The 57671-nt window shown below is 63.5% G+C and carries 47 protein-coding genes (2 of these 47 cut by a window edge); 27 read left to right on the top strand and 20 right to left on the bottom strand.

What is annotated here, in order from left to right:
* The 9 genes from HBH1_RS14925 to HBH1_RS14965 all read left to right on the top strand — a co-directional run.
* Positions 1–88: the 3' end of a phosphoribosylanthranilate isomerase gene (locus HBH1_RS14925; protein ID WP_102663381.1), read on the top strand. The gene continues 581 nt to the left of window position 1, outside the view; only the last 88 of its 669 coding nucleotides appear in the window; its start codon lies off the left edge, out of view; the stop codon is at positions 86–88.
* A 42-nt stretch (positions 89–130) separates the two neighbouring features.
* Complete coding sequence (gene trpB, locus HBH1_RS14930) at positions 131–1390, top strand: tryptophan synthase subunit beta (protein WP_102663382.1); 1260 nt, start codon at positions 131–133, stop codon at positions 1388–1390.
* Between the two features lie 72 nt (positions 1391–1462).
* A complete protein-coding gene (gene trpA, locus HBH1_RS14935) occupies positions 1463–2260 on the top strand; it encodes a tryptophan synthase subunit alpha (protein WP_006462715.1) in 798 nt (265 codons plus the stop codon).
* Positions 2261–2453: 193 nt separating this feature from the next.
* Positions 2454–3323 carry an acetyl-CoA carboxylase, carboxyltransferase subunit beta gene (gene accD, locus HBH1_RS14940; protein ID WP_006462714.1) on the top strand — a complete coding sequence of 290 codons (870 nt, stop codon included), beginning with the start codon at positions 2454–2456 and terminating at the stop codon, positions 3321–3323.
* A gap of 108 nt (positions 3324–3431) precedes the next feature.
* Positions 3432–4754: a bifunctional tetrahydrofolate synthase/dihydrofolate synthase gene (folC, locus tag HBH1_RS14945; protein ID WP_102663383.1), complete on the top strand. Its 1323-nt coding sequence runs from the start codon at positions 3432–3434 to the stop codon at positions 4752–4754.
* Positions 4755–4859: 105 nt separating this feature from the next.
* The gene (locus HBH1_RS14950; protein WP_102663384.1) at positions 4860–5846 is read left to right on the top strand and encodes an SPOR domain-containing protein; all 987 of its coding nucleotides are present in this window, start codon (positions 4860–4862) and stop codon (positions 5844–5846) included.
* A 34-nt stretch (positions 5847–5880) separates the two neighbouring features.
* Entirely contained in the window at positions 5881–6381 is a 501-nt protein-coding gene (locus HBH1_RS14955) for a CvpA family protein (protein WP_102663385.1), read from the top strand.
* A 95-nt stretch (positions 6382–6476) separates the two neighbouring features.
* Entirely contained in the window at positions 6477–7997 is a 1521-nt protein-coding gene (gene purF / locus HBH1_RS14960) for an amidophosphoribosyltransferase (RefSeq protein ID WP_006462710.1), read from the top strand.
* A 173-nt stretch (positions 7998–8170) separates the two neighbouring features.
* Positions 8171–9412 (top strand): cystathionine gamma-synthase family protein, encoded by a 1242-nt coding sequence (locus HBH1_RS14965; protein ID WP_102663386.1) that lies wholly within the window; start codon positions 8171–8173, stop codon positions 9410–9412.
* 172 nt (positions 9413–9584) lie between these two features.
* On the opposite strand, the gene HBH1_RS14970 is transcribed toward HBH1_RS14965, so the two are convergent.
* Entirely contained in the window at positions 9585–10181 is a 597-nt protein-coding gene (locus HBH1_RS14970; RefSeq protein WP_006462708.1) for an LOG family protein, read from the bottom strand.
* A gap of 223 nt (positions 10182–10404) precedes the next feature.
* Between HBH1_RS14970 and HBH1_RS14975 the strand changes: the two genes are divergently transcribed.
* The 10 genes from HBH1_RS14975 to HBH1_RS15020 all read left to right on the top strand — a co-directional run bounded on the left by HBH1_RS14975 (position 10405) and on the right by HBH1_RS15020 (position 20176).
* Positions 10405–11421, top strand: coding sequence for a patatin-like phospholipase family protein (locus HBH1_RS14975; protein ID WP_102663387.1), 1017 nt, complete (start codon positions 10405–10407; stop codon positions 11419–11421).
* Positions 11422–11527: 106 nt separating this feature from the next.
* Positions 11528–12430 carry an alpha/beta fold hydrolase gene (locus HBH1_RS14980; RefSeq protein ID WP_102663388.1) on the top strand — a complete coding sequence of 301 codons (903 nt, stop codon included), beginning with the start codon at positions 11528–11530 and terminating at the stop codon, positions 12428–12430.
* Positions 12431–12533: 103 nt separating this feature from the next.
* A complete protein-coding gene (locus HBH1_RS14985; RefSeq protein ID WP_077236343.1) occupies positions 12534–13376 on the top strand; it encodes a 3',5'-nucleoside bisphosphate phosphatase in 843 nt (280 codons plus the stop codon).
* Positions 13377–13482: 106 nt separating this feature from the next.
* Positions 13483–14358 (top strand): protease HtpX, encoded by an 876-nt coding sequence (gene htpX / locus HBH1_RS14990; protein WP_102663389.1) that lies wholly within the window; start codon positions 13483–13485, stop codon positions 14356–14358.
* 98 nt (positions 14359–14456) lie between these two features.
* A complete protein-coding gene (locus HBH1_RS14995) occupies positions 14457–15092 on the top strand; it encodes an L-threonylcarbamoyladenylate synthase (protein WP_077236344.1) in 636 nt (211 codons plus the stop codon).
* Between the two features lie 80 nt (positions 15093–15172).
* Entirely contained in the window at positions 15173–15835 is a 663-nt protein-coding gene (locus tag HBH1_RS15000) for a site-2 protease family protein (protein ID WP_006462702.1), read from the top strand.
* A gap of 60 nt (positions 15836–15895) precedes the next feature.
* On the top strand, positions 15896–17095 hold the full coding sequence (locus HBH1_RS15005) for a tryptophan--tRNA ligase (RefSeq protein ID WP_102663390.1): 1200 nt from the start codon (positions 15896–15898) through the stop codon (positions 17093–17095).
* Between the two features lie 155 nt (positions 17096–17250).
* Positions 17251–18129 (top strand): 4-hydroxy-tetrahydrodipicolinate synthase, encoded by an 879-nt coding sequence (dapA, locus tag HBH1_RS15010; protein ID WP_102663391.1) that lies wholly within the window; start codon positions 17251–17253, stop codon positions 18127–18129.
* Positions 18130–18190: 61 nt separating this feature from the next.
* Positions 18191–19372 (top strand): outer membrane protein assembly factor BamC, encoded by a 1182-nt coding sequence (gene bamC, locus HBH1_RS15015; protein ID WP_166758098.1) that lies wholly within the window; start codon positions 18191–18193, stop codon positions 19370–19372.
* 18 nt (positions 19373–19390) lie between these two features.
* Complete coding sequence (locus tag HBH1_RS15020; protein WP_102663393.1) at positions 19391–20176, top strand: MBL fold metallo-hydrolase; 786 nt, start codon at positions 19391–19393, stop codon at positions 20174–20176.
* A 374-nt stretch (positions 20177–20550) separates the two neighbouring features.
* Here the strand turns inward: HBH1_RS15020 and HBH1_RS25435 are convergent, their stop codons facing one another.
* Entirely contained in the window at positions 20551–20817 is a 267-nt protein-coding gene (locus HBH1_RS25435; RefSeq protein ID WP_039874891.1) for a hypothetical protein, read from the bottom strand.
* A 329-nt stretch (positions 20818–21146) separates the two neighbouring features.
* Positions 21147–22268: a ribosomal protein uL16 3-hydroxylase gene (locus tag HBH1_RS15030; protein WP_199181595.1), complete on the bottom strand. Its 1122-nt coding sequence runs from the start codon at positions 22266–22268 to the stop codon at positions 21147–21149.
* Between the two features lie 223 nt (positions 22269–22491).
* Here HBH1_RS15030 and HBH1_RS15035 point away from each other — a divergent pair, with 223 nt between their 5' ends.
* Positions 22492–23031, top strand: coding sequence for an FKBP-type peptidyl-prolyl cis-trans isomerase (locus HBH1_RS15035; RefSeq protein ID WP_006462695.1), 540 nt, complete (start codon positions 22492–22494; stop codon positions 23029–23031).
* A 131-nt stretch (positions 23032–23162) separates the two neighbouring features.
* On the opposite strand, the gene HBH1_RS15040 is transcribed toward HBH1_RS15035, so the two are convergent.
* The 6 genes from HBH1_RS15040 to HBH1_RS15065 form a co-directional block, all read right to left on the bottom strand.
* Positions 23163–24104 carry a hypothetical protein gene (locus tag HBH1_RS15040; RefSeq protein WP_006462694.1) on the bottom strand — a complete coding sequence of 314 codons (942 nt, stop codon included), beginning with the start codon at positions 24102–24104 and terminating at the stop codon, positions 23163–23165.
* A gap of 43 nt (positions 24105–24147) precedes the next feature.
* Positions 24148–26835 (bottom strand): DNA mismatch repair protein MutS, encoded by a 2688-nt coding sequence (gene mutS, locus HBH1_RS15045; protein ID WP_102663395.1) that lies wholly within the window; start codon positions 26833–26835, stop codon positions 24148–24150.
* A 250-nt stretch (positions 26836–27085) separates the two neighbouring features.
* A complete protein-coding gene (locus HBH1_RS15050) occupies positions 27086–28093 on the bottom strand; it encodes a zinc-dependent alcohol dehydrogenase family protein (RefSeq protein ID WP_102663396.1) in 1008 nt (335 codons plus the stop codon).
* Positions 28094–28254: 161 nt separating this feature from the next.
* Positions 28255–29850 carry a DHA2 family efflux MFS transporter permease subunit gene (locus HBH1_RS15055; protein WP_199181596.1) on the bottom strand — a complete coding sequence of 532 codons (1596 nt, stop codon included), beginning with the start codon at positions 29848–29850 and terminating at the stop codon, positions 28255–28257.
* A 30-nt stretch (positions 29851–29880) separates the two neighbouring features.
* Positions 29881–31116 (bottom strand): HlyD family efflux transporter periplasmic adaptor subunit, encoded by a 1236-nt coding sequence (locus HBH1_RS15060; RefSeq protein WP_199181597.1) that lies wholly within the window; start codon positions 31114–31116, stop codon positions 29881–29883.
* A gap of 5 nt (positions 31117–31121) precedes the next feature.
* Entirely contained in the window at positions 31122–32675 is a 1554-nt protein-coding gene (locus tag HBH1_RS15065) for an efflux transporter outer membrane subunit (protein ID WP_208399199.1), read from the bottom strand.
* A 255-nt stretch (positions 32676–32930) separates the two neighbouring features.
* Between HBH1_RS15065 and HBH1_RS15070 the strand changes: the two genes are divergently transcribed.
* On the top strand, positions 32931–33533 hold the full coding sequence (locus HBH1_RS15070) for a TetR/AcrR family transcriptional regulator (RefSeq protein WP_102663398.1): 603 nt from the start codon (positions 32931–32933) through the stop codon (positions 33531–33533).
* Positions 33534–33542: 9 nt separating this feature from the next.
* Here HBH1_RS15070 and HBH1_RS15075 read toward each other — a convergent pair whose 3' ends face one another.
* The 7 genes from HBH1_RS15075 to HBH1_RS15105 all read right to left on the bottom strand — a co-directional run bounded on the left by HBH1_RS15075 (position 33543) and on the right by HBH1_RS15105 (position 44150).
* Positions 33543–34526, bottom strand: coding sequence for a type II TA system antitoxin MqsA family protein (locus HBH1_RS15075; RefSeq protein ID WP_102663399.1), 984 nt, complete (start codon positions 34524–34526; stop codon positions 33543–33545).
* Between the two features lie 263 nt (positions 34527–34789).
* The gene (guaD, locus tag HBH1_RS15080) at positions 34790–36088 is read right to left on the bottom strand and encodes a guanine deaminase (protein WP_102663400.1); all 1299 of its coding nucleotides are present in this window, start codon (positions 36086–36088) and stop codon (positions 34790–34792) included.
* Between the two features lie 199 nt (positions 36089–36287).
* Complete coding sequence (xdhC, locus tag HBH1_RS15085; RefSeq protein ID WP_102663401.1) at positions 36288–37352, bottom strand: xanthine dehydrogenase accessory protein XdhC; 1065 nt, start codon at positions 37350–37352, stop codon at positions 36288–36290.
* Positions 37353–37376: 24 nt separating this feature from the next.
* Positions 37377–39746 (bottom strand): xanthine dehydrogenase molybdopterin binding subunit, encoded by a 2370-nt coding sequence (gene xdhB, locus HBH1_RS15090; RefSeq protein WP_102663402.1) that lies wholly within the window; start codon positions 39744–39746, stop codon positions 37377–37379.
* Between the two features lie 44 nt (positions 39747–39790).
* Positions 39791–41266 carry a xanthine dehydrogenase small subunit gene (gene xdhA, locus HBH1_RS15095; RefSeq protein ID WP_102663403.1) on the bottom strand — a complete coding sequence of 492 codons (1476 nt, stop codon included), beginning with the start codon at positions 41264–41266 and terminating at the stop codon, positions 39791–39793.
* Positions 41267–41589: 323 nt separating this feature from the next.
* Positions 41590–42891 (bottom strand): NCS2 family permease, encoded by a 1302-nt coding sequence (locus tag HBH1_RS15100; RefSeq protein WP_077236358.1) that lies wholly within the window; start codon positions 42889–42891, stop codon positions 41590–41592.
* A gap of 329 nt (positions 42892–43220) precedes the next feature.
* Positions 43221–44150 (bottom strand): LysR family transcriptional regulator, encoded by a 930-nt coding sequence (locus HBH1_RS15105; protein ID WP_102663404.1) that lies wholly within the window; start codon positions 44148–44150, stop codon positions 43221–43223.
* A 160-nt stretch (positions 44151–44310) separates the two neighbouring features.
* Between HBH1_RS15105 and gcl the strand changes: the two genes are divergently transcribed.
* From gcl to pyk, 4 genes are all read left to right on the top strand, one after another.
* Positions 44311–46086, top strand: coding sequence for a glyoxylate carboligase (gene gcl / locus HBH1_RS15110; RefSeq protein WP_102663405.1), 1776 nt, complete (start codon positions 44311–44313; stop codon positions 46084–46086).
* Positions 46087–46097: 11 nt separating this feature from the next.
* The gene (gene hyi, locus HBH1_RS15115) at positions 46098–46886 is read left to right on the top strand and encodes a hydroxypyruvate isomerase (protein WP_102663406.1); all 789 of its coding nucleotides are present in this window, start codon (positions 46098–46100) and stop codon (positions 46884–46886) included.
* A 75-nt stretch (positions 46887–46961) separates the two neighbouring features.
* Complete coding sequence (locus HBH1_RS15120) at positions 46962–47849, top strand: 2-hydroxy-3-oxopropionate reductase (protein ID WP_102663407.1); 888 nt, start codon at positions 46962–46964, stop codon at positions 47847–47849.
* Positions 47850–48043: 194 nt separating this feature from the next.
* Positions 48044–49462 carry a pyruvate kinase gene (gene pyk, locus HBH1_RS15125; RefSeq protein WP_102663424.1) on the top strand — a complete coding sequence of 473 codons (1419 nt, stop codon included), beginning with the start codon at positions 48044–48046 and terminating at the stop codon, positions 49460–49462.
* A 61-nt stretch (positions 49463–49523) separates the two neighbouring features.
* On the opposite strand, the gene HBH1_RS25620 is transcribed toward pyk, so the two are convergent.
* Together HBH1_RS25620 and HBH1_RS15135 are read right to left on the bottom strand one after the other, a co-directional pair.
* The gene (locus HBH1_RS25620; RefSeq protein WP_102663408.1) at positions 49524–51080 is read right to left on the bottom strand and encodes a methyl-accepting chemotaxis protein; all 1557 of its coding nucleotides are present in this window, start codon (positions 51078–51080) and stop codon (positions 49524–49526) included.
* A 24-nt stretch (positions 51081–51104) separates the two neighbouring features.
* The gene (locus HBH1_RS15135) at positions 51105–52493 is read right to left on the bottom strand and encodes an 8-oxoguanine deaminase (RefSeq protein ID WP_102663409.1); all 1389 of its coding nucleotides are present in this window, start codon (positions 52491–52493) and stop codon (positions 51105–51107) included.
* A 269-nt stretch (positions 52494–52762) separates the two neighbouring features.
* Here HBH1_RS15135 and HBH1_RS15140 point away from each other — a divergent pair, with 269 nt between their 5' ends.
* Both HBH1_RS15140 and HBH1_RS15145 read left to right on the top strand, forming a co-directional pair.
* Positions 52763–54214 carry a DUF6402 family protein gene (locus tag HBH1_RS15140; RefSeq protein WP_233207618.1) on the top strand — a complete coding sequence of 484 codons (1452 nt, stop codon included), beginning with the start codon at positions 52763–52765 and terminating at the stop codon, positions 54212–54214.
* Between the two features lie 11 nt (positions 54215–54225).
* Positions 54226–54855, top strand: coding sequence for a hypothetical protein (locus HBH1_RS15145; protein WP_102663411.1), 630 nt, complete (start codon positions 54226–54228; stop codon positions 54853–54855).
* Positions 54856–54922: 67 nt separating this feature from the next.
* Here the strand turns inward: HBH1_RS15145 and HBH1_RS15150 are convergent, their stop codons facing one another.
* A complete protein-coding gene (locus HBH1_RS15150) occupies positions 54923–56686 on the bottom strand; it encodes an allantoate amidohydrolase (RefSeq protein ID WP_102663412.1) in 1764 nt (587 codons plus the stop codon).
* A 273-nt stretch (positions 56687–56959) separates the two neighbouring features.
* Positions 56960–57671, bottom strand: the 3' portion of a protein-coding gene (locus tag HBH1_RS15155; RefSeq protein ID WP_006465210.1) for a nucleobase:cation symporter-2 family protein. Its footprint extends 683 nt past the window's final position; the window shows 712 of its 1395 coding nt (coding positions 684–1395); the start codon falls outside the window, past its right edge — the gene reads right to left on this strand; it ends in the stop codon at positions 56960–56962.

The raw sequence follows: 57671 nt of genomic DNA on the forward strand, positions 1-57671 counted from the left end.
TGTCGAAGCCGCCAAGGGCATCAAGGATGCCGCCAGGATCGAGGCCTTCATCAGCGCCGTCCGCCTGGCGGACGCTACCCCGGCGTAGCACTCCCCATACAGTACGCAGTACGAGATTCAGAGGAAACCCATGAAAGAATTGAACCCCCTCGGCAGCTTTGCCGAGCGCCAGGCCGTTCCCGTCGCCGCCCTGCACCAGTCGGCCCACTACAACCTGCCGGACGCGCGTGGCCACTTCGGCCCCTACGGCGGCAGCTTCGTCTCCGAAACCCTGACCCTGGCCCTGAACGAGCTGCGCGAGGCCTATGCCCGTTACCAGCACGATGAACAGTTCCTCGCCGAATTCCACACTGAACTGAAGCATTTCGTCGGCCGTCCCAGCCCCGTGTACCACGCCAAGCGCTGGTCCGAGCAGGCCGGCGGTGCGCAAATCTACTTCAAGCGCGAAGACCTCAACCACACCGGCGCCCACAAGATCAACAACGTGATCGGCCAGGCATTGCTGGCCAAGCGCATGGGCAAGAAGCGCATCATCGCCGAGACCGGTGCCGGCCAGCACGGCGTGGCCACGGCCACCATCTGTGCGCGTTTCGGCATGGAATGCATCGTCTACATGGGCGCGGAAGACGTGAAGCGTCAGTTGCAGAACGTGTACCGCATGAACCTGCTCGGCGCCAAGGTGGTGCCGGTGGAATCCGGCTCCAAGACCCTGAAGGATGCGCTCAACGAAGCCATGCGCGACTGGGTCACCAATGTCGAGACCACCTTCTACATCATCGGCACGGTGGCCGGCCCGCACCCCTACCCGATGATGGTGCGCGACTTCCAGTCGGTGATCGGCAACGAGTGCATCCAGCAGATGCCCGAGATCGCCTCGCGCCAGCCGGACTACGTGGTGGCGGCCGTCGGTGGCGGCTCCAATGCCATGGGTATCTTCTATCCCTACATCGACTATGCCGATGTGAAGCTGGTCGGCGTGGAAGCCGCCGGCGACGGGCTTGATACCGGTCGCCATTCGGCCTCGCTGACCCTGGGCTCGCCCGGTGTGCTGCACGGCAACCGCACCTACCTGCTGCAGGATGCCAATGGCCAGATCATCGAGACCCACTCGGTCTCGGCCGGTCTGGATTATCCCGGCGTGGGGCCGGAACACGCATGGCTCAAGGACAGCGGTCGCGCCAGCTATGCCTGCATCACTGACGAAGAGGCGCTGCAGGCCTTCAACACCTGCTGCCGCATCGAAGGCATCATCCCGGCGCTGGAGTCCAGCCATGCCCTGGCCCATGCGGCCAAGCTGGCGGCGACCCTGCCCAAGGATCAGATCGTGCTGGTCAACCTGTCCGGCCGTGGGGACAAGGACATGCATACCGTGCAACAGCGCCAGGGCTGATCGCCGACCCTGCCTGACGCGTGCCGGCTGCCCGACGGGTGGCCGGCTGGTTCGACAAAATACTTCACCATCATGTCCAGAATCCAGACTACCTTTTCCCAACTGGCCGAGCAGAAGCGCAAGGCCCTGATCACCTTCATCACTGCCGGCGACCCGGCCCCCGAGCTGACCGTGCCGCTGCTGCACGCGCTGGTAGCCGGCGGCGTCGACATCCTCGAACTGGGCGTGCCGTTCTCCGACCCCATGGCCGAAGGCCCGGTGATCCAGCGCGCCTGCGAGCGGGCCCTGAAGTTCGGCATCAGCACCCATGACGTGCTGGGCTATGTGCGCGAATTCCGCAAGACCAATACCCATACCCCCATCGTATTGATGGGTTATGCCAACCCCATCGAACGCTTCGGCGTGGATGCCTTCATCGCCGCTGCCAGCGAGGCGGGCGTGGACGGCACCATCGTGGTGGACTATCCACCCGAGGAATGTGAAGAATTCGCCCAGAAGATGCAGGCCAATGGCATGGACCCGATCTTCCTGCTGGCTCCGACCTCGTCGGAAGAGCGCATTCGCCAGGTGGCGGCCGTGAGCAGCGGCTTCTGCTATTACGTCTCGCTCAAGGGCGTGACCGGTGCCGGCCATATCGATACCGCGGAAGTGGCCGAGCGCATCGCCGCCATCCGCCAGCACGTCAAGCTGCCCATCGCCGTGGGCTTCGGCATCCGCGACGGCGCCACCGCCCGCACCGTGGGCAGCGTGGCCGACGCGGTCGTGATCGGCAGCCGCATCATCGCCGAGCTGGAAAATACCCCGCAGGAGAAAGCCTGCGAGGCGGTGCAGACCTTCGTCACCGGCATTCGCCAGGCGCTCGATGCCTGAGCCTGGCCGGCAGGATTAATCGGACAGAAGGCCTCCGGGGGCACCGAACTGCGCCCGGAGGCTTTGTCTTTTGATAAGGCGCAAGCCGCCTGCCCTTCATTTCTTGCCGGATGGAAAGCATGACCGTGCTTTACGTCCCGCCCCGGTCGGCTCTGGTACAATGCGCGCCACCGGAAAAATCTATGAGGTATCTATGAGCTGGCTCGAGAAGTTACTGCCACCCCAGATTCAACGCGGCTCCACCAGCCGCAAGGCCATCCCGGAAGGTTTGTGGGTCAAATGCCCCTCCTGCGAGGCCGTGCTGTACCGTACCGACCTGGAGTCCAACCTCCACGTCTGCCCCAAATGCAGCCACCACATGCGCATCCGCGCCCGCGCTCGTCTCGATGCCCTGCTCGACGAAGGCGGCCGCTATGAGATCGGCCAGGAAGCCCTGCCGGTCGACACCCTGAAGTTCAAGGACAGCAAGAAGTACCCCGACCGTCTCAAGGACGCCATGGAATCCACCGGCGAAACCGATGCCATGGTGGTCATGGGCGGCGCCATCATGACCCTGCCGGTCGTGGTGGCCTGCTTCGAATTCGAATTCATGGGCGGTTCCATGGGCTCGGTGGTGGGTGAGCGCTTCGCCCGCGGCGCCCAGGCGGCGCTGGAACAGAAGGTCCCCTTCATCTGCATCACCGCCACCGGCGGCGCCCGCATGCAGGAAGGCCTGCTGTCGCTGATGCAGATGGCCAAGACCACCTCCATGCTGACCAAGCTGTCGGAAAAGAAGCTGCCCTTCATCAGCGTGCTGACCGACCCGACCATGGGCGGTGTCTCGGCATCCTTCGCCTTCATGGGCGATGTGGTGATGGCCGAACCCCGCGCCCTGATCGGCTTTGCCGGCCCGCGCGTGATCGAGAACACGGTGCGCGAGAAACTGCCGGAAGGCTTCCAGCGTGCCGAATTCCTGGTCACCAAGGGCGCCATCGACATGATCGTCGACCGCCGCAAGATGCGCGAGGAAATCGCCCGTCTGCTGGCCCTGCTGCAAAACCAGGCCGCCGAAACGGTTTCCTGATAAGCGGATATACTTCAGGCCCGGATTTGCAGAAGTGCAAATCCGGGCCTTGTTTTTTAGCCCTCTGCAATTCCGTTTGTGCTGTAGCTTCACCGACCGAGACGCGCCATGACTTCCCAAGCTTCCCCGAGCCCTGCCACCCCCGCCACCTTGAGCGAATGGCTGGCCCTGCTGGAACAACGCCACTTCAAGCAGATCGACATGGGCCTGGAGCGGGTCATGCAGGTCAAGCAGAAGCTGGACATCCGGTTCGACTGCCCGGTCATCATGGTGGCCGGTACCAACGGCAAGGGCTCCACCTGCGCCATGCTGGAATCGATCCTGCTGCGCGCCGGCTATCGCGTGGGCCTGTACATGAAGCCGCACTTCCTGCACTTCAACGAACGCGCCCGCATCAGCGGCGACATGGCCAGCGATGCGCAACTGATCGCGGCCTTCGAGGCGGTGGAGGCGCAGCGCGGTGACATTTCCCTGACCTATTTCGAATTCACCACCCTGGCCATCATGAAGCTGCTGGCCGATGCCGGGCAGGACGTGGTGATCCTGGAAGTGGGCCTGGGTGGCCGCCTGGATGCGGTCAATGTGATCGATGCCGACGTGTCCATCGTCACCAGCATCGACATCGACCATACCGAATACCTGGGCGAGACCCGGGAAGAAATCGGCTTCGAGAAAGCCGGCATCTTCCGTCCCGGCAAGGTCGCCGTGTGCGGCGACCCGCTGCCGCCCAAGTCCCTGATCGCGCATGCCGAGAAGATCGGCGCCGACCTGTGGCTGATGGGCCGCGACTTCAACTACCAGGGCGACAAGCAGCAGTGGGCCTACGGTGGACGCGGCATGCGTCGCAATTCGCTGGCCTATCCCAGCCTGCGCGGCGCCAACCAGCTGTTGAACGCCTCGGCCGCCCTGGCCGCGTTGGAAGCCTTGCGTGAAGTCTTGCCGGTAGGTGCGCAGGAAGTGCGCACCGGGCTGGCCACGGTGGAGCTGCCGGGCCGCTTCCAGGTCCTGCCGGGCCAGCCGCTGGTGATCCTGGACGTGGCGCACAACCCCCATGCGGCCGCCACGCTGGCGCAGAACCTGGACAACATGGGCTTTCATCCCTTCACCTATGCGGTGTTCGGCTCCATGCTGGACAAGGACATCGAAGGCGTCATCGGTCATCTGAAGGACAAGATCGACCACTGGTGCGTGACCGACCTGCCGCTGCCGCGCGCGGCCACTGCGCAACAGCTCAGGGACGCCCTGCTGGGTGCCGGCGTGGCGCCGGAATTCAGGCGGGACGCGGCGCGCAGCATCGAAACCTTCACTTCGCCGGCCGACGCCTATGCAAATGCATTAAGCAGAGCAGGGGAGAATGATAGAATTGTGGTTTTCGGGTCCTTCCTCACCGTGGCCGGCGTCATGCAGGCGCGCCGCCCCGGTCTGCACTGAACCCGTAGCCGATTTTCGGAGCCGGCCGCCACGCCCGGCGGCGCCCCGACCTGATGGGTCGGGCAGGTTTTCCAAGATTTTCAGATCAATTCAAGACGACTCCGCATGGGCTTGTTCTCGTTTTTCCGCAAAAACAAGCAGGACTCTGCTTCCGACCAAGGTACTTTCCGTTCGCGTTCCGACGAGCAATCTTCCGTCATTCGCAGCCGCGGCAGCCGTAGCGCCGCCAATACCTCCGGCCGCGCCGCAGGGGGACGGGCCAAGGCCGGCAAGGATGCCGCGGCCGATCCCTTGTTGCCGGAAAAGAAACGTGCGCGCCGCCGCCTGATCGGCGCCGTCGCGCTGGCGCTGGCGGTGGTGATCGTGTTGCCGATGATCCTCGATTCCGAGCCCAAGCCGCTCAACGACGATATCGCCATCCAGATCCCCTCGAAGGACCAGGCGGCCTCGGCCGGTACATCGGCTCCGGCTCCGGTCCCGGCCTCGGCAGGCGATGCCAAGCAGGCCTCGCTGGACCAGAAGGAAGAGATCGTCGAGCCGGCCAGCATCGCGCCCGAACCCGCCACTGCCCCGGCCGCACAGCCGGCCAGCCCGCCCGTGGCGGCCGTGGCCCCCAAGGTGATCGACAAGCCTGCGCCGAAGGTCGAGGAAAAGAAGACTATCGTGGTCGAGCACAAGGAAGAGCCGAAGAAGGAAGCCGCCAAGCCCAAGGCCCCGGCCCCGACCCCGGCCTCCACCGCGCCGGCAGCAGCACCCTCCGCCCATGACGATTCGGCCCGTGCGCTGGCGATCCTGGAAGGCAAGTCCGGTGCAACTGGCGGTGCCGCTGCTGCGCCGGCAGAGAAGAAGCCGGCCGCCACCGGGGGCAAGTTCGTCATCCAGGTCGCCGCGCTGGCGACCCAGGACAAGGTCAATGAATTGCGCAACAAGCTCAACGCAGCAGGTATTCACTCCTACACGCAAAAGATCGCGACCCAGGCCGGCGAACGTACGCGCATCCGCGTCGGTCCCTTCGGCAGCCGCGATGAAGCCGAGCGCATGGGAAGCCGAATCAAGAAGCTGGGCTTGAATGCTACTATTGTTCCTGCTTGAAATTGGCTGCAGATAGCCGCATATTGTTGTCATCGTGACGATATTTGACTACCTGGTGCTGCTGATCCTGGCGTGTTCCGTGATCATCGGCACCCTGCGCGGACTGGTGCGCGAGGTGTTGTCGCTGGCTGGCTGGATCGTGGCGCTGGTGGTGGCCAACATGTATGGCGAGGCGCTTTCGACGATGCTGCCGGACGTGGTGCCGGGCGAATTGACGCGACTCATCGTCGCCTTCGTGGCCTTGTTCATCGGGACGCGCCTGTTGATGGCGCTGGTGGCCAAGACATTGAGTGAGCTGGTCAAGGCCACGGGCCTGACCATGCTGGACAGGACATTGGGCAGTATTTTCGGCGTGGCGCGTGGCGTCCTGCTGGTGGTGGCGGTGGCATTGCTGTGCGGCACGACCTCGATTCCGCAACAGCCGTTCTGGAAAGAGGCCAGGTTCAGCCCCTGGGTTGAACAGGGTGCGCAGGCCGTGCTGCCCTACCTGCCGGAAAAACTGGCCGAGCATGTGAATTTTTCACCCCCTGTCTGATGCCGCTGCCGCGGGCAGATCCCGTGGCAGGGCGCATTGGTCGTCGGTTGCAGTCGTGGTTCATTTTCGTTTTCGTTCTTCGTTAGGAGTCCACCATGTGTGGCATCGTCGGTATCGTCTCTCATAGCCCCGTCAACCAGATGCTGTATGACGCGCTGCTGCTGCTGCAGCACCGCGGCCAGGATGCAGCGGGCATCGCAACCAACCACAGCAACGGTTTCTCGATGCACAAGGCCAATGGCCTGGTGCGCGACGTGTTCCGTACCCGCAACATGCGCTCGCTGCCCGGCAACACCGGCATTGGCCAGGTGCGTTACCCGACCGCTGGCAGCTCTTCCTCGGAAGAAGAGGCGCAACCGTTCTACGTCAATGCCCCCTTCGGCATCATCCTGGCGCACAACGGCAACCTGACCAATGCGGAACAGTTGAAGATCGAGATGTTCAAGAACGATCGCCGCCACATCAACACCGATTCCGATACCGAAGTGCTCCTGAACGTGCTGGCCCACGAAATCCAGCAGGCCACCACCGGCTACTCGCTGGACCCGGCGGCGCTCTTCAAGGCCGTGGCCATGGTGCACAAGCGCGTGCGCGGCTCCTACGCCGTGGTGGCGCAGATCGCCGGTTACGGTCTCCTGGGCTTCCGCGATCCGTACGGCATCCGTCCGATGTGCCTGGGCTTCAACGAAAGCGACAAGGGCATCGAATACATGATGGCCAGCGAATCGGTGGCCCTGGAAGGCATGGGCTTCCGCTTCCTGCGCGACGTCAACCCGGGTGAAGCGATCTTCATCGACAACGACGGCAAGCTGTACAACCAGCAATGCGCCGAGAACCCGTCGCTGAACCCCTGTGCCTTCGAATACGTCTACCTGGCCCGTCCGGACTCCATCATCGACGGCGCCTCGGTCTATGGTGCCCGCCTGAAGATGGGCGAGTTCCTGGCCGAGAAGATCCGCAAGCAGTTCAAGCACGGCGAGATCGACGTGGTCATGCCGATCCCCGATTCCTCGCGTCCGGCCGCCATGGAACTGGCGCTGAAGCTGGGTATCGAGTACCGCGAAGGCTTCATCAAGAACCGCTACATCGGCCGTACCTTCATCATGCCGGGCCAGGCCCTGCGCAAGAAGTCGGTGCGCCAGAAGCTCAATGCCATCGGCAGCGAATTCAAGGGCAAGAACGTGCTGCTGGTGGATGACTCCATCGTGCGTGGCACCACCAGCCGCGAGATCGTGCAGATGGCGCGCGAGTCCGGCGCCAAGAACGTGATCTTCGCTTCGGCCGCGCCGCCGGTGAAGTTCCCCAACGTCTATGGCATCGACATGCCGACCCGCGACGAGCTGATCGCCTTCGGCCGCAGCGAAGAGGAAGTGTGCCGCGAGATCACCGCCGATGCCCTGGTCTACCAGGACGTGGAAGCCATGAAGCGCGCCATTGCCGACTCCAACCCGGCCCTGCGCAACTTCGAGGCATCCTGCTTCGACGGTCACTACATCACCGGCGACATCACCCAGGAATACCTGGACCGCATCGAATATGCCCGCAAGAATCCCAAGCCGGCACTGGAAGATGCAGTCCGTTCGCAGCTGAACCTGAACCTGGCCCGCGTGGATTGATCCGCGCCTGACCAGAGGCTGGAACAGCACGCCGGTGGCCGCTTCTGCGGCGCCGGCGTTTTTCTTTCATGCGCAGCCGGTGGGAAACTGGCTTATCATTTTGCCTTTGGCCCGTGCTTGCCGGTGCCGGCCATCCTGCCCACCCTGCTCACCCTGTATTTCCGACTTCCGCGATGAACGATAAAAAGACCTACGGCTTCACCACCACCATCCTCCACAGCGACCGCCAGAAGGGCATCGAGCACGGCTCGCTGCACAAGCCCATCCACACCTCGGTGACCTTCGGCTATGAAGATGCGCGCCAGCTGGCCGAAGTCTTCCAGGGCAAGCAGCCGGGCTATCGCTACGGTCGCCAGGGCAACCCGACGGTGTCGGCGCTGGAAGAGAAGATCACCAAGATGGAAGACGGCAAGTCCACCATCTGCTTTGCCACCGGCATGGCTGCCATCGGCGCCATCGTCCAGGGTCTGCTGCGCGAGGGCGACCATGTGGTGTCCTCTGCTTTCCTGTTCGGCAATACCAATAGCCTGTGGATGACGGTGGGTGCGCAGGGCGCCAAGGTGTCCATGGTGGATGCCACCGATGTGAAGAATGTGGAAGCGGCCATCACGCCCAATACCCGTCTGGTGTTCGTCGAGACCATCGCCAATCCGCGCACCCAGGTGGCGGATCTGAAGCGCATCGGCGAACTGTGCCGCGAGCGCGGCATCCTCTACGTGGTGGACAACACCATGACCTCGCCCTACCTGTTCCGTCCCAAGACGGTCGGCGCCGGGCTGGTGGTCAATTCGCTGACCAAGTCCATCGGCGGCCACGGCAATGCGCTCGGTGGCGCGCTGACCGATACCGGCGAATACGACTGGACCCGCTATCCGCACATCGCCGACAACTACAAGAAGAACCCGGCGCCGCAGTGGGGCATGGCGCAGATCCGTGCCAAGGCGCTGCGCGACTTCGGCGCCACGCTGGGGCCGGAAGCAGCGCATCACATCGCCGTCGGCGCCGAGACCATGGCCCTGCGCCAGGAGCGCGAATGCAAGAACGCCCTGGCCGTGGCGCAGATGCTGGAAGCCGATGAGCGCGTCGCAGCCGTCTATTACCCGGGGCTGGAGTCGCACCCGCAGCACGCCTTGTCCAAGGCATTGTTCCGCTCCTTCGGTAGCCTGATGTCCTTCGAACTGAAGGACGGCATCGACTGCTTCGACTATCTCAACCGCATGCATCTGGCGGTGGCTGCCAGCAACCTGGGCGACACCCGCACGCTGGTGATCCCGGTGGCGCACACCATCTTCTACGAGATGGGCGCCGAGCGCCGTGCCAGCATGGGCATTGCCGAGTCGCTCATCCGCGTCTCGGTGGGCCTGGAAGATACCGAGGATCTGGTGGCCGACTTCCGTCAGGCACTGGAGGCCTGAGAGCCTAAAAGCCTGCTTAGGTCCCGATTTGGGCCAAAAGTGAAGAAATGAGAACGCCTGTCGCCTCGCAGGAGGGACGGGCGTTTTGCTTGCCGCAGGAATGTGAAGAAACGGAAATGAATCCTGCAAAACCTGCAGCCGCTCGAGGGCCGCAGGCGCGACCGGGTTTGGATCAAGGCACCAGATTGGCCACCGCTTCGCGATCGGCCCATTTGGTCTTGTAGGTCGGCTTGAAGCTCTGGAAGCGCTCGATCAACGTGGCCGGATCGGCTTCATGCATCATCAGCCCGGACTGGTCGGAACTGACGAAACGCTGCGACACCAGATGGTCCACGAAGGCGATCAGGTTGTTGTAGAAGCCTTCCACGTTGTACAGGCAGATCGGCTTGTAGTGGAAGCCCAGTTGCGCCCAGGTCAGTACCTCGAACAGTTCTTCCAGCGTCCCCATGCCACCGGGCATGGCCACGAAACCGTCGGAGAGCTCGGCCATCATGGCCTTGCGTTCGTGCATGTCCTTGACGATGTGCAGGCGGGTCAGGCCGTGGTGGCCCAGTTCCTTGTCCAGCAAGGCCTTGGGGATGACGCCGGTGGCTTCGCCTCCGAGTTTCATGACTTCGCTGGCGATGATGCCCATCAGGCCCACATTGCCGCCGCCATAGACCAGGGCGATGTTGTTCTTCACCATTTCCTGCGCCAGCTTGCGCGCCGCCTCGGCGTAGGCGGGCGATGCACCGGGGGAAGAGCCGCAATATACGCAAATCGATTTCATGTGTCCTCTGCAGTATCCGTCGTGACGTCTTTACTTCGTTACAATGGCCGAGCTGTCTTTTGTAGGCGCCGGCATGTTGCCTTTTGTGGCCTCACAGTTGCCTGCTGGCAGCCACTTTTCGACAGCCGTATTCGTGTTATACCATGATAGTGCAGTGCAGCATAAGCTTATGTGGTGACCCGGGCATGACAGCCCGCAGGATGTGACCGAGGAAAAGGACATCATGTCGAACAAGATCGTCAGTCTGGCCCTGCAGGGTGGTGGCTCGCACGGCGCCTTTACCTGGGGCGTGCTGGACCGCCTGCTGGAAGATGAGCGGCTGGACATGGAAGGCATCAGCGGTGCCTCCGCCGGGGCCATGAATGCGGCGGTGCTGGCCCAGGGCTATGTACAGGATGGTCGCGATGGCGCGCGGGCGGCGCTGGAGCGCTTCTGGACGGCGCTATCCACCGGTGCGCCGCTGGATCATCTCGGCGCCGAGGGCGCTCCGGTGATCTCCAATCCCACGCCCATGCCGGGCATGCAGGCCTTGCTGGCGATGACGCGCTTCTTCTCGCCCACGCAACTCAATCCGCTGGATATCAACCCGCTGCGCGACATCCTGCTGGAGCAGGTGGACTTCGAACGGCTGCGCCGGCAGCGCGAATTGAAGCTCTTTATCGCCGCGACCCAGGTCAGCACCGGCATCCTGAAGATCTTCCGCAATGCCGACCTGTCAGTGGAGGTGCTGCTGGCCTCGGCCTGCCTGCCTTCGCTGCACCGGCCCATCGAGATCGATGGTGAGGCCTACTGGGATGGGGGTCTCACTGCCAATCCCCCGATCTTCCCCTTGCTCCACGCCTGCGCCGCGCGCGATGTGATGGTGGTGCTGCTGCACCCCAGCCGCCGCGCCGGGACGCCCACCAGTAGCCATGACATCGGCCAGCGTCTTTCGGAGATCAGCTTCAGCTCGGCCTTCTTCACCGAACTGAGCGGACTGGCCCTGGCCAAGCGCGAAGCCGAGAATTCCACCCTGGCCTTCGGTGCGCTGGAGCGGCGCCTGCGCCAGCTCAATATCCACATGATCGATGCCAACGAACTGATGGAGCAATTGACCAACCTCTCCAAGCTCAATACCCAGGCCAGCTTCATCGGCAGCCTGTTCCAGCAGGGGCGGGAGCGCGCCTCCGAATGGCTGGAGCAGAACTTCGCCGAGATCGGCCACCGTTCCACCTTCGATCTGGGACGCTTCCTTCCCTGAACCGCCGGATCAAGGGTCTTCACGCACGATCGTTCACTTTTGTCTATACTTTGCTGCTTGATCTTTCGTAGTCCCGCCTCGCAGCACCGATAACAAAGAAAACGACATGCATCCGACCATCGCCAAGCACGCTTCACGCTCCGAATTCCTTACCGTACGCGGCCTGCGTTACCACATCCGCCACTGGGGCGACCCGCAGGCGCCCAAGATCTTCATGTTCCACGGCTGGATGGATATGTCGGCCTCGTTCCAGTTCATGGTCGACGCGCTGCAGCGCGAGTGGCACGTGATCGCGCCTGACTGGCGTGGCTTTGGCCTGAGCGAGCGCAGCCCGGCAGATGCCTACTGGTTCCCTGACTACCTGGCCGATCTGGAGGCCATCATCGACCACCATGCGCCCGGGGAAGCCATCAATCTGCTGGGCCACAGTATGGGCGGCAATGTGGTGACGCTCTATGCCGGCCTGCGCCCGGAGCGCATCGCGCGCCTGATCAACCTGGAAGGCCTGGGCCTGCCCACGGCCAAGCCGGAGCAGGCACCGGGCCGGTTCGTGCAATGGCTGGACGAGATCAAGAACCCGCCACTGCTGCGCGGCTATGCCACGCTGGAAGAAGTGGCCACGCGCCTGCAGAAGAACAATGCGCGCCTGTCCGACGAGCGTGCCGCGTTCCTGGCGCAACACTGGGCGCAGCAGGATGGCAGCGGACTGTGGCAGATCCTGGGTGATCCGGCGCACAAGCAGGTCAGCCCCATCCTGTATCGGGTGGACGAGATGATGGCCTGCTGGCGCCGCATCACCGCGCCGGTGCTATGGATCGAAGCGACCGACAGCGACATCGGCCGCTTCTTCGGCCCGGCCTCGCTCAAGCGCGAGGAAATCGACCGTCGCATCGCCTGCATCCCGCGCACCCAGGTCGAGATGATCGACCAGGCCGGCCACATGCTGCACCACGACCAGCCCGAGCGGCTGGCGCAACTGATCGAGACCTTCCTGGCGCAGCCGGCCTGAGCGGGGCAGGGTGGAAGGGCGTAGAATGGAGCTATTCCAATCACCCCGCATTCCCTGATCGGCGGCAGCCACAAGCGACCGGCCCGAGTCATCGCGCATTCCTATGTCTGAGCTCAAGTTCGACCTGCATTGCCACTCCAACGTCTCCGACGGCCTGTTGCCGCCGGAGGAGGTGGCCGCGCGTGCCAAGGCCAACGGCGTGGGCGTGTGGGCGCTGACGGACCACGACGAAGTCGGTGGCGTGGCGCGTGCCCGGGCGGCGGCGCAGGCGCTGGGCCTGCAACATGTGGGCGGGGTGGAAATCTCGGTCACCTGGGCCGGGCAGACGGTGCACATCGTCGGCCTGCGCATCGACGAGACCAACCGCGCGCTGGTCGAGGGGCTGGCCGCCACCCGCAACGGCCGCGAGCGCCGCGCCCGCGAGATCGCCCAGGCGCTGGACCAGTACGGCATCTGCGGCGCCTATGAAGGCGCGCTCAAGCACGTGGGCAATCCGGACCTGATCTCGCGCACCCACTTCGCCCGCTATCTGGTCGAGTGCGGCCAGTGTGGCGATACCAAGGAAGTCTTCGCCAACTACCTCACCGAAGGCAAGCCGGGCTACGTGCCGCACCGCTGGGCCACGCTGGAAGAGGCGGTGCGCTGGATCCGCGGGGCCGGCGGGGTGGCAGTGATCGCTCACCCGGGCCGCTACAAGTACAGCCAGACCCAGTTCGGCGCGCTGTTCGATGAATTCAAGCAGTTCGGCGGCGCCGCCATCGAGGTCAATACCGGCAGCCATACCCCCGAGCAGTATCAGGAATACGCCCAGGTGGCGCGCAGCTACGGCTTCCTGGCGTCGATGGGCTCGGACTTCCATGGCCCCGGCGAGTCGCGTGTGGACCTGGGCGGCCTGCCAGCCTTGCCGACAGGGGTCAAGCCGGTGTGGCACGACTGGGGACTGTAAGTCGGAGCTGCAAGCCGGCGAAAACTGCGCCCATGGCCGAGCTTGCCCTTGATTTCCGGGGACGGACTCTTATCTAATAACCACTTTCCCGATAGGAGTTTTCCCCATGAAACGCATCTTGTTGTTTATTGCGACCAATATCGCCGTGCTGGTCGTAATGAGCGTCATCTTGTCGCTGTTGGGCGTGGACCGCTTCCTGACCCGGTCCGGCCTGAACCTGCCGATGCTGCTGGTGTTCTCGCTGGTGGTCGGCTTCACGGGCTCCATCATTTCCTTGCTGATGAGCAAGAGCATGGCCAAGTGGTCCACCGGCGCCAGGGTGATCGAGACGCCCATGAACGGCACCGAGGCCTGGCTGCTGCAGACCGTCGGCAAGCTGGCCCAGCGCGCCGGCATCGGCATGCCGGAAGTGGCGGTCTATGACGGCGAGCCCAATGCCTTCGCTACCGGCGCGTTCAAGGACTCGGCCCTGGTGGCGGTGTCCACCGGGCTGCTGCAGGGCATGACGCAGGACGAGGTGGAAGCCGTGCTGGGCCACGAGGTGGCGCACATCGCCAATGGCGACATGGTCACCATGACGCTGATCCAGGGCGTGGTGAATACCTTCGTGGTGTTCCTGTCGCGGGTGGTGGGTTACTTCGTCGATTCGGCCCTGCGCCGCAACAACGACCAATCTGGTCCCGGCATCGGCTATACCGTCACGGTACTGGTCTGCCAGATCGTCTTCGGCATCGGTGCTTCGATGATCGTGGCCTGGTTCTCGCGCCACCGCGAGTTCCGTGCCGACGCCGGTGCGGCCCGACTGCTGGGTACGCCGCAGCCGATGATCAATGCGCTGGCGCGGCTGGGCGGTTTCTCGCCCGAAGGCCTGCCGCAGAACATGGCGGCCCTTGGCATCAGCGACAAGCCCGGCTTCATGGAACTGTTCTCGACGCACCCGCCGCTGGAACAGCGCATCGCCGCCCTGCGCGGCCAGCGTTAAGCCCGGCGGGCAGCGACAACGGCGGTGGCGACACCGCCGTTGTGCTTTTTACGAATTGAAATCGATTTGGTATTGGAAATGGAAACGGAAACCGCATCATGAGCCAGTTTTTCGAGATTCACCCCGACAACCCGCAGCTACGCCTGATCAAGCAGGCGGCGCAGATCATCCACAAGGGCGGCCTGGTCGCCCTGCCGACCGACTCCTGTTATGCACTGGTCTGCCAGCTCGACAACAAGGATGCGGTGGAGCGTGTGCGTCGCATCCGCGGCGTGGACGACAAGCACCACCTGACCCTGCTGTGCCGCGACCTCTCCGAGATCGCCCAGTACGCCAAGGTGGACAATCGCCAGTACCGCCTGCTCAAGGCCGCCACGCCGGGGGCCTATACCTTCATCCTGGAAGCCACCAAGGAAGTGCCGCGCCGCCTGTCGCATCCCTCGCGCAAGACCATCGGCCTGCGCGTGCCGGAAAACCGCATCGCCCACATGCTGCTGGAAGAACTGGGCCAGCCGCTGCTGGGCACCACCCTGATCCTGCCGGACGAAGACCTGCCGCTGACCAGCGCCGACGATATCCGCAGCCATCTGGAAAAGCAGATCGACCTGGTCATCGACAGCGGCGCCTGCAGTCTGGAGCCGACTACCGTCATCGACCTCACCGACGATGAACAGCCGGTGCTGGTGCGCCAGGGCAGGGGAGATGCCGGCATCTTCGGTCTGCAAGCCGCCTGAGCCGGCGATTTCTTGCTTCAACAGCCCGCCGGGCTTGAATTCCCAAGCGCAGTGTTGCCCCTCTGATAAAATCCCCGCCCATGAACGATCTCATCCAGACTGTCGCGGTCTACGCGCTGCCCGTGCTCTTCGCCATCACCCTGCACGAGGCGGCGCATGCCTATGCCGCCAAGTTCTTCGGCGACAATACCGCCTATTCCATGGGGCGCATGAGCCTGAACCCGCTCAAGCACATCGATCCCTTCGGCACCATCCTCATCCCCATCCTGCTGTACTTCGCCACCAGCGGTGCCTTCCTGTTCGGCTATGCCAAGCCGGTGCCGATCAACTTCGGCCACCTGCGCAAGCCCAAGCGCGACATGGCCTGGGTCTCGCTGGCCGGTCCGGCTGCCAATTTCCTCATGGCACTGCTGTGGATGATTGCCATCTACGCCTTGGCGCTGGGGGGCGTGCAAGAAGAATTCTTCACCCTCATGGCCAAGGCCGGCGTGTTGACCAACCTGGTGATGTTCGCTTTCAACCTGTTCCCGATCCCGCCGCTGGATGGCGGTCGTATCCTCACCAGCCTGTTGCCCAACAAGTACGCCTATAAATTCGCCCAGATCGAGCCCTATGGCTTCTTCATCGTCATGGCGCTGGTGCTGCTCAAGGTAATCTATACCTGGTGGATGGCACCGGTGATGTACGGCGCCGGTCTGGTGCTGCAGTTGATTACCTATCCGATCACCTTGCTGTTCCACTGACTGAAGCGGCCAACGTGATGATGCGCATGATTTTCCCTCCTTACCACCTAGCCTACTGCCATGTATCCTGATCGCGTCGTCTCCGGCATGCGCCCCACCGGCGCGCTGCACCTGGGCCACTATCATGGCGCCCTGAAGAACTGGGTCAAGCTGCAATCCGAATTGCCCTGCCTGTTCTTCGTGGCCGACTGGCATGCACTGACCACCCATTACGACGATCCTTCGGTGATCGAGACCAGCACCTGGGAAATGGTCATCGACTGGCTGGCGGCCGGTGTCGATCCGGCCCAGGCGACGCTGTTCATCCAGTCGCGCGTGCCGGAACATGCGGAGCTGCACCTGCTGCTGTCCATGGCCACCCCGCTGGGCTGGCTGGAGCGCGTGCCCACCTACAAGGACCAGCAGGAGAAGCTGGCCGACCGCGACCTGGCGACCTATGGCTTCCTCGGCTATCCGCTGCTGCAGGCGGCCGACGTGCTGATCTACCGCGCCAGCCAGGTGCCGGTGGGCGAGGACCAGGTGCCGCACATCGAGATCATGCGCGAGATCGCGCGCCGCTTTAACCACCTGTACGGCAAGGAAAAGGGATTCGAGGAAAAGGCCCTGGCCGCGACCCGCAAACTGGGCAGCAAGCGCGCCAGGCTGTACCTGGAGCTGCGTACGCAATTCCAGGAAAAGGGCGACGACGAGGCGCTGGAGCAGGCCAAGGCCATGCTGGACGATGCCCAGAACCTGTCGATGATCGATCGTGAACGTCTGTTCGGCTATCTCGAAGGCAGCCGCAAACTGATCCTGACCGAGCCACAGGCCATGCTGACCGAGGCCTCGCGCCTGCCGGGCCTGGATGGCGCCAAGATGTCCAAGAGCTATGGCAATGCCATCGCCCTGCGCGAAGACAAGGAGTCGGTCACCAAGAAGATCAAGACCATGCCGACCGACCCGCAGCGGGTGCGCCGCAGCGACCCGGGCGATCCGGAGAAATGCCCGGTATGGCAATTCCACCAGGTCTATTCCCCGGCGGACGTGAAGGATTGGGCGGCCAAGGGTTGCCGGTCGGCCGGCATTGGTTGCCTGGAATGCAAGCAACCGGTGATCGATGCCATCCTGCAGGAGCAGCAACCGATGCTGGAGCGCGCGCAGCCTTATCTGGACGACCCCTCGCTGGTGCGCGCCATCGTTGCCGATGGCTGCGAAAAGGCCCGCAAGCTGGCCCAGGACACCATGCGTGACGTACGCGAGGCGATGGGGCTGGGCTATTGAGCTCCGGCAAGTCTGACCGGTGAGGGCGAAAACCTGCGTTCTTCCCGTATTTTTACGCCGGCCTTCATCTGAAGCACCGGCAAAATTGACCTGTTGAGGCGTCTATCCGCTACAATCAGGCCTTTATTTTGACCATTACCTAAAGCACGCACACCATGATCAAGGGTAGCATTGTTGCAATCGTCACTCCCATGCATCCGGACGGCAGCCTCGATTACGATGGCCTGCGCAAGCTGATCGACTGGCATATCGCCGAGGGAACTGACAGCATCGTCATTGTCGGTACCACCGGCGAATCGCCCACCGTCGCGATGGAAGAGCACTGCGAACTGATCAAGGTCGCGGTCGAGCACACGGCCAAGCGCATCCCCATCATCGCCGGCACCGGTGGCAATTCCACCGCCGAAGCTATCGAACTGACCGCCTTCGCCAAGAAGGTCGGTGCCGATGCCTCGCTGCAGGTGGTGCCGTACTACAACCGTCCGACCCAGGAAGGCATGTACCTGCACTTCAAGACCATCGCCGAAGCGGTGGATCTGCCGGTGATCCTGTACAACGTGCCCGGCCGTACGGTCGCCGACATGAGCAACGAGACCATCCTGCGCCTGGCGCAGGTCAAGGGCATCGTCGGCGTGAAGGATGCCACCGGCAACATCGCCCGCGGCACCGACCTGATCCGCCTGGCGCCCAAGAGCTTCGCCGTCTACTCGGGCGACGACGCCACCGCCATCGCGCTGATGCTGTACGGCGGCGCCGGCAACATCTCGGTTACCGCCAACGTCGCTCCGCGCGACATGCACGAACTGTGCGTGGCCGCCATGAGCGGCAACATCGCCCGTGCCGTGGAACTGAACAACAAGCTGCTGCCCCTGCACAACAAGCTCTTCGTCGAACCCAACCCGGTGCCGCTGAAGTGGGCCATGCAGGAAATGGGCCTCATTCCTTCCGGCATGCGTCTGCCGCTGGCGCCGCTGGGAGCGGCGTACCACGACACCGTGCGCGCGGCCCTGCGCGAGTCCGGTGTATTAAAATAATCGGCTTGGCCGCTTTGGCGCAGGTCTCCTGAAATCCGATTCCGCTTTCAATAGTAACGATATGACTAATAGCAAGAACGTTCGTCCGGTATCCCGCTCCGCGTACACAATTACCCAACGCAGTATCGTCATCGCACTGGCGCTGGCCGGACTGGCAGGATGTTCCTCCATCGGCAACATGCTCGAAGGGGACCGTATCGATTACAAGAGCGCGGAAAAGGCCCGTGGCCCGCGTCTGGAAGTGCCGCCTGACCTGACCCAGCTGCAGCGCGACAACCGTTATGCCATCCCCGAGGCCAACAAGGGCGTGGCGACCGCATCCGGCTACCAGCTGGAGCAGCAGAACAAGCCGACCACCGAAGTCACCTCCGTGGCACCGACTGCCAAGGGCGACGAAATCCGCATCGAACGCGACGGTTCGCAGCGCTGGCTGGTGGTCAAGCAGAGCCCGGAACAACTGTGGTCGCAGATCAAGGACTTCTGGCAGGACAACGGTTTCCTGATCAACGTCGAATCGCCCGATACCGGCGTCATGGAAACCGATTGGGCCGAGAACCGCGCCAAGATTCCCCAGGACTTCATCCGCAACACGCTGGGCAAGGTGTTCGATTCGCTGTATTCCACCGGCGAGCGTGACAAGTTCCGCACCCGCCTGGAACGCGGCCCGAACGGCACCACCGAGATCTTCATCAGCCATCGCGGCGCCGAGGAAGTGCTGACCGGTTCGGCCAAGGAAACCTCGGTGTGGACCGCACGTCCCTCCGATCCGGGCCTGGAAGCCGAATTCCTGTCGCGCCTGATGGTGCGTCTGGGTGCTGAAGAGACCAAGGCCAAGGCCGCTGTGGCCAATGCTCCGTCGCTGCAGGCACGTTCGCGTCTGCAGAAGGGTGTGGCTGGTAGCAGCGTGCAAGTCGATGAAGGCTTCGACCGCGCATGGCGCCGTGTCGGCCTGGCACTGGATCGCGTCGGCTTCACCGTGGAAGACCGCGACCGTAGCCAGGGCATCTACTATGTCCGTTACGTCGACCAGAACCAGGATGCCAAGGACAAGAAGGATGACGGTTTCTTCTCGCGCATCTTCAGCTCCAAGGACAAGGACAAGAAGGCCGCCAAGTACCGCATCGTGGTCAAGGGCGCCGGTTCCGACAGCAGCAACATCACCGTCCAGAACGGCGAGGGTGGTCCGGATACCTCGGGTATTTCCGACAAGATCCTCGGCCTGCTGAACGATCAGCTGAAATAAGCAGGACCCGGGGCTCAGATGAAGTTCGCGAGCCTCGGTAGCGGCAGCGAAGGCAATGCGCTGCTGATCTCGGCCGCAGCCGGCGACCAGCGTCCCTCCTCGGGGACCACGGTCATGCTGGACTGCGGCTTTACTTTGTGCGAAGCCGAAAAGCGTATCCTGCGCCTGGGGCTGGACCCCTCCGAGGTCGCCGCCATCGTCGTCACGCACGAGCACTCGGATCACGTCAGCGGCGTCTTCAAGTTCGCGCGACGCTATCGCATTCCGGTCTGGCTCAGTTATGGCACCTGGCAGGCGGTGGCCGAGCAGGCTGCCGATGTCGACGTGCGTTTCTGCGCCGATGGCCAGAAGATCGCCATCGGCGATCTTGAATTGTCCCCCTATACCGTTCCTCATGACGCCCGGGAGCCCATCCAGTATGTGGCCGGCGACGGCGACCGGCGCCTGGGCGTATTGACCGATGCCGGTCAGCCGACTGCGCACCTGGTGCAGGCGCTGGGCGCTTGCGATTCGCTGCTGCTGGAATGCAATCACGACCGCGAGATGCTGGATCGCTCGCCCTATCCCGCCTTCCTCAAGCGCCGCATCGGCGGCGACTACGGCCACCTGGCCAATGACGCCAGTGCCGACATCCTGCGCCTGCTCGACAAGAGCCGGCTCAAGCGCGTCATCGGCGCGCATCTCAGCCAGCAGAACAACACGCCGGAACTGGCGCGTGCGGCGATCGAAAGCGTCCTCGGGCCGACCTTCGGTGGCATCGGCATCGCCTGCCAGGCAGAAGGCTTCGACTGGCTGGACGTCTGATCAAACGCGAGCTGGTCAGCGTTCTGTCAGATCTTCTTGCGACGCGGCAGAAACAATTTGTTTCTCTTTCCTGGCGGCCTGCTGCTCATTTGCTGCCCATTTATTCCTTGTCGGCCGCATTGCCGCGCATGTCCATCGGGCGACAGCAAGAGATTGCCAAGGTCCGCTGAGCACGCTGTCAGTGCTTTGTCAGTCCGATGGGCAATCAGCGTGCTGCAGTGGCTTGTAGCGCGTTCTGATGCGTTCTGGAGGGATTGGCGAGGGAGGGCACATGTCCCTGCCTGAGCTGGTCGGGACGCGTCGAAGCACGCGGGGAAAATCTGGACGAAAAAAAACCGGTCTCGCGACCGGTTTTTCTGACAATAATCCGAAGATTACTTGGCAGGAGCGGCTTCAGCCGGCTTTGCATCAGCGGCCGGGGCAGCGTCAGCAGGCTTGGCAGCGTCAGCAGCCGGAGCAGCGGCGTCAGCAGCCGGGGCAGCAGCAGGAGCGGCATCAGCCGGCTTTGCGTCAGCAGCAGGAGCTGCAGCGGCAGGAGCTTCAGCAGCGGGAGCAGCAGCAGGTGCAGGAGCTTCTTCCTTCTTGCCGCAAGCAGCCAGGGCAACGGCCAACAACGAAGCGATCAACAGAGTCTTTTTCATGAATATTCCTTCAATATTTAAAAATTGTGCGATGAATAATTACCGGTAATTATCGCTCTACTGGGAGGCTTTCGCCGCAGGCTAAGACCTTGCGGTCGGGCTTCGGTTCTTGCTTCTTTTTACTGCCGAAACATCTCCGGACAACGAAAACTTTCCAGCCCATCATTATAGCTATTTTTTTCCGAAATCACACCGGCGCCTATCTTTTTCGTAAGAATTTGTAAGTTCTTACATCTAAAACCATGCGCCCGGAAGGCCTTTGCTGGAGCCGGTTCCAGACATTTTCTAAAGTGATTTCGAGGTCGCTTCCACTTAAAGTTGAAGCATTCTCAAACAAATTCGATCCAACCACTTTCATACCACTGGTGGAGCGCTTCCAGCAGGTCTTCCGAGGCCAGCGCGAAATCGGTTTTTTCGAGTGCGCGGGCGTCCGCGAGACGGGCAAGAATGGTCTTGTCCTGACGTCCGACCTGGAAGGATTCGCCGTTGATGAACACGTGCGAGCCGCGATACAGCATGCGGGTCTTGCGATGCAATACCAGACCACGTTTCTTGGCCCCCTGGAAAAAGCGAGCAAATGAAATTTCCTCGCCGCGTGGCTCGAAGAAAACGCTGGGTTTCGGCTCCGACAGATGCTCACCCAGGAAGATGGTGATGTCGTCGTCGGTGAAGCGGATCTTGTTGAGTTCGTCGCGGATGCGCGTGATCATGTCCGCCTGCAATTCGGCCGGGCGGGCGCTGGTCTTGAGATCCGGATCGGCATAGCGGCCAGGCAGGTCGATGGTATCCATCATGAATTCCAGGAAGGATTCGCCCAGTTCCTGGTAGGCCGGTGCGCGGAAGCCCACCGAATAGGTCATGCATTCACCCACGGCCACGCCGTCATGGGCGTAATGCGGCGGCAGATAGAGCATGTCGCCGGGTTCCAGGATGAATTCTTCTTCCGGCTGGAAGTGGCTCAGAATCTTCAGTGGCACGCCTTCTTCCAGCGTCAGGTCGTCCTGGGCGCTGATGCGCCAGCGGCGCTGGCCATGGGCCTGCAGCAGGAACACGTCATAGGAATCGAAGTGCGGACCGACACCGCCGCCGTCGGTGGCGTAGCTGATCATCAGGTCATCCAGGCGCGCATCGGGTACGAAGCGGAACTGGCGCAGCAAGGCATCGGCCGCCGGGTGATGCAGGTTCACGCCCTGTACCAGCAGGGTCCAGGCCTTTTGCTTCAAGGGCGGGAGCTTGTTGAACGGGCCGTGCTGCATGTCCCAGCCATCTTCGCGATGGGTGATCAGGCGCGACTCGACGTCCTCGTGCCGGGCCAGGTCGAACAGTTCCTTGCGCGGCAGGGGCGCGGAAAAACCGGGAATGGCATTGCGGATCAACAGTGGCTTCTTGTGCCAGTAGTCACGCAGGAATTGGGCGGGCGTGATGCCGCCGAGCAGATCGAGTTTTTTCATGCCCGCCATTATAGGCGTCGGGGCGCGGCCGTACGGCATCGGCGGTGGTGAAGTTTGATGCAGGTATAATTCCCGGGTCGAGAAACCGTTTGAAAGAGTCCTTGCCTCGCGGGAATGGCAAGGGGATGGTTCTTAGGCCCCAACCCGGGTGGCAGGTGTCCCGCGCGACCAGACCGCAATACCTGCCGCTCCCGCACCACTATCGATACAAAGGACCCTTACGATGAAGATCGCAAAGAATACCGTCGTTTCCGTCAACTACAAGCTGTCGGATGCCCAGAACAACCTGATCGAGCAGAGCAGCGAGCCGATGGTCTACCTGCACGGCGGTTACCAGAACACCCTGCCCAAGATCGAAGAAGCACTGGACGGCAAGGAAACCGGCTACAGCACCACCATCCAGGTCGAACCGGAAGATGCCTTCGGCGAATACGACTCCGAGCTGGTCAAGATCGAACCCGTCGAGCGTCTGCCGCAGCCGCTGGAAGTGGGCATGCAGTTCGAAGGTTCGCCCGACGACGACAGCGAAGAATCGGTCATCTTCACCGTCACCGAAGTGGCCGACGGCAAGGCCGTGCTGGATGGCAACCACCCGCTGGCCGGCATCGCCCTGCGCTTCGAGCTGAACGTGACCGAAGTGCGCGCCGCCTCCGAGGAAGAAGTCGCCCACGGTCACGTGCATGGCGCCCATGGTCATCATCACCACCATGATGAAGATGACGGCGAGGCCGGCGATCATTTCCGTAGCCAGCCGCTGAACTGATTCCGCCCTGGCGGCTTGCCTGGTCATTCAGGCAGCCACTCCAGGTCGAAGCTGAAGATCGTGCAAAAACGCCCGCAGAATTATTCTGCGGGCGTTTGTTTTTTCTGAATCAAAAGGAAGGGGAGGCCCTTCTAGCGCCGTTCTCCATCGGCATCGGCGACGGCGAACAACTGGGGCAGGTGATCGTCCACCACAACCTTGAGCCAGCGCTCCCCCACGCCCACATTGCCGAGGTTGCCCGTCCACAGGATGTGCGCCGGGGCCTTGGCCTTGGGCGCCTGCGCATGCACCACCAGCACGCGACCGGGGAACTTGCCGGCCAGTTCGGAGAACAGGCGCCGCGTCTCCGCAAAGCCGTCGCGCTGGGCGCGGAAGAAGGAGCGTCGCGGTGGCGGGCCAAAGGGATTGCCGTCGCTGAAGAAGACGATGGCCGCGCTCTTCTTCAATGCCGCAAAGGCGAACAGGTGCTGCAGCCAGTTGCGGTTGGCGATCAGCCTGTCCTCGAACTCGTTGTTGCGGCCGCCATCAAGCAGGAAATGATTGTTGCCGGCCGGCAGATTGACGGTGGCGAAGAGCACGTTGCCGACTTCCCAGCGGGTGTTTTCGGCATAGCTGCGGAACTTGGGCGTGAGCGACTGGCGCAACATCGGCAGGCGGGTGGCCCCCAGCGAGAATTCGCCGGCATAGAAGATGTCGCGCATGCGCGCCAGTCGTTCGATGGCATCCGAGCGGTTTTCGCGGTCGCGGCAGGTGATCCAGTCGCTGCCGGCCAGCGACAGGAAGATACCGTTCTGCGCCTGCGACAGCATCTCGTGACGCTGGCTGTAGAGATTGTCGTCGCAGCTTTCCGAGGGCGACTTGATGCCGTTGACCACCACGAAGGCCAGGTTGTCGGCATCGGTCTCGGCAATCTCGCGCCGCAGTTTTTCCTCGCCGGCACTGCCAGCCAGGGCGTGATTGATGACGCCGAACGAGAAATCCTGCGGCGCCGCCCAGCCGCGACCGGCCACCAGGGCGGTGGCCACGGTCAGCAGGGTGTACAGCAGGATGCGTGGGACCGGGCGGCTCGTCATGCAGTCTCTCTGCGGTGGTAGGGGGCTGACCGGAGGCAGCCTCTTATTGAGCCCGGCTCAGGGCCTTGAGCTGATACAACGCCTCCAGCGCCTGGCGCGGCGTGAGGGCGTCGGGGTCGATGCCGTCGAGCGACTGCAGCAGGGCCTGGGCCAGCGGATCGGGTTCGACCACCGCAAGGGCGTTGCGTTCAGCCAGGGCATCCTGTTGCTTCACGTCCGACTCCGATTCCATGAAGGCGGGCGCACTGAAGAGGTCAAACTGCGGCGTCGGTTGCATGGACTGGCTTTCCAGCGCCGACAGGTGCTTGCGGGCCGCGCGGATCACCGGCGCCGGCACGCCGGCCAGCTGCGCCACCTGCAGGCCGTAGCTCTGCGAGGCCGGGCCGCTTTGTACCGCGTGCAGGAAGACGATGCTGTCCTTGTGCTCCACCGCCGAGAGGTGGACGTTGGCCGCCGTGGGATGGATGTCCGGCAACTGCGTCAGTTCGAAATAGTGGGTGGCGAAGAGCGTAAAGCTGCGCGTCACGTCGATGAGGTGCTTGGCGATGGCCCACGCCAGCGCCAGGCCGTCGAAGGTGGAGGTGCCGCGCCCGACCTCGTCCATCAGCACCAGCGAATGCTCGGTGGCGTTGTTGAGGATGGAGGCCGATTCGGTCATCTCCACCATGAAGGTCGAGCGCCCGCCGGCCAGGTCGTCGGCTGCACCGATACGGGTGAAGATGCGGTCGATGGGGCCGATCACGGCACCGCTGGCCGGCACGAAGCTGCCCACGTAGGCCAGCAGCGTGATCAGCGCCACCTGGCGCATGAAGGTCGATTTACCGCCCATGTTGGGGCCGGTGATCAGCAGCAGCTTGCGTTCGGCCGCCAGCTGGCAGTCGTTGGCGATGAAGCGCTCGATCTGGTTTTCCACCACCGGGTGGCGGCCCTGCTCGATCTGGATGCAGGGTTCGTCCACCAGCTGCGGCGCGCACCAGTTGTTGCGCACGGCATGGTCGGCCAGGGCGACCAGGGTGTCGAGCTGGGCCAGCGCGTGGGCGATGGACTGCAGGCGCAGGATGTGCTCGCCCATGTCGTTGAGAAGCTGTTCATAGAGGAACTTCTCGCGCGACAGCGAGCGTTCCTGCGCCGACAGCGCCTTGTCCTCGAAGGCCTTGAGCTCGGGGATGATGTAGCGCTCGGCGTTCTTCAGCGTCTGGCGGCGGCGGTAGTCTTCCGGCACCTTGTCGGTCTGGCCGTGGGTGACTTCGATGTAGAAGCCATGCACCTTGTTGTATTCCACCCGCAGGTTGGCGATGCCGGTGCGCTCGCGCTCGCGGGCCTCCAGTTCCAGCAGGTACTGGCCGGCGTTTTCGGACAGGCCGCGCAGTTCATCGAGCTCGGCATCGAAGCCGCGTGCGATCACGCCGCCATCGCGCACCATGGCAGCCGGTTCCAGCATGATGGCGCGTTCCAGCAGGTCCAGGCATTCCACCGGCGTGGCCAGGTCTTCATGCAACTGGCCCAGGAGTGGCGCATCGGCGTCACGTCCGCACATTTCCACATAGGCGCGCAGCGAGCCCAGTTGCTGCAGGCCGGCGCGCAGGCCGGCCAGGTCACGCGGACGGGCCGACAGCAGGGCGATGCGGGTGGTGATGCGTTCGATGTCCGGCACGGCCGCCAAGGTGGCCGACAGGCCCGAGCAGGCGTCGGTGCGCATCAGCGCATTGATGGCCGCATGGCGCGCCCGCGCCACCCGCTGGTCGCGCAGCGCGTGATGCAGCCAGTGGCGCAGCAGGCGCGAGCCCATGGCGGTGCGGCAGTGATCCAGCGTGGAGAACAGGGTGGGCGCCAGCGCATTGGCATCCTGCGCGCGGATGGTTTCGGTCAGCTCGAGGTTGCGACGGGTGGCGGCGTCCAGGCCGATGAATTCGTTCTCGGATTCGACCGTCAGCGTGCGTACGTGCTGCAGGCCGCGCCCCTGGGTGGATTGCGCATAGCGCAGCAGCGCGCCGGCCGCGCAGATCGCCGGTCCCAGGCCATCGGCGCCAAAGCCGTGCAGGGTGGCCACGTTCAACTGTTCCAGCAGGGCCTTTTCTCCGCTGGGCTGGTCGAAATGCCAATCCGGCACCGTCACGGCACGGTTGGGCAGCAGCGGCTCGCACAGTTCCAGCTGGCCATCGGCCACCAGCACCTCGGCCGCCGAGATGCGTTCCAGTTCCTGCTTCACGCGGCCGTCCAGCAGGGTGGTCTCGACCGTGAATTCCATCATCTTCAGCGCGCCACTGGCCATGGACAGCCAGGCCAGGCCCACCTGCATCTGCTTGCGCGACTTGGAGGGCAGCAATTGCATGGCCAGCAGGCAGCGTTCAGCCTTTTCGGGCAGCAGGTCAGAGTCGGTCAGGGTGCCGGGCGTGACCACCCGTACCACCTTGCGCTCCACCGGCCCCTTGCTGGTGGCGGGGTCGCCGATCTGCTCGCAGATCGCCACCGACTCGCCCAGCTTGATCAGCCGCGCCAGGTATTGCTCCACCGAGTGGAAGGGCACGCCGGCCATCTTGATCGGATTGCCGTTGGAGGAGCCGCGCTGGGTCAGGGTCACGCCCATCAGGCGCGAGGCTTTCTCGGCGTCGTCGAAGAACAGTTCGTAGAAATCGCCCATGCGGTAGAACACCAGCGTGTTGGGGTGATCTGCCTTGATGCGCAGGTACTGCTGCATCATCGGCGTGTGGGCGGCGAGGTCTTTGGTCATTGGTCACTCATGGCGATGCGTGGATCGCGTCTTGCAAGTTCGGGAAGGCGCTTGCCGTGCGGGCAGGTCCGGATCGGGCGGGATCGACGGGCCGGGGCTGGCGGCAGGGAGTCCATCAGGCGGCCTGGCAGGCAGGTCGCCAGAAATCAAAAATGCGGACCGTGGTCCGCATGCTTGAGCCGGGATTGTACGCGCTTGGCCGGGTGCAGCCAAGCATGCGGGCGGGCAGTGACCGGATTGGCCGGTGGGTTCAGTCGAAGGAAATGACGATCTTGCCCGCATGTTCGCCCCGTTGCATGCGGGCAAAGCCTTCCGCCGCCCGCGCCAGCGGGAAGCTGGAGTCGATCAGGGGCTCGATGCGGTGCATGGCCATCATCCGGATCATGGCCTCCAGTGCGGCACGCGAGCCCACCACCACGCCCTGCATGCGGATCATGGGGCCGATCAGCTGGCGGATGTTGAGCGGGGTCTCCATGCCGCCGACGAAGCCGATGACACCCACAAAGCCATTGAAGCGCACCGCCGTGAGCGATTCGCCCAGGCTGCTGCCGGTGGTCTCGACCACGATATCCACGCCGCGCCCCTCGGTGGCGGCGCGCACGGCCTGGCCCCAGGCCGGGGTCTGGCGGTAGTTGATGACGGTGTCCACGCCCATGTCGCGCATCAATTGCGCCTTCTCGTCCGTCGAGGTCAGGCCGATCACCCGCGCGCCGGCGGCGCGGGCGAACTGGGCCGCGAACAGGGCCACCCCGCCGGTGCCTTGCACCAGCACCGTCTGACCGGCCTGCAGGCCGCCTTGCTGCAAACAGGACCAGGCGGTCAGGGCGGCGATGGGCAGGGTGCTGGCCTGGGCGTCGGAGAGGTAATCCGGCGCGGCCACGGCGTCTTCGGCCGGCACCACCACGTAGTCCTGCAGCACGCCGGTCAGCGGCCCGCCCAGGCTGCCGCCGCTGCGTTGCTCGGGCGTGAGCGCGCCATCGCGCCAGCCCTGGAGATAGACCGGGATGACGCGATCACCGGGCTTGAAACGGGTGACATCCTCGCCCACGGCTTCGACCACCCCACAGGCATCCGAACAGGGGGTGTAGGGCAATGGCAGTGAAGGCATATAGCCACCGCAGAGGATGGCGAGGTCGCGATAGTTCAGGCTGGCGGCCTTGACCTTGACCAGGATCTCGCCGCGTCGCGGGGGCGGGGTGGGCAGATCGACCAGGCTCAGACGGTCGATGGCGAAGGCGTCGGCTTGCAGGGCTCTCATGCGCACGGTCTCCTCGGGATGTGAAGCAATGGGATGGCGCAGTCTAGCAAAATCGCTGCCGGCGTGTCGGCGCGCAAAAAAACAGGCGGCCACCGAAGTGGCCGCCTGCCCAGTCCGCAGGGGGTGGACGGACTGTAGGGGGGAGGGGAGCGCGTGTCTCGTCAGTGTGCCGAGGAGGTGTCGGCCACGCGGCTAGGTTTGGGCGCCAGCCACACCGCCAGGGCGGCCAGCGAGAAGGACACCGCCGCCATCATGAAGATGTGATTGGTGGCCAGCATCACCGCCTGGTTCTGCACCGTCTGCGCCAGCGAGGCAGTGGCCTGATCGGGGCTCATGCCCGCAGCCACCATGCTGTTGACGGCTTCGCCACCGCGATCGACCAGGCCGGACAGTTCGGCATGGAAGAAGGTCGCATCGTTCTCCCAGCTGGTGTTGACGATGGAGGTGGCGATGGCGCCGGCCATGGTGCGGCAGAAACTCATCAGACCGGCGGCCGAGGCGGTTTCTTCCTCGTTCACGCTGGACAGCGCCAGCCCGGTCAGCGGCACGAAGAACAGCGGCAGCCCGATGCCCTGCAGGAACAGCGGCCAGCCGATCTGGAAGAAGGACATGTCGGTCGTGTTGAAGGCGCGCAGGAAGGTGATGAAACCCAGCCAGGTCACGCCGATGCAGACCAGCTTGCGGGCATCGATGGTGGTGGACATCTTGGCCACCATGGGCGCCGTCATCACCGCCAGGATGCCGGTCAGGGCCGAGATGCAGCCCGACCAGGTGGCGGTGTAGCCCATGTAACCCTGCAGCCAGAGCGGGGTCAGCACCACCGAGCCGAAGAAGGCGCCGAAGGCCAGGCAGATGGTGGTCACGCTGGCCGTGAAGCCGCGATGACGGAATACCCGCAGGTCAACGATGGGGTTGCGTTCGGTCAGTTCCCAGATCAGGAATGCGATGAAAAACACCACCGCCGTCACCGCCAGCAGCACGATCTCGGTGGAGGCGAACCAGTCCTTTTCCTTGCCCTCGTCCAGCATCAGTTGCAGCGCGGCGACCCACACCACCATCAGGATCAGCCCCACGCGATCGATCGGCAGCTTGAACGTCCTGGTCTCGAAGCGCTTGAGCATGCGCCATCCGATGTAGCCGCAGATCAGGGCCACCGGCACGTTGATCCAGAAGATATAGGGCCAGCTGTACTGGTCGCACAGCACGCCGCCCAGGATCGGGCCGGCAATCGGCGCCACCAGCGTGGTCATGGCCCACAGGCCCACCGCAGCGGGCGCCTTTTCCTTGGGGAAAATGCGCAGCAGCAGGGTCTGCGAGAGTGGCATCAGGGGACCACCGGCCAGGCCCTGCATCACGCGGAAGGCGATCAGCATGCCCAGCGAATTGGCCAGGCCGCACAGGGCCGAGAACAGCCCGAACATGACCATCGACAGGATGAACACGCGCACCGTGCCGAAGCGGTTGGCCAACCAACCGGTCAGCGGCACCGTGATGGCTTCGGCCACCGCGTAGGAGGTGATGACGTAGGTACCCTGGCTGGTGGAGGCGCCAAGCGCCCCGGCGATGGTCGATACCGAGACGTTGGCGATGGTGGTATCGAGCACGGCGATGAAGTTGGCCGCCGCCAGCAGGATGCCGGCGCCGACCAGCTGGGCGCCGCTCAGTGGCGCTTCGAACAGCGCCGGCTGGGCGGTGGGAGGAGGTGTGGGCGGAGATGCGGGCGGCGAGCCGGCATCTGCGCTGAGTGTGGATGACATGGGAAACCTCTTCTGCTCGTGAGGCCCGCCTTACAGCGCGGCAGCCTTGGTCTCGGTGTTCTGCGCGGTCTTGGGCTGGGCGTCGCCGACCTGGATCTGGCCGCGGGTATCGATCTCCACCACCATCGACAGGCCCACCGACAGCGGGCGCTGCGCCAGTTCCTTGGGATCCAGCGAGATGCGCACCGGCAGGCGCTGGACCACCTTGATCCAGTTACCGGTGGCGTTCTGCGCCGGGATCACGGCAAAGGCCGAGCCGGTACCACCGGAGAGGCCCGTGACCACGCCGTGGTATTCCACCGAGCCGCCGTAGAGGTCAGCCTTCATGGTCACCGGCTGGCCGATGCGCACCTTGGTCAACTGGCCTTCCTTGAAGTTGGCGTCCACGTGCATCTGCTGCAGCGGCACCACCGACAGCAGGGTGGCGCCACTCTGCACGCGCTGGCCGACCTGCACCTGGCGGCGGGCGATCACGCCGTCGACGGGGGCGCGCAGGACGGTTCGTTCCAGATCCAGGCGGGCCTGGTCGAGCTTGGCGCGGGCCAGTACCACTTCGGGGTTGTCTTCCACGGTGGTGTTGGCGGTCAGCACCGTGCTGGCCTTCTGCGCACCCTGGGTGGCCTTGATGTTGGCGCGTGATTGCACTTCAGCCGCTTCGGCTGCCTTCAGGTTGGCCTGGGCGGTCAGCAGGGCGGTGCGGGCGTTGCTCAATTCCTCGCCCGAGACCGAGCCCGACTTGGCCAGCGCTTCGCGGCGCTGCAGGTCGATCTCGGCACGCTTGAGGTCGGCCTGGGCCGACAGCAACTGCGCACCGGCGCGCTTCTGCTCGGCTTCGCGGGCCAGCACCTGGGCTGCCAGGCCGGCGTCATTGGCGAAGAAGCCCTTGACCTTGCGCTCGGTACGGTCCAGGTCGGCAGCCGCCTGGTCCACTGCCAGCCGGGCGTCGGCGTCGTCGATGCGCACCAGCACCTGGCCCTTCTTGACGGCCTGGGTATCGACCACATCCACGGCCGACACGATGCCGTTGACGGCCGGGGTGACGGTGGCGATCTCGGTGGCGGTGTAGGCATTGTCGGTCTCGACATAGCGCGAGCCGATCAGGTACCAGTAGGCGCCATAGCCGACGGCTGCGATGGCGACTACGCCGCCGAAGATGGAAAAGAGCTTCTTGCGCTTTTGCGCGGCCGCAGCTTGGGCGGCGGCTTCATTGCGTTGCTTGGCGTCGTCGGCCAGGGTCTGGGTCGCTTGGGAATCGCTGTGGGACATGATGATCAACCTTTCGCTTGCGTATTTTGCATATCGTTGTGGGGCGCGTCGGCGCTGTTCTGGCTGCTGCTGTCGGAGGTGGCGCGGTAGCCACCGCCCAGGGCGCGCACCAGCGCGACATCCAGGGTGAACATGCGTGAACGCAGGTCAGAGAGCTGGCGCAGGTTGCTGATGAGCGTGTCCTGCGCATTGAGTACGTCGAGGTAGTTGGCCAGGCCGCCGTTGTAGCGGTTGCTGACGATGCGATAGGCCTCCTCGGCTGCATCGGCGGCGGTTTGCACGTCGGCCAGGCGTCCGGCCAGGGCTTTTTCGCTCACACCGACATCGGCCACGTCCTGCAGGGCCTGGGTGACGGCCTGGTCGTAGTTGGCCACGGCTTCGTCATAGCTGGCGCTGGCCGAGCGGAACTGCCCGCGCAGGCGGCCGCCGTTGAAGATCGGCAGCGAGATCGCCGGGCCGAAGCTGCCGATGTCCGAACCGCTGCGGGTGAGCATGTCGATGCCCAGCGACTGGAAACCGAAGTAGGCCGTCAGGTTGACGTTGGGATAGAAGGCTGCGCGCGCCACCTTGATCTGCTTGCCGGCGGCCTCTGCACGCAGGCGTGCGGCCACGATGTCGGGCCGGCGGCCCAGCAGTTCCACCGGCAATTGCTCCGGCAGGGCGAAGGGTTTGGACAGGTCGATCTGCGGGCGTACCAGTTGCAGGCCACGATCCGGTCCGGCGCCCAGCAGTGCGGCCAGCTTGTTGCGCTGCAGGCCGATGGATTCGTCGGTGGCCTTCAGGTCAGCCTGGGCAATGGCGCGACGCGCTTCCATCTGCTTGACCGAACCACGCGTTTCCAGGCCGTTGCCGAAACGCTGGTTGAACAGGTCCAGGCTTTCCACCCGCACCTTCAGGGCGGCTTCGTTGGTATCGCGCTGGGCGTAGAGCTGGGCCAGGTCGGCATAGGCCGAGGCAATCGAGGTGGCCAGCGTGATGCGGGCCTGGGCGGCATCGGCGCGGCTGGCTTCCAGTTCCGAGGTGGCCGACGCCAGTGCGGCGCGGTTCTTGCCCCAGAAGTCGATCTCGTAGCTGAAGTCCAGGGTGGCGCGGGTTTCGTTGTTGTAATTCTTGGGGACGAAATCGGGCGGCACGCCATTGTTATAGGACTGCTTCATCCGGTCCAGCGAGGCATTGGCGCTGATCTGCGGATACAGTGCCGCACCCTGCTGCTGGGCCGCGCCTTCGGCCTTCATCAGCCGCGCCTTGGCCACGGCCATGGAGGGCGCGCCTTGCAGGCCTTCGGCGATGAGCGCATCCAGTTGCGCATCGCCATAGACCTTCCACCACTGGTCGCTGGGCCAGGCGGCCTGGACCGCGGTGGCCGCCAGCGTCTGGCTTGCTTGGTACTGCGCGATGGATTTGGGTTCGGCGCGTGGGCCGAGATCGGTGAAGGAGGCGCAGCCTGCCATGAGCGCTGCCGTCAGCACGGCGGCCGAGGCCGTCACGGCCCGTCGCCAGGGCTGAGGACGTCGCGGCGACGGCGAACGCTGACCGTCGAGAGATGAATTGTTATTCATGTTCGTGGAGTGTGGAGTGAACAACTGAAACAGAAATGCCTGGTTTTAAAACTGTACAGTTCAGTATAGTATTTGGTTTTATGAATAGTCAAGACTCATTGCGAGAAATTACTCGCCTTTGTGCGGCAAAGCCGCAACAGCGAATTTGGACGGGCAATTGATGTGAATCTGGCGGCTTTGGATGGCTTCTCCGCCTATAATTCGATATTGGCCGCAGCAAGCACCGCGATGCCGGCCGGCACCACAGGAAAATTCATGCGCAAGAAAAGTGAAGAACGCCGCCAGGCAATGATTGATATCGCTGCCGAGGTGTTCAACGAAATCGGTTTCGAAGCAGCCTCGATGGCGGAAATCTCGGCCCGGGTCGGCGGTTCCAAGGCCACGCTCTACAACTACTTCAACTCCAAGGAAGAAATCTTCGTGGAGGTGATGATGAAACAGGTGGGGTGCCAGTTCGAAGAACTGTTCATGGCCCTACGCAACGAAGACGATCTGAAAATCGGTTTATTGCGTCTGGCGACGCATTATTTGAGTGTGGTGTTCCGGCCCGAGGTGATTGCCGTCAAACGGCTGGCCTCGTATTACGCCGGCAAGTCCGATCTGGGCCCCATGCTCTACGAGCGCGGCCCGCGTCGCGGCTGGACCCGCATCGCCGAGTTCCTGAAGGTCAAGATGGACGAGGGCAAGCTGCATGGCGGCGATCCCTGGATCGCGGCCATGCAGTTCCGGGGCTTGATGGAGGCGGAATGGATGGAGATGCGCGTGCTCAACGTGGTCACCGACATCACGCCGCAACAGCAGCGCGAATCGGCCGAGCGGGCGGTCCAGGCATTCATCTACCTGTACCAGCTGCGCTGAGGCGGGTTTTCAGAAGCTCAATGCGGCCGCGTGCTGGTAACTGATCGTCATGCCCATCGGCGTGGCGACCCAGGCCTGTTCCCGGTGGGAGGCTTCCGAGATATCGTTGGCCGTCATCCTGGCAAAGCGCTTCTTGATATCGAGCAGTAGGGCCAGTTCCTCTTCATCGAAGCAGTTCCGGTCCGACGCCAGCAGCGGCAGGACCTGCGTTCCCTCAACGACGCCCACCTTCACTTCGACCTGGCGAATCAGGCCACGTTGTTCCAGCAGCGAGAACAGCAGCCGGAACGCCGAGGGCACCGGTCCATACGGCAGGCGTTCATAGGCCAGTCCGGACAGGCTGCGTCCTCGTTGCTTGTAGAAACTGAAGTCGCTGTAGAACAGCAGCTTGTTGAGTTTCGTCACGAAGACGCCTTCCGGTTCGCTCAGCAGCAGCACCAGTTGCCCCAGCTTCTCCAGGTGGATTCCCTCGGCCGGTGCAGTACGCACGCTGGCCAGAAAGGCCTTTTCCAGCGCCTGGGCGGCGGCCTTCTTTTCGAGATCAGCCAGCAGGCGGGAACGTACCTGCGGTGCCAGGTCGGCGGCCGTGCGCACCAGTTCCATGGCGGTCTCGGCCGAGCTCATGGCCATGCGCATAGCCTTGTCATGGGCGTCGGACTGCAGCTTGCCGTTCTCGTAGCGACTGACGGTGGCCACGCCCCAGCCGAGTACGGCCGCCAGTTCGACCTGGGACAGTCCGAGCGACTTGCGCCACGCCGTCAGTTGCGCCGGCCGGACCATGCCGTGCTTGTCGCGATACAGATCGCGCGCCAGGGCCAGGCTGTCGTCCATCTCCATCGTCTGGAAACTTTCGCCGCAGCGCTGGCAGGCGAAATAGTTCACCGGAACCTCGAAGGCTTCCTTGTTCACCGTGCGGATTTCGGTCGCACTCACGGCCTGTATCGTGCCTTCGCCGGCGCAGTTGGGGCAGATATCGAAAAGCTTGTTGTCCATTGGAAGCTCCTTTGAAGGAGAAGAGCCTGCTGAAGGAAGAGACGTCGTATGGCCAAAAATGTAAATCAATTGATGAGTTAATGGTTATTGCATATCAAATGATGTTGCTCAGTAGATACATTTGAGCTTTGGATGCTCCATCAATCAGCGTCCATGTGGTCACGAAAAAGTTGGAAAAAGATAAAGAAAAAGGCAGATGCAAAAAAGCCCGGCTCACCGCAAGGGCAAGCCGGGCCACATGATGGCGGGCTGACGTAAAGCGATCAGCGCTGATGCACCTTCACCCCCGCCGAATAGGTCGCGGCAATGGCGCGGTCGTCCCCCAGGATGGCCAGGGCGAACAACTGTTCTTCCAGGCTGTCGGTAGTCGCACTGCGGCGGGCCAGCAGGGGCGTGGCCTGCGGATCGAGGACGATGAAGTCGGCGTCGCAGCCCGGCGTGAAGCTGCCGATGGTGCCCTCCAGTTGCAGGGCGCGTGCGCCGCCCAGGGTGGCGAGGTAGAACATGCGCTGCGCCGGCAGATAGGTGCCGCCCATGCGCGCCACCTTGTACAGCTCGTTCATGGTCTGCAGCATCGAGAAGCTGGTACCGCCACCGACATCGGTGGCCAGCGACAGCGGTACCCGTGCCGCGTCGGCGCGGGCAAAGTCGAACAGGCCACTGCCCAGGAACAGGTTGGACGTCGGGCACAAGGTCGCAGCCGACTGCGTGGCCGCCATGCGCGCGCGGTCCTGGTCGTCCAGCCAGATGCAGTGCGCATACAGGGCGCGCTGGCGCATGAGGCCGTAGCCGTCATAGACGTCCAGGTAGCTGCGCGCATCCGGGTAGAGCTCCTTGACCCACTTCACTTCGTCGGTGTTCTCGGCGACGTGGGTCTGGATATACGTATCCGGATACTGCGCCGCCAGTTCACCGGCCAGCTTCATCTGCGCAGGTGTGGACGTCGGTGCGAAACGCACGGTGATGGCGTAATGCTGGCGTCCCTTGTTGTGCCAGCGCTGGATCAGCGCCTCGCTCTCGCGTACGCCGCTCTCGGCCGTGTCACGCAGGAAATCGGGCGCATTGCGGTCCATCAGGCACTTGCCGGCCACCATGCGCAGGTTGCGCGCATGGCTGGCGCTGAAGAAGGCATCCACCGACTGCGGATGCACGGTGCAATACACCGCCGCGCTGGTGGTGCCATTGCGCAGCAGTTCACTGAGGAAGAAATCGGCCACTTCGGCCGCATGCTCGGGCTGCTGGAAGCGACGTTCGGCCGGGAAGGTGTAGTTCTCCAGCCAGGGCAGCAGCCCCGGCGCCGGTGAACCGATGATGTCGGTCTGCGGGTAGTGGACGTGGGTATCGATGAAGCCGGGGCAGAGGATCTTGCCGCGCAGGTCCTCGATGGCGGTGCCAGGCGGCAGGCTGGCGGCTAGCGCGGCGTAGTCGCCGGCGGCCTGGATCTTGCCGTCCTGGACCAGCAGCAGGCCGTCGTTGTGCCAGTGCGTGGCGTGTTCGTCGAAGGCGGGATCGTTGCTGAAGTACAGCAGGCTGGCGCGGTAGGCTTGCAGGGATGGGCTCATGGTATTTCCTCGTTGCAGGCGGCCTGGCGCTCATTGGGCGCAGACCGTCGATTCAATATTCATCATACTGGAAGGCACAGACGTGAAGATGCTTTCCGTACAGGGATAGGGGGGAATCGATGGGGAAATCCGATTGTGTCTGGCGCCTGGAGCGGGACCGGTGACGTGGATTTCCGGAGGGTGACGGCAGGGTGTTCCTTCAGCCTCTGCCGTCCAGAGCGTGTGTGACGAGGGGAGAGGGATAGCGTTGCGCGGCCGGCTGGCGGGACCGCAATTCCCACAACTGCATCAGTTGGGCGACCACCGCGATGGCGATGCTGGCCGGTTCCTTGCCGTAGATGCCGGGAATGCCGATGGGGCAGGTGATGCGTTCCAGCTGCTGCGCGCTGAAGCCGCGTTCGGCCAGGCGATGTTCGAACTGCCGGCGCTTGGTGATCGACCCGATCAGGCCGCACCAGGCCGCATCCCCGCGTTTCAGGATGCGTTCGGTCAACTGCTGGTCGAGGGCGTGGCTGTGGGTCATCACGAGATAGTACGCACCCGGCTCGGCCATGTCCACCGCAGCATTGGGCACGTCAGTGGCTTCGATGCTGATCTGCGCCGGCAAGCCGGGCGGGAACATGTCTTCCCGTTCGTCCACCCATAGCACCCGGCAGGGTAGCGTGGACAATACCTTGACGATGGCCGCGCCAACGTGGCCGGCGCCGAACAGCACCACCTGCGGCTGGTGCGCACGGCACAGGTCCAGCAGCCAGCGGCGGCCCTGTTGGTCGCGCACCAGCTGCGTCTGGCTTGCTGTACGCGCCATGTCCTGCAGCGTGTGCTGCGGGCCATCAGGTTGCAGCAGTTGCATGGGTTCGGGATGGTCCAGTGGCAAGGCCCGCCACTGGTCATTTCCACAGGTCCATGATTGCTCCAGTGCCTGCCACAGCCGCAATGCCTCGGCATCGCTGGCTATCCGTTCGAAACAGAGAAACACCACGCCACCGCAGCATTGTCCCAGGCTGGGACCCAACGCGATGCGCTCCAGCCGCCGCTGCCCATCCAGCTGGTCAGGATCGGCCTGCAGCATGGCGCGTGCGATCTGCGCGGCGCGCCATTCGAGATGCCCGCCGCCGATGGTGTCGAACTGCGCATCGGCGGTGTAGAGCATGCGCGCCCCCGACTCACGCGGGGTTGACCCCTGGATCTGCGCCACCGTCACCAGCACGGCCGGTGTGGTGCTCTGTTGCATGCGGCGCAAGGCGGCTAGCCATGTCGTCATGATCGCTCTCCCCGAGGGTCTGGCTTATTGCACCGCTGCGGCCGCGCGGACTACATCGACCGCATCGAGGATGGCCTCGCTGGTGGCCGGTGCACGCAATGGCGGGTTGATGCGATGCCCACCCACTGCCGAGACCGCATCGCGAATGGCCAGGAACACCGAGAACGGCAGCAGCAACGGCGGCTCGCCCACTGCCTTGGAGCGGTGGATGGTATCGGAGACATTGCTGTTGCGGTACAGCTCGGTGCGGAAGGCTTCCGGGCAATCCGAGATGGCCGGGATCTTGTAGGTCGAGGGGGCGTGCGTCATCAGCTTGCCGTCCTTGTTCCACCACAGTTCCTCGGTGGTCAGCCAGCCCATGCCCTGGATGAAGCCACCCTCGACCTGGCCGATGTCCAGCGCCGGGTTCAGGCTTTCTCCGGCGTCATACAGCAGGTCGGCCTGCAGCAGTTTCCACTCCCCGGTCAGGGTATCGATCACCACTTCCGACACCGCCGCCGCATAGGCGAAGTAGAAGAAGGGATGGCCGTGCATGCGCTTGGCATCCCAATGCACCTTGGGCGTGGAATAGAAGCCATCGGACCACAGCTGCGCCCGTTGCAGGTAAGCCTTCATCACCAGTTCGACGAAGGCGATCGATTGCTCGCCGGCCATCACCAGCCCATCGGCAAAGCGGATGGCCGATGCGTCCACGCCGAAATGCCGGGCCGCCACCTGGGCCAGCCGTTCGCGGATATGCAGGGCCGCATCCTGCGCGGCCTTGCCGTTGAGGTCGCTGCCGGTGGAGGCGGCGGTGGCCGAGGTATTGGCGATCTTGCTGGTGTCGGTCGCGGTGCAGCGCACCTGCTCCAGCGGTACGCCCAGCGCATTGGCCACCACCTGCGCCACCTTGGTATTGAGCCCCTGCCCCATCTCCGTGCCGCCATGGTTCACCAGCACCGAGCCATCGGTATAGACGTGCACCAGCGAACCGGCCTGGTTCAGGTGTGGCACGTTGAAGGAAATGCCGAACTTCACCGGCGTCAGCGCCAGGCCTTTCTTCAGCACCGTATTGCCGGCATTGAAGTCGGCAATCGCCTGGCGCCGCTCCTGGTAGCGGCTGCTCTTTTCCAGCTGGTCCACCAGGCCGTGGATGACGTTGTCTTCCACCTTCTGGCCATAGTGGGTGACGTTGCGCGCTCCCGGCCCTTCTTCATCGCTGGGGCCGTAGAAATTGTTGCGGCGGATCTCCAGCGGATCACGCCCCAGGTTGCGGGCGATCTCGTCGATGATGTACTCGATGGCCAGCGCCCCCTGCGGTCCGCCGAAACCGCGGAAGGCGGTATTGGACTGGGTGTTGGTCTTGCCGCACATGGCGTGGATTTCCACGTCCGAGAGGTAGTAGGCATTATCGAAGTGGCACACCGCCCGCGTGGCCACCGGGCCGGACAGGTCGGCCGAAAAACCGGCCCGCGAGATCATGTCGATCTTGGCCGCCAGGATACGTCCGCTGTCGTCATAGCCGATCTCGTAGTCGTAGGCAAAGCAGTGGCGCTTGCCGGTGACCATCATGTCGTCATCCCGGTCGGCGCGCAGCTTGACCGGACGACGCAGCCGCGCCGCCGCCACGGCAGCGGCGCAGGCCCACAGCGCCGACTGCGATTCCTTGCCGCCGAAGCCACCGCCCATGCGCCGGCATTCCACCAGCACATCGTGCGAGGCCAGTTTCAACACGGTGGCGATATGGTGCTGCATCTCGCTGGGGTGCTGGGTCGAGCAGTACACGTGCATGCCGCGCCCCTCCTTGGGGATGGCATAGGAAATCTGTCCCTCCAGATAGAACTGCTCCTGTCCGCCCACATCGAACTGGCCGCGCAGCTTGTGCGGCGCCAGCGCCAGGGCCACCGCCGGTTCGCCACGCGACAGGTGCATCGGCGGCAGCACGTAGGATTGCGCGGCATGGGCGGCGCGTGGCGTCAGGACCGGCGGCAGTTCTTCGTAATCGACCACCGCCAGGCGCGCGGCGCGCCGCGCATGGTCGTGACTGTCGGCCACCACGATGAACATCGGCTGACCCACGTATTGCACCAGCCCATCGGCCAGCACCGGATCGTCGTGGATGATCGCCCCGCATTCGTTCTCGCCCGGAATATCCGTAGCGGTGAAGACCGCGACCACACCGGTCGCCGCCTTGACCTTGTCCAGGTCGATGGCGCGCACCCTGGCATGGGCCTTCTGCGACAGGCCCAGGGCCGCATGCAGGGTCCCCTGCAGTTCCACGATGTCGTCGGTGTAGGTGGCTTCGCCGGTCACGTGCAGCAGGGCCGATTCATGCGGATGCGGCTTGCCCACGGTGGCCCAGTCCTGCGGCGGTTGTACCAGGGTATTGAGGAATTGTTCGCTTTGCTTGTTCATGCTGTTCTCCTGCGGATTCTGTCGATAGGCTGTACGCGATGCACTCACGCCGCAAAGGCGCGCACGTCCTGGCGCGCCAGCGGCGCCTCGCTGCGGGTTTCCAGCCAATAGCGATAGAGCAGGTTCTGCGCGGTGCGCAGGCGATAGGCGGCACTGGCGCGCATGTCCGACAGTGGCGCGTAGTCCTGGGCCAGCGCAGCCATGGCGGCGCGTACCTGTGCCTCGTCCCAGGCCTGGCCTTGCAACAGAGCCTCCGCTTGCGTGGCGCGTTTGGGCGTGGCGGCCATGCCGCCGAAGGCGATGCGCGCCCCGGTCACGATGTCGCCATCCATGCGCAGGGCAAAGGCGGCACAGACCGCCGAGATATCCTGGTCGAAGCGCTTGGAGAGCTTGTACACGCGGAAACGCACCTCCTTGCCGGGCAGCGGAATACGTACGGCTTGCACCACCTCGTTGGCTTGCAGGGCCGACTTCTGATAGGCCAGATAGAAGTCTTCCAGCGGCATAACCCGCTGACCGTCCACGCCGGCCAGCACGATCTGTGCACCCAGCGCGATCAGCCAGGGCATGGAGTCGCCGATGGGCGAGCCATTGGCGACATTGCCGCCCAGGGTGCCGGCGTTGCGCACCGGCATGGAGGCAAAGCGCTGCCATAGTTCGGACAGCTCTTGCGGATAGTGGCGGGCCGCTTCGGCATAGGCGTCCTCCAGCGAGACGCCGGCCCCGATCTCCAGCATGCCATCCTGCACGGACATGGCGCGCAGTTCTTCCACGCGGCCGATGTAGAGGATGTCACCCAGCTCGCGCATCTGCTTGGTCACCCACAGCCCCACATCGGTGGAACCTGCCAGGATGCGCGCCTTGGGCAGCTCGGCGCGTAACTGCAGCAGTTGCGCCAGCGTGCGCGGGGCGTGGAAGGTCTGGCCACCATGGGTCACGGCCAGCGGCGCGTCGCGGTCGATGGCGCGTAGCGCGGTCTTGACGGCGTCGCGGTCGAATTCCACCTTGGGCAGTTCGCCCATGCGGCGTGCCGCGTCGATGATGGGGCGATAGCCGGTGCAGCGGCACAGGTTGCCGGAAAGGGCGTCATCGATCTCGCGCTTGGTCGGCGTGACGCCGTCCTGGTCGTGCTTCAGGTACAGGCCCCACAGCGACATCACGAAACCCGGCGTGCAGAAGCCGCACTGCGAGCCATGACATTCCACCATGGCCTGCTGTACCGGATGCAGGCAGCCATCGCCCTGCTTCAGGTCTTCCACGGTGAACAGCGCCCGGCCGTCCAGGGTGGGCAGGAACTGGATGCAGGAGTTGACCGTCTTGAGATCCAGCTGATCATTGCGCAGCTCGCCCACCACCACGGTGCAGGCTCCGCAATCGCCTTCGGCACAGCCTTCCTTGGTGCCGGTGCAATGCAGGTCTTCGCGCAGATGCTGCAGAACGGTGCGGGTCGTGGGTTGGCCTGCTACTTCGTGGGTCTGGCCGCGAAAGTAGAACTGGATGGGGCGGATGGTCTCTGGCATTTGGCTTTACTCAATATGGATTGTCTACAAAACAGACTGCTTTATGGCGCGCTCCAGGGCGTATCGTGGGGCGTGCTTCTTATTATTGGATCTGCTTTCAGGCGGCATGTCCGCTCGGGGCGGCGGCCGGCCTGTGGTGTCTCCCGTGGCCAGATGGCATTCAAGAAACGTGCCGGGGTCGTCAAAAGAGGAAACGGATTGTCCGCAGCCTATTGTTGCGGACGATTGTCGGGTTCCCTCTTGTCACGATCCCGAAGAGGCAGCCCCTGTCGTTGCGGGCCGCCTCTTCGATGGTTCAGGCTACTTCATGACGCTGCATGCGCTCATTCGCCACCGAGGTAGATGATCTTGAACAGGAAGATCGCAGCGATGATCCAGATTACCACCGACACGTCCCGGGCGCGACCGGTGAGCAGCTTCAGGCCGGCGTAGCTGATGAAGCCCAGTGCCAGGCCATTGGCGATCGAATAGGTGAAGGGCATCACCAGCGCCGTGATCACGGCCGGCACGCATTCGGTGGTGTCGTCCCAGTCGATATGCACCAGTTCGCGCAGCATCAGGCAGGCCACGAAGAACAGCGCCGGTGCCGTCGCATAGGCCGGAACCACGCCAGCCAGCGGTGCGATGAACAGGCACAGCAGGAACAGCACCGCGATGGCCACGGCGGTGAGGCCGGTACGGCCGCCGGCCTGCACGCCGGCGGCGCTCTCGATGTAGGCGGTGGTGGACGAAGTGCCCAGCAGGGAGCCGGCGACGATGGCGGTGCTGTCGGCCATCAGGGCCTTGTTCAGGCGCGCCATCTTGCCGTCCTTCATCAGCCCGGCGCGGGTGGCCACGCCCATCAGGGTACCGGTGGCGTCGAACAGTTCCACCAGGAAGAACACCAGCACCACGTTGATCAGGCCCATGGAAATGGCGCCCTTGATATCCAGTTGCAGGAAGGTCGGCGCAATCGAGGGCGGTGCGGCGAAGATGCCCGAGAAATGGTTGCCGCCGAAGACGAACGACAGCACCGTCACCAGCAGGATGCCGATCAGCAGCGCCCCGCGCACCTTCAGGCGGTCCAGCGCCACGATCACCAGGAAGCCGATGACGGCCATCACCGGCGCCGGCTGGTGCAGGTCACCGAGGGTCACGAAGGTGGCCGGATTGGCGGCGACGATGCCGGCGCTCTTGAGCGAAATGATCGCCAGGAACAGCCCGATGCCGGCCGGGATGGCCGTGCGCAAGGAGCGCGGGATGCTCTGGATGATCAACTCGCGCACGCGCAGCACGCTCACCAGCAGGAACAGGCAGCCCGAGATCAGCACCGCGCCCAGCGCGGCCTGCCACGGGAAGCCCATGCCCTTGACCACGGCATAGGCGAAGTAGGCATTGAGCCCCATGCCGGGTGCCAGGCCGATGGGGTAGTTGGCGTACAGGCCCATGATGAGCGTGCCCACGGCAGCGGCCACGCAGGTGGCGACGAACACCGAGTCCTTGGGCATGCCGGCGTCCCCCAGGATGGAGGGATTGACGAAGATGATGTAGGCCATCGTCAGGAAGGTGGTGAGCCCGGCCAGCAGCTCGGTGCGCACGGTGGTGCCGTTTTCTTCCAGGCGGAAGAATCTGTTCAGGGCGTTCATTGTGGGTTGTCTCCGTTGGGTCCTTTTTTATGCGCCGGAAAACCCGCCTGCAGCGGTGGCAGGCAGAAAGTGGGCGTTGCTGTTGTCTTGGCAGCGTTCGTAATGTCGTTGAATTTCATGATGCGCGATGTAAGGGCCGGGGCATAGCCATTATTGGGCTGGGGTTATAACGGTCGGATTGGCGGAAAACCCACCTGGCAGGCGGATTTTGTTGCATTGCATTGTCGGCATACGGGTAAGCAATCGATCGTCGCAAATTGCCGCCAGGACCGAGATTTTGCCACTGTTGTCGGATTGCATCCGGGAAGGCCGGTTTTTCGGCTTTCGCCTCAGGCGGTGCGGGCCGGACTGCGCGCCCGGTTCCAGTAGTCCGGCCGGGCATAGACGTCCTTGAGGTAATCGATGAAAAAGCGCGTCTTGGCCGGCAGATGCCGCTGCTGCGGGTAGACCGCCATGATGTCGTAGTGGGGCAGGGCGTAGTCGTCCAGCACCGTCACCAGCTCGCCTGACGCCAGTTGCGCCTGGATTTCCCAGGTGGAGCGCCAGGCCAGCCCCAGCCCTTCGCTGGCCCAGCGGTGCAGCAGTTCGCCATCGTTGCAATCCAGCTTGCCCTGCACCTTGATGATGACCGGTTTGCCATTCTGCTGGAAATACCAGCCGCGCTGCTGGCCGCCCTGCAGGTTGAAGGCCAGGCAGTTATGGCGCGCCAGGTCGTCCAGCGTGCGCGGGATGCCGTGGCGATGCAGGTAGTCCGGCGCCGCGCAGACCACGCGGCGGTTGCTGGCCAGGCGCACCGCCACGAAACTGGGCTCGATGGCGCCGCCGATGCGGATGCCCAGGTCATAGCCCTCGCGCACCAGATCCACCACGCGATCGGTCAGGTTGAAGGAGATCTGCACCTCCGGGTGGGCTGCCAGGAAGGTCGGGGCATGCGGCGCCACATGCAGGCGGCCATAGGCGGCGGGCGTGGAGACCACCAGATGACCGGTAGCCTTGTGACGCCCTTCGGCCACGCTCTTTTCGGCCGTATCCATCTGCTCCAGCAGCTTGCGGCAGTGATCCAGGAAGACGCTGCCCTGCTCGGTCAGCGTCAGGTGGCGCGTGGTCCGGTGCATGAGCTTGGTCCCCAGGCGCTTTTCCAGGGCATCGATGCGCCGCCCCATCATCACCGGCGTGACCTGTTCTTCCAGCGCGGCGGCGGCCAGGCTGCCCTTGTCCACCACCGAAACGAAGGCTTCGATCTGCTTGAGTTTGTCCATCAATTCCTCCTGGCTGCAGTGTAATTCAATACTTTTTCTATGTTTCCATACTTTTGGTAAGTAATCAGTGGATTCTGATGATACTTATCATCCGGATTTGTAATGACTAGCATGGCCTCCAGAGATCAACACCATCCCAACGGACATCTGGAGAACGAGCATGGCAAAGATGAGAGCAGTCGACGCGGCAGTGCATGTACTGGTCAAGGAGGGCTGCCTGCAGGCCTTCGGCGTGCCGGGCGCGGCCATCAACCCCTTCTATTCGGCCCTCAAAAAGCACGGCGGCATCGGACACATCCTGGCGCGCCATGTGGAGGGCGCCTCCCATATGGCCGAGGGCTATACCCGCGCCAGGGCCGGCAACATCGGCCTGTGCATCGGCACCTCGGGGCCTGCCGGCACCGACATGATCACTGGCCTCTATTCGGCCCAGGCTGATTCCATTCCCATTCTGTGCGTCACCGGCCAGGCCCCGCGTGCACGGCTCTACAAGGAAGACTTCCAGGCCGTGGACATCGAATCCATCGCCAAGCCCGTCACCAAGTGGGCCGTGACCGTGCGCGAGCCGGCCCAGGTGCCGCGCGTGTTCCAGCAGGCTTTCCACCTGATGCGCTCGGGCCGCCCGGGGCCGGTGCTGATCGACCTGCCCTTCGATGTGCAGATGGCCGAGATCGATTTCGACCCGGATACCTATGCGCCGCTGCCGGTCTATCGTCCCGCCGCCACCCGCGCCCAGATCGAGAAGGCCCTGGAGATGCTCAACTCCGCCGAACGTCCGCTGCTGACCATCGGCGGCGGCGTGGTCAATGCCGACGCTGCCGGGCTGGCAGTGGAGTTTGCCGAACTGACCGGCGTGCCGGTCATCCCCACGCTCATGGCCTGGGGCGCCATCCCTGACGATCATCCGCAGATGGCCGGCATGGTCGGCCTGCAGACCAGCCACCGCTATGGCAATGCCACGCTGCTGGCCTCGGACTTCGTGCTGGGCATCGGCAACCGCTGGGCCAATCGCCATACCGGCTCCATCGATGTCTTCACCAAGGGCCGCAAGTTCGTCCACGTCGACATCGAACCGACCCAGATCGGCCGCGTCTTTGGTCCCGACTATGGCATTGTCAGCGATGCCGGCGCGGCACTGAAGCTGTTCGTCGAGGTGGCACGCGAGCTCAAGGCGGCGGGCCGCCTGCCCGACCGCTCGGCCTGGCTGGCCGAGTGCCAGCAGCGCAAGAAGACCCTGCAGCGGCGCACCCATTTCAACGAGGTACCGGTCAAGCCGCAGCGCGTCTATGAGGAAATGAACCGCGCCTTCGACCGCGATACCTGCTACGTCGCCACCATCGGCCTGTCGCAGATCGCCGCCGCGCAATTCCTGCATGTCTACAAGGACCGCCACTGGATCAACTGCGGTCAGGCCGGTCCGCTGGGCTGGACCATCCCCGCCGCACTGGGCGTGGTGGCGGCCGATCCGCAGAAGAAGGTGGTGGCCATCTCGGGCGACTACGACTTCCAGTTCATGATCGAAGAACTCGCCGTGGGCGCGCAATTCAAGCTGCCCTACCTGCACGTGCTGGTCAACAACTCCTACCTCGGCCTGATCCGCCAGGCCCAGCGCGGCTTCGAGATGGACTACTGCGTGCAGCTGGCCTTCGAGAACATCAACGCCCCCGAACTGCAGGGCTATGGCGTGGACCATGTGGCCGTCGTCGAGGGCCTGGGCTGCAAGGCCATCCGCGTGACCGACCCCAATGGCATCCAGGACGCACTGGCCCAGGCGCAGCGCTGGATGGCCGAGTATCGCGTGCCGGTGGTGGTGGAAATCATCCTGGAGCGCGTCACCAACATCGCCATGGGCACCGAGATCGATGCCATCAACGAATTCGAAGCCCTGGCCGAGCGCGCCGAGGATGCGCCCACCGCCATCAGCCTGCTGGACTAAGAGGAGACACCATGACCCGACTTGCCGCCAATCTCACCATGCTGTTCACCGAACAGCCTTTCCTGGAACGCTTCAAGGCTGCGGCCGATGCCGGTTTCAAGGGCGTGGAATTCCTGTTCCCGTATGCCTTCGCGCCGCAGCAGATCGCCGACCAGCTGCGCACCCATCGCTTGCAACTGGTATTGCACAACCTGCCGGCCGGTAACTGGGATGCGGGCGAGCGGGGCATTGCCTGCCATCCGGACCGGGTGGCCGAGTTCCGCGCCGGTGTCGATGAGGCGATCCGCTATGCCAAGGCGCTGGAAGTGCCGCAGCTGAACTGCCTGGTCGGCATCCTGCCACCGGGTGTCGCGCGCGAGGCCGCCCGCGAGGTGCTGGTGGGCAATCTCAAGTACGCCGCCAGCAAGCTCAAGGAGCAGGGCATCCGCCTGCTGATCGAACCGATCAACCATTTCGACATCCCCGGCTTCTTCCTCAACACCACGCGCCAGGCGGTAGAGCTGATCCTGGCCACCGGCTCGGACAATCTCTTCGTCCAGTACGACATCTATCACATGCAGCGCATGGAGGGCGAACTGGCCAACACCCTCAAGGCCAACCTTTCCCTGATCGGCCACGTGCAACTGGCCGACAACCCCGGACGCGGCGAGCCCGGCAGCGGCGAAATCAATTACCGCTACCTGTTCGGCTGGCTGCAGGAGATCGGCTATCGCGGCTGGATCGGCTGCGAATACAAACCGCAGGCTGGCACCGTTGCCGGCCTGGGCTGGATGGCGCAACACGGCTTGCAGCACGCGTGAGTGCGTGAGTGCGTGAGCGCGTGAATGCGCAAGTGCGCGCAAGCAGGATTTCATCTTTTCTTGAGGAGACACAGCATGGCAAAAGTCGGATTCATCGGCCTGGGTATCATGGGCGCACCCATGGCGGACAAGCTGCAACAAGGCGGCCACAAGCTCTACCTGCATGACCAGAAAAACCCACCGGCGGGATTGCTGGAAGGCGGCGCCACCGTCTGCACCTCGGGCGCGGAAGTGGCCAAGCGCGCCGACATCGTCATCGTCATGGTGCCGGATACGCCGCACGTCCAGGCTGTGCTGTTCGGCGAAAAGGGCGTGGCCGAAGGGCTCTCGCCCGGCAAGATCGTGGTCGACATGAGTTCCATCTCGCCCATCGCCACCAAGGAGTTCGCGCAGAAGATCAACGCCCTGGGTTGCCAGTACCTGGATGCACCGGTCTCGGGTGGCGAAGTCGGCGCCAAGGCCGCCTCGCTGACCATCATGGTCGGCGGATCGGAATCGGCCTTCAACGACGTCAGGCCCCTGTTCGAACTGATGGGCAAGAACATCACCCTGGTCGGCGGCAACGGTGACGGCCAGACCACCAAGGTCGCCAACCAGATCATCGTGGCCCTGAACATCCAGGCCGTGGCCGAGGCACTGCTGTTCGCTTCCAGGGCCGGTGCCGATCCGGCCCGGGTGCGTCAGGCACTGATGGGCGGTTTCGCCGCCTCGCGCATCCTGGAGGTGCATGGCGAGCGCATGGTCAAGCGCAGCTTCAATCCGGGCTTCCGCATCGAATTACACCAGAAGGACCTGAACCTGGCCTTGCAGGGTGCCAAGGCGCTGGGCATCAGCCTGCCCAACACCGCCTCCGCGCAGGAGCTGATGAATGCCTGCGCCGCCCATGGCTTGAGCGGACTGGATCACTCGGCGCTGTGTCGCGCCGTGGAGATCATGTCCAATCACGAGATCGCCCAGGCCTGAGCAGTTGACGCTGCCAGCATGAGGTGCGGCCAGGGATGATGATGGTCCTGGCATACCTCATCCCGTTCGGACTGAGTAGCCGCGCAAGCGGCGTATCGAAGGCGCGCAGACGTGAGAGCGCCTTCGATACGATCCTTCGGATCTACTCAGTCCGAACGGCTTTTTAGTGATCAAACAATTTAAAGAGGATGTTCATGCGCCGCCAACGCCAGGCCAAAATCGTCGCCACCCTCGGCCCCGCCAGTGCCACGCCGGAAATGATCCGCGCCCTCTTCGAGGCGGGTGCCGACGTGTTCCGTTTCAATTTCAGCCACGGCAGCCACGCCGACCATCACGCCCGCTACCAGATCGTGCGCCGGGTGGAGCAGGAAGTGGGCCGTCCCATCGCCGTGCTGGCCGACCTGCAGGGCCCCAAGCTGCGCATCGGCCAGTTCGCCCAAGGCCGTGTGAGTGTCGAGGCCGGGCAGGCCTTCGTGCTGGACCACGATGCGACCCCTGGTGATGCTCACCGGGTATGCCTGCCGCATCCGGAATTGTTCGAGGTCATCGGCCCCGGGCAAAGCCTGTTGATCGACGATGGCAAGGTGCGGCTGCAGGTCGAATCCAGCGATGGCGCCCGCATCCTCACCCGCGTGGTCAACAGCGGCGTGCTGTCCGACCGCAAGGGCGTCAATGTGCCGGATGCAGTGTTGCCGATCCCCGCGCTGACCGCCAAGGACCGGCGCGACCTTGATTTCGCATTGGACATGGGCGCGGACTGGATCGCACTATCCTTCGTACAACGTCCTGAAGATGTGAAGGAAGCACGCACCCTGGTTGCAGGCCGCGCGGCCATTCTTTCCAAGCTGGAAAAGCCTGCCGCGCTGGACCGGCTGGAAGAGATTATCGACGTCTCGGACGCCATCATGGTGGCGCGCGGCGACCTCGGTGTGGAGCTGCCGCCGGAATGCGTGCCGGGCACGCAAAAGCGCATCCTGCGCACCTGCCGCCAGCAGGGCAAGCCCATCGTGATCGCCACCCAGATGCTGGAATCCATGATCGGCGCCCCGGTCCCCACGCGTGCTGAAGTTTCGGATGTGGCCAGTGCCATCTACGACGGCTCGGACGCGGTGATGCTCTCGGCCGAATCGGCCCATGGCGACTACCCGGTGCAGGCGGTGACGATGATGGATAGGGTGATCACCGAAGTGGAGAGAGACCCGCTCTACCGCACGCTGATGCAGGCCCAGTACGCGGCCCCGCAGCGCAACCGCCCGGACGCCATCTGCGCCGCCCTGCGCGACGTCACCGGCATCCTCGGCGCCAGCGCCACGGTGACCTACACCAGCTCCGGCCATACCAGCCTGCGCGCCGCCCGCGAACGCCCGTCCGCGCCCATCCTCTGCATTACCCCGCAACTGACGACAGCCCGACGGCTGGCGCTGGTATGGGGCGTGCATTCCACCATCAGCGAACAGATGCACGACGAAAGCCAGCTGGTCGGAGCTGCCTGCCAGGCAGCGGTGCGGGAGGGATTTGCGCGCAAGGGGGACCAGATTGCGATCACTGCCGGCATGCCCTTCGGGCAGCCGGGGAGTACCAATCTGTTGCGGGTGGCGGAGGTGTGGGGATAGGCCGGATAACTATCATTACGGCCGGAGAAAACCGTTCAGCATCATGCTGAACGGTTTTTTTTCATGGGTGCGCTTGCGCCAGCTTGAACACCCCCACCACATCCTGCAACTGCACGGCCTGATCACGCATGGCCTGAGCGGCGGCGGCGGCCTGTTCCACCAGGGCCGCGTTCTGTTGGGTCGATTCGTCCATCTGCGTGATAGCCCGGTTGATTTCTTCCAGGCCCGTGCTCTGCTCCTGGCTGGCCCGGCTGATCTCGGCGATGATGGTGTTGACCCTTTGAACGCTGGCCACCACATCCTCCATCGTGCTGCCGGCCTGCTGCACCAGGGTACTGCCGTTTTCGATCTTGCCCACCGAGTCATGGATCAGGGTCTTGATCTCGCGGGCGGCGCTGGCGCTGCGCTGGGCCAGCGAGCGCACCTCCGAGGCCACCACCGCAAAGCCGCGTCCCTGTTCGCCGGCACGCGCGGCTTCCACGGCGGCATTGAGCGCGAGGATATTGGTCTGGAAGGCGATGCCGTCGATGACCGCGATGATGTCCACGATCTGCCGTGAGGAAGCGTTGATGTCGGCCATCGTATCGACCACCTGATGCACCACGCTCCCGCCCTGTACCGCGATGGCGGAGGCGGTGCTGGCCAGTTGCGTGGCCTGGCGGGCGTTGTCGGCGTTCTGCCTGACGGTGATGGTCAGTTCTTCCATGGCCGATGCAGTTTCCTCCAGCGAGCCGGCCTGTTGCTCGGTACGGGCCGAGAGATCCAGGTTGCCGCTGGCGATTTCACCGGCGGCATGGTGGATCGTATTGCTGCCCTGGTGCACGCGACCAACGATGTTGCGCAAGTTCTCATTCATCAGTTTCAGGGCCGCCATCAGCTCGCCGGTCTCGTCGCGCGACGTGACTTCCACCTGCGTGGACAGGTCGCCTTCGGCCACCCGCCGTGCCACGCTCACGGCATGCCCGAGCGGACGCGAGATGCTGCGCGAGACCAGCCATGCGACTGCGGCAGCCAGCAGCAGGGCCACCACGGCCAGGCTGTTGATGAGGAGGCGGGCGCCGGCCGAATCCCGGGTGGCTGCTTCGCCGGCCGCATCCATCAGGCCACCCTGGTAGTCGAACATGGCATCGAGCGCAATGAAGTACTTGATCTGCACCGGCATGAATTGCTGCGGCAGGAAGGCACGGGCTTCATCGGTGCGACCCGCCATGGCCAGGGCCATGAGCTGGTCGCGCGCGGGAACGTAGGCCTGGCGTGCCGCGATAGCGGCTTCCACGTATCGCCTGTCTTCCTCGGTGCGTGCCACTTGCTGCAGCCTGGCCAGGTATTCGTTCATCTTGCGGTCGGCCGCCGTGGCATCGGCGGCCAGGGCCTTGATGCGCTCGGGGTCGCTGGTGAGCAGGATATCGCGGATATCCAGGGCGATCTTGTTGACCTGGATCTGTACCGTGTTGGCCATGACCGTCTTGGGATAGCGGTCCTTGACGATGAGGCCGATGCCATCGGCCAGTCGTCCCAGTTGCAGGTTGCCGAGTATGGCGATGGCCAGCAGGAGCACCATGACTGCGCCAAAACCCAGCGCCAGGCGGGCGCCGATCTTCATGTCCGAGATACGCATGTTCGACTCCGGAGTGAGGGTGGGTTAGTGGGCGGATGAGCGGGCCGCTTCAGCCAGTTGCAGCGACAGGGCGTTGTGCCGCTCCAGCACCACCCCCAGATCGATGCTGGTGAACTGCCCCTCGCGCACGATCACGCGGCCGTTGATGATGCTGTAGTCCACATTGGCCGGGGTGCAGAACACCAGCGCGGCCACCGGGTCATGCAGCGCCCCGGCAAAGGCCAGCTGGCGCGTGTCGAACAGCACCAGATCGGCTGACATGCCGGGTTTGAGCGCGCCGATGTCATCCCGATTCAATACCTTCGCACCCCCCAGGGTGGCGATCTCCAGCGCCTGGCGCGCGGTCATGGCGTCCGGGCCGAAACCGACCCGCTGCAGCAGCATGGCTTGCCTGACTTCGCCCAGCATGTGGGCGCTGTCGTTGGAGGCGCTGCCATCCACGCCCAGCCCGACCGGCACGCCGGCATCGATCATCTTGCGGATGGGGGCGATGCCGGAGGCCAGTCGCATGTTGGAGCAGGGGCAGTGCGCCACGCCGGTGCCGGTGCGGGCGAAGAGGTCGATGCCGTGCTCGTCCAGCTGCACGCAGTGGGCGTGCCAGACGTCGTGGCCGACCCAGCCGCAGTCTTCGGCGTACTGGGCCGGGGTCATGTTGAACTTCTCACGGCTGTAGGCGATGTCGTTGACGTTCTCGGCCAGGTGGGTGTGCAGGGAAACGCCGTAGTGGCGGGCCAGGTCGGCGGCTTCGCGCATGAGGTCGCGCGAGACAGAGAAGGGCGAGCAGGGGGCGACCACGATGCGCTGCATGGCGTGACGCGCCGGGTCGTGATAGGTCTCGATGAGGCGGCGACTGTCCTTGAGGATGGCTTCTTCGTCTTCCACCACCCGGTCCGGCGGCAGGCCGCCCTTGGATTGGCCTACGCTCATGGCGCCTCGGGCGCCGTGGAAGCGCATGCCGATCTGGATCGCGGCTTCCAGGCTGTCGTCCAGGCGGGTCTGGTTGGGGTAGATGTAGAGGTGGTCGCTGCTGGTGGTGCAGCCGGAGAGGATCAGCTCGGCCATGGCGGTGAGCGTGGAGACCTGGATCATCTCGGGGGTGAGGCCGGCCCAGATCGGGTAGAGGTTGGTGAGCCAGTTGAACAGTTCGCCATTCTGCGCAGCGGGGATGACGCGCGTGAGGCTCTGGTACATGTGGTGGTGGGTGTTGACCAGGCCGGGGATGACGACATGGTGGGTGGCGTCGATGATTTCATCGGCTTGCTGCGGCAGGTCGGTGCTCTTGCCGACCTGTTCGATCACGTTGTCGCGGATGTAGACGGCGCCTTGCGGGATTTCTTCGCGGGTGTCGTTCATGGTGACGAGCACGCGGGCGTTCCTGATCAGCAGGGTCTTGCTGGTTGGCTTGTGTTGCATGTTGCTGGACTCCTTCTTGGGTTCCTTGTTTCTGTTGGATTGGCTTGCTTTCGGGGCGACGCAGGTGACAGGGGGGAGTCCCTTTCTTGCCCTATTAACGCTGCGGCGGGTGGGGTTGCTGGGTGGATTGAATCCTGCCTGACACGGCTTGTTGGTTTATCGAGTCCACTGTAAAGACGTCCTGCCTATACCGGGGCAAGGCTCCTGAACATGCATGTTACTGCACTCGAATGCTTCACCAACTTGTCGTATGTGGACAGGTGAAAGTCATGGTGTTTCAAACTGCTACGATAGGTTTGGGCGTTCCTGCTGAGTACACTGGCGAGCTTGTTCGTCACCAGGCGGTCTGGAAATCCAGAAGCTGGAAGGTACTCCCGACAATGGCAAAGATAAGAAAACTCCCCTACTACAAGATAGCGAAGGCACGACTGCCGTTCAGCAAGCCCAGGTGGAAATGCCATGCCGGATTCGAAGGGTGTATCGCAATCAACACTCCTCAGACCGTTTCGTACCAACGCCTTGCTCCTGGCGAGGTAGCACCGCCTTCCAAGTCGACACCAGCATCCTCCGGGTCCACTGCCGGAGATGTTGCTGCCGTGCGATCAGAGACCGAACATCAGAAGTCGACCGCATTCGGAAAGAAACAGGAGCCGAAGGAATTTCGCGGCCAGCAGTTCATGGAACTTGAGGCTGAAGATCGCGAGAAGCTCCCTGAATTCGACCTCCAGGACATTCCTGATGCGATGGATCGTATGGGGTGGCCCATGGCCGCCAAGCTCGCCAGGAAGTGGTTTAAAGGTCCTGCTCACGTATGGGACGATGACCTCGACTCTGTTCAACCTCTTGAGGACAAGCTCGTCACCCTGGATTGGGCACTGCGATACGGCAGTGTCAAAAAGCGTTTGAATAATCTCCTTCAAATGACTGGTTCAAAAAACGCGCAGGCTGTTCTCAAAAGAAAGCTTCTACGCCATGCGTCCGATACCTTCCAACGCGCCGCCAGCACCAAGCCGAATCTCGATCTGGATACGACTGATTTCGTCGTCGACTTACGACAGTTTCATCTGGATTGGCACTTCCAAAAAATGGAAGTTTCCATACTGGACACCACAGAAGGCGTTCTTGTCCTCACGGATCTTTCTGGCGCATTGGGAAATTTTGTTCTCTATGCCGCCATAGGAAGAGCCCATCTCAATGGGGCAAGATATTTCAAATACGATACCGATCCGCAGCAGTTTTGCATGGACGCCTCTGCCTCCGTCACCCATGTCTATATCTACATCAAGGACAATTATTCTTTCAACGACAAAGATCCTTCCAGGAGTCAGTATCTTGGACACTGGAATAAGCGCGACATGATTACCTCCTACTACCTTGCGGGTAATGACATCGCCGGGCAACTGAAACCAAGCCTTCGGCGCCAGAACAAAGATCACAACGCGCCAAAGGAAAACTTTCGTTTGAGGTCTGATTACCTCCCAGGCCAACACATCGTCGATAAGCCCGTCGATACAAGACGTAGCCTGTTCAGCAAATTCCAGGCAAAAGACGTCTATTGGCCCGTCTACAACAGGTCCTATAACGAATGGCGGAAGGCGCGCAACAGAGGAGAGGATTTTATGATTTACAGCAAACCTCAACTCTACAAGCTGGAGACGCCCATCATCATCGACCTTGGTACGATATGCCGACCCTACGACACTACTTCAAAAAAACCGTAAAGAACGCTCTAGTGCTTGCCGCAGCGTGCTTTGCGGTCTTCTTGTCGGCGTTGTTGCTTGCCTGGCTTTTGCCATCCAACGGTCCTGACCTGCGCCCATTCCTCCTCCTCATGTACGCAAAAGAGATAGGCATTGGCGTGGCAATTTTCACAGCCGTCTTTTTTCTATTCAAGGCCTACAAAGTCTGTAAAACGGAAAGGTCCTTCCCTCAAGAATTATTCAAGATGACGCCATCCATCGTCATCCTGATCGTCGTGTTTCTATTCTCATCAACCTACCTGTTCAACTTTTTCCACCAGACCGACTGCAAGCAACACGACTACACCGCAAAGCTTGACGGTGGAATAAAAAGAATTGGCAGCAAGACCTACCACATTCGCATCTGTGGCGCGGGTCTCATCGACAGTCATTTCCTTGGAGAGGGACTCGATAAGGTCCTTCTCTCGGTCACGGATGAACAAGGCACAATTTTGGCAAAGAGGCACTACACGATCTTCTCGGACGACTCCCTTGGGCTGGCGTCCTTGCAGATCAGTGACGATAAACTTCTCTACTTCGATGCGGACAGCAAGCAAGGCGAGATTGCAATTCCGCCCACCATCCAAGACTGGATAGGGGCGAGGATTCCGGTGTTCAATTGAAACACGCACACATCATGGTCGTCGCATGCTTCCCGCCCGAGCGGTCGCCACATAAATATATAAACAATTAATGCTTCGCCCTGAAGCTGCGCAGGAAATCCAGCAGGATCTGTCCCGATACCTCCGCATCATCGGCCGTCATGGTCTCCAGCGGGTTGTGGCTGATGCCGCCGTTGCCGCAGCGGGTGAAGAGCATGCAGACGTCGGTCAGACGGGCGATGGCCATCGCGTCGTGGCCGGCGCCGGAGGCCAGTTCGAAGGGCGGGACGCCGGCGCGTTCGGTGGCGGCGGCCAGTTGTTCCATCAGCCAGGGCGCGCAGGGGGCGGCCGGGGCGCTCAGGGTTTCTTCCAGCTTGATGTCGATGCTGCGCCGTGCGCCGATGTCTTCGATTTTGGCGAGGATGTCCTTGACCGCGGCCAGGCGGATGTCGTCACGGGCGGCGCGGATGTCCAGCGAGAGCTGGCAGGCGCCCGGGATGACGTTGGTGGAGCCGCGGGGTACCTGCAGCTGGCCGACCGTGCCGACCAGCGCAGCATGCTGGTCCTGCGAGCAGCGCTGCTCCACGTAGAGGATGATCTCGGCGGCGGCGGCGGCGGCGTCCTTGCGCATGTCCATCGGCGTGGTGCCGGCGTGGCTGGCCACGCCTTTCAGGTCGACCAGGTAGCGTGAGCTGCCGGCAATGGAGGTGACGATGCCGATCGGCAGGTCGCGGTTCAACAGGACCGGGCCCTGTTCGATGTGGACTTCGACATAGCCCAGGATATCGGCGGCGTCGCGGGCGATCTGCGGGATGGCGGTGACGTCGTGGCCGGCCTGGGTGATGACCTCGCGCATGCTGATGCCGTCCTTGTCCTGCAGGTCGAGCAGCTTCATGTCGAACTGGCCGGTGACGGCATTGCTGCCCAGGAAGGTGCTCTTGAAGCGTACGCCTTCCTCTTCCGAGAAGCCGATGACTTCGAAGTGGAAGGGCAGGGTCTCGCCCCGCTCATGCAGGTGCCTGACCACGGCGATGGGCAGCAGGATGCCTTCGCGGCCGTCGTACTTGCCGCCATTGCGCACCGTGTCGTAGTGCGAGCCGGTCATCAGGGTCTTGGCCTGCGGGTCGCTGGAAAGGTAGCGGCCGACCACGTTGCCCACTGCATCGATGTGGACGTGCATGCCGGCTTCGCGCATCCATTGGGCGATCTGGTCGGCGGTGCGACGGTGGGTGTCGGTCAGGTAGGTGCAGGTGAGGGCGCCTTCGTCTTCGGACAGGGCGCCGATTTCCTCGGCCCATTGCATGACGGTGGCGCCCAGTTGCGGGCGATGGCCCAGCAGGTCGTTCAGACGCATCTCGGCAATGCGGCCGATCTGGCGCAGGGCTTCGCGCAGTTCGTCTTCGACCTGGTTGCGCAGGCGACGGGCGAAGGTGGCGATGATCTGCTGACGCGTCAGGCCAGCCCCGGTCGGGCCTTTCACGGCCAGGATGAAGGGGAAGCCGAAGCGGGCGTTGTAGTCGGTGTTGAGCTGTTGCAGGCGAGAAAATTCCTCCGGGCTGCACTGGTTCAGGCCGGCCCGGGCCTGCTCGCCGGTGGATTCGGCGGTCAGTTCGCCGGCGATGGCGGCGCGGCCGGCCAGCTCCGGGTGGGCGCGGATCAGGCCCAGTTGTTCGGCGCGGCTGGCGTCGGTGACGACTTTCTGCAGGGCCAGTTTCAGGGCGGTGATGTTGCGGAAGGGACGCTGCAGCGCGGCGCGCTCGGGAATCCAGGGCGAATGCTCGTAGATGCCGTGCAGGGCGGCGATGAAGGCGGAGGCATCGGCCTCGTTCAATTGTTGCAGTGTCGTCGTCATGTGCTGGCCGGTCGGTCTGCGCCGGCTCCCTCGCTGGTTCGTTGCTGTTGCGATCAACTCCGGCGCCCACGATCTGAAAATCAGTATTGTCGGCGCCGATTGTTGTCTGTGATTGTGGGTCGCCGCTGCCGTCCGGGGAGGGCAGCGGGCGCGCCCGGCGGGCATCCGGGCGCAGGTGAGACTTTAAAACATCTTGGCCTGGATGGCATCAACGGTTTCATCTGGCGCGTATCGGTTTTGGCATATCTGTCGATGGCAAGACCGCGCCTGCGCTCAGTGATCCGAGCTTTGTGCCGCCGCTACCGCATAGCGGGCCACGTCTTCCTCGCTGCCGCGGCCGTTGAAGAACAGGTTCAGCCCCACTGCCATGGCCGAGGCCAGCAGGATGCCGCTGTGGAAGATGGTGCCCAGCAGGTGCGGCATCTTGTCGAAGAAGGTGGGGGCGACGATGGGGATCATGCCCACGCCGATGCTGATGGCAACGATGAAGAGGTTGTTGCGGTTGCCGTGGAAATCGACCTTGGAGAGGATCTTGATCCCGGTCGCCGCCACCATGCCGAACATCACGATGCCCGCGCCGCCCAGCACGAATTGCGGGATCGAGGCGGCCACGTGCGCCATTTTGGGGAACAGGCCAAAGGCGATCAGGATCACCCCGGCGGCCACGCAGACGAAGCGGCTGCGGATGCCGGTCACGCCTACCAGACCGACGTTCTGCGAGAACGAGGTATAGGGGAAGGTGTTGAAGAGGCCCCCGATCACGGTGCCCAGGCCATCCACACGCAGGCCGCTGGCGAGTGCGCGGTCGTCGATCCGGCGGCCGACGATGTCGCCCAGGGCCATGAACATGCCGGTCGATTCGATCATGGTCACGATCATCACCAGGCACATGCTGATGATGGACGCCAGGTCGAACTGCGGCAGCCCATAGTGGAAGGGCTGGATGAAGGCAAACCAGTCGGCTGCATCCAGGCCGTCGAAGCTG

This window comes from Herbaspirillum sp. BH-1, from assembly GCF_002870055.1.
GTDB classification, from domain to species: Bacteria; Pseudomonadota; Gammaproteobacteria; order Burkholderiales; family Burkholderiaceae_D; genus Herbaspirillum; species Herbaspirillum frisingense.

What these genes read in the sequence shown, in the direction of transcription:
- HBH1_RS14980 (WP_102663388.1), top strand. Translation starts at nt 11,528, where the DNA reads ATGCATCCGACCATCGCCAAGCACGCTTCACGCTCCGAATTCCTTACC.
- dapA (WP_102663391.1), top strand. Translation starts at nt 17,251, where the DNA reads ATGATCAAGGGTAGCATTGTTGCAATCGTCACTCCCATGCATCCGGAC.
- HBH1_RS14995 (WP_077236344.1), top strand. Translation starts at nt 14,457, where the DNA reads ATGAGCCAGTTTTTCGAGATTCACCCCGACAACCCGCAGCTACGCCTG.
- HBH1_RS15040 (WP_006462694.1), bottom strand. Translation starts at nt 24,104, where the DNA reads ATGACGAGCCGCCCGGTCCCACGCATCCTGCTGTACACCCTGCTGACC.
- folC (WP_102663383.1), top strand. Translation starts at nt 3,432, where the DNA reads ATGACTTCCCAAGCTTCCCCGAGCCCTGCCACCCCCGCCACCTTGAGC.
- xdhC (WP_102663401.1), bottom strand. Translation starts at nt 37,352, where the DNA reads ATGACGACATGGCTAGCCGCCTTGCGCCGCATGCAACAGAGCACCACA.
- HBH1_RS15140 (WP_233207618.1), top strand. Translation starts at nt 52,763, where the DNA reads ATGGTGTTTCAAACTGCTACGATAGGTTTGGGCGTTCCTGCTGAGTAC.
- HBH1_RS25435 (WP_039874891.1), bottom strand. Translation starts at nt 20,817, where the DNA reads ATGAAAAAGACTCTGTTGATCGCTTCGTTGTTGGCCGTTGCCCTGGCT.
- HBH1_RS14970 (WP_006462708.1), bottom strand. Translation starts at nt 10,181, where the DNA reads ATGAAATCGATTTGCGTATATTGCGGCTCTTCCCCCGGTGCATCGCCC.
- HBH1_RS15020 (WP_102663393.1), top strand. Translation starts at nt 19,391, where the DNA reads ATGAAGTTCGCGAGCCTCGGTAGCGGCAGCGAAGGCAATGCGCTGCTG.
- htpX (WP_102663389.1), top strand. Translation starts at nt 13,483, where the DNA reads ATGAAACGCATCTTGTTGTTTATTGCGACCAATATCGCCGTGCTGGTC.
- pyk (WP_102663424.1), top strand. Translation starts at nt 48,044, where the DNA reads ATGCGCCGCCAACGCCAGGCCAAAATCGTCGCCACCCTCGGCCCCGCC.
- hyi (WP_102663406.1), top strand. Translation starts at nt 46,098, where the DNA reads ATGACCCGACTTGCCGCCAATCTCACCATGCTGTTCACCGAACAGCCT.
- trpB (WP_102663382.1), top strand. Translation starts at nt 131, where the DNA reads ATGAAAGAATTGAACCCCCTCGGCAGCTTTGCCGAGCGCCAGGCCGTT.
- HBH1_RS25620 (WP_102663408.1), bottom strand. Translation starts at nt 51,080, where the DNA reads ATGCGTATCTCGGACATGAAGATCGGCGCCCGCCTGGCGCTGGGTTTT.
- HBH1_RS15000 (WP_006462702.1), top strand. Translation starts at nt 15,173, where the DNA reads ATGAACGATCTCATCCAGACTGTCGCGGTCTACGCGCTGCCCGTGCTC.
- HBH1_RS15060 (WP_199181597.1), bottom strand. Translation starts at nt 31,116, where the DNA reads ATGTCCCACAGCGATTCCCAAGCGACCCAGACCCTGGCCGACGACGCC.
- accD (WP_006462714.1), top strand. Translation starts at nt 2,454, where the DNA reads ATGAGCTGGCTCGAGAAGTTACTGCCACCCCAGATTCAACGCGGCTCC.
- HBH1_RS14985 (WP_077236343.1), top strand. Translation starts at nt 12,534, where the DNA reads ATGTCTGAGCTCAAGTTCGACCTGCATTGCCACTCCAACGTCTCCGAC.
- mutS (WP_102663395.1), bottom strand. Translation starts at nt 26,835, where the DNA reads ATGACCAAAGACCTCGCCGCCCACACGCCGATGATGCAGCAGTACCTG.
- xdhB (WP_102663402.1), bottom strand. Translation starts at nt 39,746, where the DNA reads ATGAACAAGCAAAGCGAACAATTCCTCAATACCCTGGTACAACCGCCG.
- HBH1_RS14975 (WP_102663387.1), top strand. Translation starts at nt 10,405, where the DNA reads ATGTCGAACAAGATCGTCAGTCTGGCCCTGCAGGGTGGTGGCTCGCAC.
- HBH1_RS15135 (WP_102663409.1), bottom strand. Translation starts at nt 52,493, where the DNA reads ATGCAACACAAGCCAACCAGCAAGACCCTGCTGATCAGGAACGCCCGC.
- HBH1_RS14950 (WP_102663384.1), top strand. Translation starts at nt 4,860, where the DNA reads ATGGGCTTGTTCTCGTTTTTCCGCAAAAACAAGCAGGACTCTGCTTCC.
- HBH1_RS15075 (WP_102663399.1), bottom strand. Translation starts at nt 34,526, where the DNA reads ATGGACAACAAGCTTTTCGATATCTGCCCCAACTGCGCCGGCGAAGGC.
- purF (WP_006462710.1), top strand. Translation starts at nt 6,477, where the DNA reads ATGTGTGGCATCGTCGGTATCGTCTCTCATAGCCCCGTCAACCAGATG.
- HBH1_RS15005 (WP_102663390.1), top strand. Translation starts at nt 15,896, where the DNA reads ATGTATCCTGATCGCGTCGTCTCCGGCATGCGCCCCACCGGCGCGCTG.
- HBH1_RS15035 (WP_006462695.1), top strand. Translation starts at nt 22,492, where the DNA reads ATGAAGATCGCAAAGAATACCGTCGTTTCCGTCAACTACAAGCTGTCG.
- HBH1_RS15100 (WP_077236358.1), bottom strand. Translation starts at nt 42,891, where the DNA reads ATGAACGCCCTGAACAGATTCTTCCGCCTGGAAGAAAACGGCACCACC.
- guaD (WP_102663400.1), bottom strand. Translation starts at nt 36,088, where the DNA reads ATGAGCCCATCCCTGCAAGCCTACCGCGCCAGCCTGCTGTACTTCAGC.
- bamC (WP_166758098.1), top strand. Translation starts at nt 18,191, where the DNA reads ATGACTAATAGCAAGAACGTTCGTCCGGTATCCCGCTCCGCGTACACA.
- HBH1_RS14965 (WP_102663386.1), top strand. Translation starts at nt 8,171, where the DNA reads ATGAACGATAAAAAGACCTACGGCTTCACCACCACCATCCTCCACAGC.
- xdhA (WP_102663403.1), bottom strand. Translation starts at nt 41,266, where the DNA reads ATGCCAGAGACCATCCGCCCCATCCAGTTCTACTTTCGCGGCCAGACC.
- HBH1_RS15065 (WP_208399199.1), bottom strand. Translation starts at nt 32,675, where the DNA reads ATGAATAACAATTCATCTCTCGACGGTCAGCGTTCGCCGTCGCCGCGA.
- HBH1_RS15050 (WP_102663396.1), bottom strand. Translation starts at nt 28,093, where the DNA reads ATGAGAGCCCTGCAAGCCGACGCCTTCGCCATCGACCGTCTGAGCCTG.
- HBH1_RS15070 (WP_102663398.1), top strand. Translation starts at nt 32,931, where the DNA reads ATGCGCAAGAAAAGTGAAGAACGCCGCCAGGCAATGATTGATATCGCT.
- HBH1_RS15120 (WP_102663407.1), top strand. Translation starts at nt 46,962, where the DNA reads ATGGCAAAAGTCGGATTCATCGGCCTGGGTATCATGGGCGCACCCATG.
- gcl (WP_102663405.1), top strand. Translation starts at nt 44,311, where the DNA reads ATGGCAAAGATGAGAGCAGTCGACGCGGCAGTGCATGTACTGGTCAAG.
- HBH1_RS15030 (WP_199181595.1), bottom strand. Translation starts at nt 22,268, where the DNA reads ATGAAAAAACTCGATCTGCTCGGCGGCATCACGCCCGCCCAATTCCTG.
- HBH1_RS15105 (WP_102663404.1), bottom strand. Translation starts at nt 44,150, where the DNA reads ATGGACAAACTCAAGCAGATCGAAGCCTTCGTTTCGGTGGTGGACAAG.
- HBH1_RS15150 (WP_102663412.1), bottom strand. Translation starts at nt 56,686, where the DNA reads ATGACGACGACACTGCAACAATTGAACGAGGCCGATGCCTCCGCCTTC.
- trpA (WP_006462715.1), top strand. Translation starts at nt 1,463, where the DNA reads ATGTCCAGAATCCAGACTACCTTTTCCCAACTGGCCGAGCAGAAGCGC.
- HBH1_RS15055 (WP_199181596.1), bottom strand. Translation starts at nt 29,850, where the DNA reads ATGTCATCCACACTCAGCGCAGATGCCGGCTCGCCGCCCGCATCTCCG.